Source organism: Lysobacter sp. Root916 (genome assembly GCF_001429785.1).
In the GTDB taxonomy this organism is placed as follows: Bacteria; Pseudomonadota; Gammaproteobacteria; order Xanthomonadales; family Xanthomonadaceae; genus Lysobacter.
This window is the reverse complement of record NZ_LMJF01000015.1, coordinates 115,344-171,004: the sequence shown is the minus strand read 5'-3', so window position 1 is coordinate 171,004 and position 55,661 is coordinate 115,344. Positions and strand designations below refer to the sequence as shown.

53 protein-coding genes and 2 tRNA genes (2 of these 55 cut by a window edge) are annotated in these 55,661 nt (G+C 70.2%); 31 read left to right on the top strand and 24 right to left on the bottom strand.

Annotation, left to right across the window (positions count from 1 at the left end; all coding sequences use genetic code 11):
- The 5 genes from tgt to ASE35_RS17385 form a co-directional block, all read right to left on the bottom strand.
- Positions 1-1,042, bottom strand: partial view of a tRNA guanosine(34) transglycosylase Tgt gene (gene tgt, locus ASE35_RS17405; RefSeq protein WP_057164635.1) — the 5' portion only. Its footprint begins 65 nt before the window's first position; the window shows 1,042 of its 1,107 coding nt (coding positions 1-1,042); the start codon lies at positions 1,040-1,042; its stop codon lies off the left edge, out of view.
- A gap of 139 nt (positions 1,043-1,181) precedes the next feature.
- The gene (queA, locus tag ASE35_RS17400) at positions 1,182-2,246 is read right to left on the bottom strand and encodes a tRNA preQ1(34) S-adenosylmethionine ribosyltransferase-isomerase QueA (RefSeq protein ID WP_057164634.1); all 1,065 of its coding nucleotides are present in this window, start codon (positions 2,244-2,246) and stop codon (positions 1,182-1,184) included.
- 197 nt (positions 2,247-2,443) lie between these two features.
- The gene (locus ASE35_RS17395; RefSeq protein ID WP_056181851.1) at positions 2,444-3,046 is read right to left on the bottom strand and encodes a response regulator transcription factor; all 603 of its coding nucleotides are present in this window, start codon (positions 3,044-3,046) and stop codon (positions 2,444-2,446) included.
- Positions 3,043-4,212 carry a sensor histidine kinase gene (locus ASE35_RS17390; RefSeq protein WP_057164633.1) on the bottom strand — a complete coding sequence of 390 codons (1,170 nt, stop codon included), beginning with the start codon at positions 4,210-4,212 and terminating at the stop codon, positions 3,043-3,045. The genes ASE35_RS17395 and ASE35_RS17390 overlap by 4 nt, the downstream gene beginning before the upstream one ends.
- A gap of 134 nt (positions 4,213-4,346) precedes the next feature.
- A complete protein-coding gene (locus ASE35_RS17385; RefSeq protein ID WP_057164632.1) occupies positions 4,347-6,128 on the bottom strand; it encodes a CIA30 family protein in 1,782 nt (593 codons plus the stop codon).
- A 392-nt stretch (positions 6,129-6,520) separates the two neighbouring features.
- Here ASE35_RS17385 and ASE35_RS17380 point away from each other — a divergent pair, with 392 nt between their 5' ends.
- The 4 genes from ASE35_RS17380 to upp all read left to right on the top strand — a co-directional run bounded on the left by ASE35_RS17380 (position 6,521) and on the right by upp (position 9,688).
- On the top strand, positions 6,521-8,017 hold the full coding sequence (locus ASE35_RS17380) for an aminotransferase class III-fold pyridoxal phosphate-dependent enzyme (RefSeq protein ID WP_057159690.1): 1,497 nt from the start codon (positions 6,521-6,523) through the stop codon (positions 8,015-8,017).
- A 125-nt stretch (positions 8,018-8,142) separates the two neighbouring features.
- Complete coding sequence (locus ASE35_RS17375) at positions 8,143-8,385, top strand: hypothetical protein (protein ID WP_057164631.1); 243 nt, start codon at positions 8,143-8,145, stop codon at positions 8,383-8,385.
- 63 nt (positions 8,386-8,448) lie between these two features.
- A complete protein-coding gene (locus tag ASE35_RS17370) occupies positions 8,449-8,760 on the top strand; it encodes a hypothetical protein (protein ID WP_057164630.1) in 312 nt (103 codons plus the stop codon).
- A 292-nt stretch (positions 8,761-9,052) separates the two neighbouring features.
- Entirely contained in the window at positions 9,053-9,688 is a 636-nt protein-coding gene (gene upp, locus ASE35_RS17365; RefSeq protein ID WP_056181832.1) for a uracil phosphoribosyltransferase, read from the top strand.
- Between the two features lie 122 nt (positions 9,689-9,810).
- On the opposite strand, the gene ASE35_RS17360 is transcribed toward upp, so the two are convergent.
- The 8 genes from ASE35_RS17360 to rsmD all read right to left on the bottom strand — a co-directional run bounded on the left by ASE35_RS17360 (position 9,811) and on the right by rsmD (position 16,293).
- Positions 9,811-10,581 (bottom strand): TMEM43 family protein, encoded by a 771-nt coding sequence (locus ASE35_RS17360; protein WP_057164629.1) that lies wholly within the window; start codon positions 10,579-10,581, stop codon positions 9,811-9,813.
- Complete coding sequence (locus ASE35_RS17355) at positions 10,578-11,468, bottom strand: MBL fold metallo-hydrolase (protein WP_057159883.1); 891 nt, start codon at positions 11,466-11,468, stop codon at positions 10,578-10,580. Before ASE35_RS17355 ends, ASE35_RS17360 begins: the two co-directional genes overlap by 4 nt.
- Before the next feature lie 173 nt (positions 11,469-11,641).
- Positions 11,642-12,226 (bottom strand): hypothetical protein, encoded by a 585-nt coding sequence (locus ASE35_RS17350; protein WP_057159694.1) that lies wholly within the window; start codon positions 12,224-12,226, stop codon positions 11,642-11,644.
- A gap of 104 nt (positions 12,227-12,330) precedes the next feature.
- Entirely contained in the window at positions 12,331-14,055 is a 1,725-nt protein-coding gene (gene ggt, locus ASE35_RS17345) for a gamma-glutamyltransferase (RefSeq protein WP_057164628.1), read from the bottom strand.
- A 4-nt stretch (positions 14,056-14,059) separates the two neighbouring features.
- Positions 14,060-14,308: a YfhL family 4Fe-4S dicluster ferredoxin gene (locus ASE35_RS17340; protein WP_056181822.1), complete on the bottom strand. Its 249-nt coding sequence runs from the start codon at positions 14,306-14,308 to the stop codon at positions 14,060-14,062.
- A 164-nt stretch (positions 14,309-14,472) separates the two neighbouring features.
- On the bottom strand, positions 14,473-14,979 hold the full coding sequence (locus tag ASE35_RS17335) for a hypothetical protein (RefSeq protein WP_056181819.1): 507 nt from the start codon (positions 14,977-14,979) through the stop codon (positions 14,473-14,475).
- A 22-nt stretch (positions 14,980-15,001) separates the two neighbouring features.
- Positions 15,002-15,508, bottom strand: coding sequence for a pantetheine-phosphate adenylyltransferase (gene coaD / locus ASE35_RS17330; protein WP_056181816.1), 507 nt, complete (start codon positions 15,506-15,508; stop codon positions 15,002-15,004).
- Positions 15,509-15,696: 188 nt separating this feature from the next.
- Positions 15,697-16,293: a 16S rRNA (guanine(966)-N(2))-methyltransferase RsmD gene (gene rsmD, locus ASE35_RS17325; RefSeq protein WP_057164627.1), complete on the bottom strand. Its 597-nt coding sequence runs from the start codon at positions 16,291-16,293 to the stop codon at positions 15,697-15,699.
- Positions 16,294-16,358: 65 nt separating this feature from the next.
- On the opposite strand from rsmD, the gene ftsY reads away from it, so the two are divergent.
- The 4 genes from ftsY (at position 16,359) to ASE35_RS17305 (ending at position 20,326) form a co-directional block, all read left to right on the top strand.
- Positions 16,359-17,558 (top strand): signal recognition particle-docking protein FtsY, encoded by a 1,200-nt coding sequence (gene ftsY / locus ASE35_RS17320; protein WP_057164626.1) that lies wholly within the window; start codon positions 16,359-16,361, stop codon positions 17,556-17,558.
- A 20-nt stretch (positions 17,559-17,578) separates the two neighbouring features.
- The gene (locus tag ASE35_RS17315; protein WP_057164625.1) at positions 17,579-18,865 is read left to right on the top strand and encodes a hypothetical protein; all 1,287 of its coding nucleotides are present in this window, start codon (positions 17,579-17,581) and stop codon (positions 18,863-18,865) included.
- Positions 18,862-19,974: an A/G-specific adenine glycosylase gene (gene mutY, locus ASE35_RS17310; RefSeq protein ID WP_057164624.1), complete on the top strand. Its 1,113-nt coding sequence runs from the start codon at positions 18,862-18,864 to the stop codon at positions 19,972-19,974. The genes ASE35_RS17315 and mutY overlap by 4 nt, the downstream gene beginning before the upstream one ends.
- Before the next feature lie 79 nt (positions 19,975-20,053).
- Complete coding sequence (locus tag ASE35_RS17305; protein ID WP_056181800.1) at positions 20,054-20,326, top strand: oxidative damage protection protein; 273 nt, start codon at positions 20,054-20,056, stop codon at positions 20,324-20,326.
- A gap of 18 nt (positions 20,327-20,344) precedes the next feature.
- Here the strand turns inward: ASE35_RS17305 and ASE35_RS17300 are convergent, their stop codons facing one another.
- The gene (locus ASE35_RS17300; protein ID WP_056181797.1) at positions 20,345-20,821 is read right to left on the bottom strand and encodes a DUF6491 family protein; all 477 of its coding nucleotides are present in this window, start codon (positions 20,819-20,821) and stop codon (positions 20,345-20,347) included.
- Positions 20,822-21,005: 184 nt separating this feature from the next.
- Here ASE35_RS17300 and ASE35_RS17295 point away from each other — a divergent pair.
- Positions 21,006-21,081, top strand: a tRNA-Phe gene (locus ASE35_RS17295).
- A 215-nt stretch (positions 21,082-21,296) separates the two neighbouring features.
- Here ASE35_RS17295 and ASE35_RS17290 read toward each other — a convergent pair.
- Positions 21,297-22,490, bottom strand: a complete 1,194-nt coding sequence (locus ASE35_RS17290) for an MBL fold metallo-hydrolase (RefSeq protein WP_162259072.1) — start codon at positions 22,488-22,490, stop codon at positions 21,297-21,299.
- Positions 22,491-22,675: 185 nt separating this feature from the next.
- Here ASE35_RS17290 and ASE35_RS17285 point away from each other — a divergent pair, with 185 nt between their 5' ends.
- From ASE35_RS17285 to ASE35_RS17235, 11 genes are all read left to right on the top strand, one after another.
- Positions 22,676-23,488 (top strand): hypothetical protein, encoded by an 813-nt coding sequence (locus ASE35_RS17285; RefSeq protein WP_235567267.1) that lies wholly within the window; start codon positions 22,676-22,678, stop codon positions 23,486-23,488.
- Between the two features lie 167 nt (positions 23,489-23,655).
- Positions 23,656-24,231, top strand: coding sequence for a sigma-70 family RNA polymerase sigma factor (locus ASE35_RS17280; RefSeq protein WP_057159701.1), 576 nt, complete (start codon positions 23,656-23,658; stop codon positions 24,229-24,231).
- Positions 24,228-24,998: an anti-sigma factor gene (locus tag ASE35_RS17275; RefSeq protein ID WP_057164622.1), complete on the top strand. Its 771-nt coding sequence runs from the start codon at positions 24,228-24,230 to the stop codon at positions 24,996-24,998. Before ASE35_RS17280 ends, ASE35_RS17275 begins: the two co-directional genes overlap by 4 nt.
- A gap of 68 nt (positions 24,999-25,066) precedes the next feature.
- Positions 25,067-26,050 (top strand): acyl-CoA desaturase, encoded by a 984-nt coding sequence (locus ASE35_RS17270; protein WP_057164621.1) that lies wholly within the window; start codon positions 25,067-25,069, stop codon positions 26,048-26,050.
- A gap of 3 nt (positions 26,051-26,053) precedes the next feature.
- Entirely contained in the window at positions 26,054-27,361 is a 1,308-nt protein-coding gene (locus ASE35_RS17265; RefSeq protein WP_057164620.1) for an FAD-dependent oxidoreductase, read from the top strand.
- The gene (locus tag ASE35_RS17260; RefSeq protein ID WP_235570105.1) at positions 27,358-28,140 is read left to right on the top strand and encodes a DUF1365 domain-containing protein; all 783 of its coding nucleotides are present in this window, start codon (positions 27,358-27,360) and stop codon (positions 28,138-28,140) included. The genes ASE35_RS17265 and ASE35_RS17260 overlap by 4 nt, the downstream gene beginning before the upstream one ends.
- Complete coding sequence (locus ASE35_RS17255; RefSeq protein ID WP_057164619.1) at positions 28,137-29,414, top strand: cyclopropane-fatty-acyl-phospholipid synthase family protein; 1,278 nt, start codon at positions 28,137-28,139, stop codon at positions 29,412-29,414. Before ASE35_RS17260 ends, ASE35_RS17255 begins: the two co-directional genes overlap by 4 nt.
- Positions 29,411-29,968, top strand: a complete 558-nt coding sequence (locus ASE35_RS17250; RefSeq protein WP_057164618.1) for a DUF2878 domain-containing protein — start codon at positions 29,411-29,413, stop codon at positions 29,966-29,968. Before ASE35_RS17255 ends, ASE35_RS17250 begins: the two co-directional genes overlap by 4 nt.
- Complete coding sequence (locus ASE35_RS17245; RefSeq protein WP_057164617.1) at positions 29,965-30,768, top strand: DUF1295 domain-containing protein; 804 nt, start codon at positions 29,965-29,967, stop codon at positions 30,766-30,768. Before ASE35_RS17250 ends, ASE35_RS17245 begins: the two co-directional genes overlap by 4 nt.
- A complete protein-coding gene (locus tag ASE35_RS17240) occupies positions 30,765-31,850 on the top strand; it encodes a cyclopropane-fatty-acyl-phospholipid synthase family protein (protein ID WP_057164616.1) in 1,086 nt (361 codons plus the stop codon). The genes ASE35_RS17245 and ASE35_RS17240 overlap by 4 nt, the downstream gene beginning before the upstream one ends.
- Before the next feature lie 20 nt (positions 31,851-31,870).
- Positions 31,871-32,410, top strand: coding sequence for a lipocalin family protein (locus ASE35_RS17235; RefSeq protein ID WP_057164615.1), 540 nt, complete (start codon positions 31,871-31,873; stop codon positions 32,408-32,410).
- Between the two features lie 285 nt (positions 32,411-32,695).
- Here the strand turns inward: ASE35_RS17235 and ASE35_RS17230 are convergent, their stop codons facing one another.
- Positions 32,696-34,087, bottom strand: coding sequence for a S8 family serine peptidase (locus ASE35_RS17230; RefSeq protein ID WP_057164718.1), 1,392 nt, complete (start codon positions 34,085-34,087; stop codon positions 32,696-32,698).
- 227 nt (positions 34,088-34,314) lie between these two features.
- Here ASE35_RS17230 and ASE35_RS17225 point away from each other — a divergent pair, with 227 nt between their 5' ends.
- The 10 genes from ASE35_RS17225 to dxs all read left to right on the top strand — a co-directional run bounded on the left by ASE35_RS17225 (position 34,315) and on the right by dxs (position 47,724).
- Positions 34,315-35,148: a DUF6689 family protein gene (locus ASE35_RS17225; RefSeq protein ID WP_057164614.1), complete on the top strand. Its 834-nt coding sequence runs from the start codon at positions 34,315-34,317 to the stop codon at positions 35,146-35,148.
- Positions 35,149-35,192: 44 nt separating this feature from the next.
- A complete protein-coding gene (locus tag ASE35_RS17220; RefSeq protein WP_157489539.1) occupies positions 35,193-36,071 on the top strand; it encodes an FHA domain-containing protein in 879 nt (292 codons plus the stop codon).
- Entirely contained in the window at positions 36,068-39,379 is a 3,312-nt protein-coding gene (locus tag ASE35_RS17215) for a serine/threonine-protein kinase (protein WP_057164613.1), read from the top strand. The genes ASE35_RS17220 and ASE35_RS17215 overlap by 4 nt, the downstream gene beginning before the upstream one ends.
- A 9-nt stretch (positions 39,380-39,388) precedes the next feature.
- Positions 39,389-40,105: a sensor histidine kinase gene (locus tag ASE35_RS17210; RefSeq protein WP_057164612.1), complete on the top strand. Its 717-nt coding sequence runs from the start codon at positions 39,389-39,391 to the stop codon at positions 40,103-40,105.
- A 46-nt stretch (positions 40,106-40,151) separates the two neighbouring features.
- Positions 40,152-40,802, top strand: coding sequence for a response regulator transcription factor (locus tag ASE35_RS17205; RefSeq protein WP_056181754.1), 651 nt, complete (start codon positions 40,152-40,154; stop codon positions 40,800-40,802).
- 275 nt (positions 40,803-41,077) lie between these two features.
- Complete coding sequence (locus ASE35_RS17200) at positions 41,078-41,551, top strand: LEA type 2 family protein (RefSeq protein ID WP_057159886.1); 474 nt, start codon at positions 41,078-41,080, stop codon at positions 41,549-41,551.
- A 101-nt stretch (positions 41,552-41,652) separates the two neighbouring features.
- Positions 41,653-43,443, top strand: a complete 1,791-nt coding sequence (locus ASE35_RS17195; protein ID WP_057164611.1) for an acyl-CoA dehydrogenase C-terminal domain-containing protein — start codon at positions 41,653-41,655, stop codon at positions 43,441-43,443.
- A 136-nt stretch (positions 43,444-43,579) separates the two neighbouring features.
- Positions 43,580-44,260 carry an HNH endonuclease gene (locus ASE35_RS17190; protein WP_235567265.1) on the top strand — a complete coding sequence of 227 codons (681 nt, stop codon included), beginning with the start codon at positions 43,580-43,582 and terminating at the stop codon, positions 44,258-44,260.
- A 247-nt stretch (positions 44,261-44,507) separates the two neighbouring features.
- The gene (locus ASE35_RS21800) at positions 44,508-45,698 is read left to right on the top strand and encodes a hypothetical protein (protein ID WP_200957052.1); all 1,191 of its coding nucleotides are present in this window, start codon (positions 44,508-44,510) and stop codon (positions 45,696-45,698) included.
- A 118-nt stretch (positions 45,699-45,816) separates the two neighbouring features.
- Positions 45,817-47,724, top strand: coding sequence for a 1-deoxy-D-xylulose-5-phosphate synthase (gene dxs / locus ASE35_RS17180; protein WP_057159712.1), 1,908 nt, complete (start codon positions 45,817-45,819; stop codon positions 47,722-47,724).
- Positions 47,725-48,260: 536 nt separating this feature from the next.
- Here dxs and ASE35_RS17175 read toward each other — a convergent pair.
- The 3 genes from ASE35_RS17175 to ASE35_RS17165 are packed head-to-tail and all read right to left on the bottom strand — an operon-like array spanning position 48,261 to position 50,505.
- Complete coding sequence (locus ASE35_RS17175; protein ID WP_057164609.1) at positions 48,261-48,590, bottom strand: DUF3325 domain-containing protein; 330 nt, start codon at positions 48,588-48,590, stop codon at positions 48,261-48,263.
- Positions 48,591-48,599: 9 nt separating this feature from the next.
- The gene (locus ASE35_RS17170; protein WP_082611346.1) at positions 48,600-50,159 is read right to left on the bottom strand and encodes a PepSY-associated TM helix domain-containing protein; all 1,560 of its coding nucleotides are present in this window, start codon (positions 50,157-50,159) and stop codon (positions 48,600-48,602) included.
- 10 nt (positions 50,160-50,169) lie between these two features.
- Positions 50,170-50,505, bottom strand: a complete 336-nt coding sequence (locus ASE35_RS17165) for a hypothetical protein (RefSeq protein WP_200956217.1) — start codon at positions 50,503-50,505, stop codon at positions 50,170-50,172.
- A 222-nt stretch (positions 50,506-50,727) separates the two neighbouring features.
- Here ASE35_RS17165 and ASE35_RS17160 point away from each other — a divergent pair, with 222 nt between their 5' ends.
- A complete protein-coding gene (locus tag ASE35_RS17160; protein ID WP_057164608.1) occupies positions 50,728-51,735 on the top strand; it encodes a TraB/GumN family protein in 1,008 nt (335 codons plus the stop codon).
- 59 nt (positions 51,736-51,794) lie between these two features.
- On the opposite strand, the gene ASE35_RS17155 is transcribed toward ASE35_RS17160, so the two are convergent.
- The 5 genes from ASE35_RS17155 to pheS all read right to left on the bottom strand — a co-directional run.
- Positions 51,795-51,871, bottom strand: a tRNA-Pro gene (locus tag ASE35_RS17155).
- 146 nt (positions 51,872-52,017) lie between these two features.
- Positions 52,018-52,374, bottom strand: coding sequence for a MerR family transcriptional regulator (locus tag ASE35_RS17150; protein ID WP_055902735.1), 357 nt, complete (start codon positions 52,372-52,374; stop codon positions 52,018-52,020).
- Positions 52,355-52,654 carry an integration host factor subunit alpha gene (ihfA, locus tag ASE35_RS17145; protein ID WP_055902738.1) on the bottom strand — a complete coding sequence of 100 codons (300 nt, stop codon included), beginning with the start codon at positions 52,652-52,654 and terminating at the stop codon, positions 52,355-52,357. Before ihfA ends, ASE35_RS17150 begins: the two co-directional genes overlap by 20 nt.
- Before the next feature lie 34 nt (positions 52,655-52,688).
- Positions 52,689-55,094: a phenylalanine--tRNA ligase subunit beta gene (gene pheT, locus ASE35_RS17140; RefSeq protein ID WP_057164607.1), complete on the bottom strand. Its 2,406-nt coding sequence runs from the start codon at positions 55,092-55,094 to the stop codon at positions 52,689-52,691.
- Between the two features lie 95 nt (positions 55,095-55,189).
- A protein-coding gene (pheS, locus tag ASE35_RS17135; protein WP_057164606.1) for a phenylalanine--tRNA ligase subunit alpha crosses the window boundary here: on the bottom strand, positions 55,190-55,661 show its 3' portion. It continues 539 nt past the right edge of the window; only the last 472 of its 1,011 coding nucleotides appear in the window; the start codon falls outside the window, past its right edge; the stop codon is at positions 55,190-55,192.

The following is a 55,661-nucleotide window of genomic DNA, read 5'->3' as shown; positions in this document are numbered from 1 at the left end:
GCATCTGCGCCATCAGGCGCTGGTAGTAGCGCAGGTTGTGCAGGGTGCCCAGCATCGGGCCCAGCATCTCGTTGCAGCGGTCCAGGTGGCGCAGGTAGGCGCGGCTGAAACCGTTGGCGCAGGCATAGCAGTCGCAGCCCTCCTCGATCGGGCGCAGGTCGCGCTCGTATTTGGCGTTGCGCACGCGCACGGTGCCGGCGGCGGTGAAGTAGTGGCCGTTGCGGGCGTTGCGGGTCGGCATCACGCAATCGAACATGTCGACGCCGCGCGCCACCGACTCGACCAGGTCCTCCGGCCGGCCCACGCCCATCAGATAGCGCGGGCGGTCCTCGGGCAGCTGCGGGCAGGTGTGCTCGAGCATGGCGTTGCGCTCGGCCTCGGGCTCGCCCACGGCCAGGCCGCCGACCGCGTAGCCGTCGAAGCCCAAGTCCTTGAGGCCGGCCGCCGAGCGCGTGCGCAGCGCGTGGTGGACGCCGCCCTGGACGATGCCGAACAGCGCCGCGTCGTTGCCCTCGTGGGCCTTCTTGGAACGCTCGGCCCAGCGCAGGCTCAGCTCCATCGACTTGCGCGCGACCTCCTCGGTGGCCGGGTACGGCGTGCACTCGTCGAAGATCATCACGATGTCGGAATCGAGCACGCGCTGGATGTGCATGCTCTCCTCCGGCCCCAGGAACACCTTGCTGCCGTCCACCGGCGAGGCGAAGGTCACGCCCTGCTCGGTGATCTTGCGCCGGTGCGCGAGCGAGAACACCTGGAAGCCGCCGGAGTCGGTCAGGATCGGGCCGTTCCAGCGCGCGAACCCGTGCAGGCCGCCGTGGTCGCCGATCACGTCCAGGCCCGGGCGCAGATACAGATGGAAGGTGTTGCCGAGGATGATTTCGGCGCCGAGCGCGCGCACGTGCTCGGGCATGATGCCCTTGACCGAGCCGTACGTGCCCACCGGCATGAAGACCGGCGTTTCCACCGTGCCGCGCGGAAAGGTCAGGCGGCCGCGCCGCGCGGCGCCGTCGTTGCCCAGCAATTCGAAGGACATCCGGCTCATTTCTGCTCCCTCCTTTGGAAAAGAAGGGTTGGGGAGGATTTGCTTTTGTTTGGGGTAAGAGCAAATCCCCCCTGCCCCCCTTTTTCAAAGGGGGGGAAGGCGAGTGCCGATTCAGACGGGCACGCCACTTGGAAAGCGCTCACGCGTCCACCTCCGGCTGCAGCAGCATGGCGTCGCCGTAGGAGAAGAAGCGATAGCGCTCGCGGATCGCGTGCGCGTAGGCGGCGAACACGCGTTCGCGGCCGGCGAAGGCGGAAACCAGCATCAGCAGGGTGCTCTCCGGCAGGTGGAAGTTGGTGATCAGGGCGTCGACCGAACGGATCTTGTAGCCGGGCAGGATGAACAAGCGGGTCTCGCCGGCGTAGGGAAGCAGTTCGCCGTCGGCGCCGCCGCCGTGGCGCATCGCGGATTCCAGCGCGCGTACCACGGTGGTGCCCACCGCGACCACGCGGCCGCCGGCGGCGCGGGTGCGGCGGATCTGTTCGATCAGGCTGGCGCCGACGTTGAGCCATTCGCTGTGCATCACGTGCTGCTCGAGGCTGTCCACGCGCACCGGCTGGAAGGTGCCCGCGCCCACGTGCAGAGTGACGTGCCCGAACTCGACGCCGCGCTCGCGCAGGCGCGCCAGCAACTCCTCATCGAAATGCAGACCGGCGGTGGGCGCCGCGACCGCGCCGACTTCGCGCGCGAACACGGTCTGGTAGCGCTCGTCGTCGTCGTTGCCGGGCTCGCGCTGGATGTAGGGCGGCAGCGGCAGGCGGCCGGCGTGCAGCAGCCAGTTCTCCAGCGAATCGCCGTGCGGCTGGCCGTCGAGGTGGAACTGCAGGCGGTAGAACTCGCCCTCGCGGTCCAGCACCTCGGCCTCGCCGCCGGCATCCAGGGCGATGCGCGCGCCGGCCTTGGGCGACTTGCTCACGCCCAACTGGGCGCGCGCCTGGGCGCCGCCGAGCAGGCGCTCGATCAGGATCTCGACCCGCCCGCCGCTGCTCTTGTGGCCGTACAGACGCGCCGGGATCACGCGGGTGTCGTTGAACACCAGTAGGTCGCCGGGCGCCAACAGCTCGGGCAGGTCGCGGAAGCTGCGGTCGGCGATCTCGGCCGGCGCCGGCGGCACCAACAGCAGACGGCTGGCCGAGCGTTCGGGCAGCGGGGCCTGGGCGATCAGTTCCGGCGGCAGCTCGTAGTGGAAATCGGATTTTTTCAAGTGAAGACGGATTCTGGGCGGGGCGGCGCGTGGAGCGCTCGGGGACGCGACGGAAGCCGCGATGGCGGCCGCAGGCCGGCGGCGGCCGGTCGCGGGGACGGCCCCGGCAGGGTCGCGGGAGGAGCGCATTATCCGCGTCTTCGGGGTCGCGGGGCAAAACACCCGCCAGGCCGCGCCGACGCAGCGCTCTCGGCGCCTTACAGCCAGCCGTTCTGGCGGGCCTGGCGATAGGCCTCGATGCGGTTGCCGGCGCCGAGCTTGCCGATCGCCTCGGACAGGTAGTTGCGCACCGTGCCCTGGCTCAGGTGCAGGCGCTGGCCGATCTCGGCGGTGGACACGCCCTCGCCCGCCAGGCGCAGGACCTGGCGCTCGCGTTCGGTCAGCGGGTCTTCCTCGCCCCAGGCCGCGACCGCGAGCTGGGGATCGATCGCGCGGCCGCCGCGGTGGACCTGGCGCAAGGCCTCGGCCAGTTGTTCGGAGGGCGCGTCCTTGAGCAGGTAGCCGCGCACGCCGGCATCCAGTGCGCGGCGCAGATAACCGCTGCGGCCGAAGGTGGTCACGATCACCACCCGCGTCTCCAGCCCGGATTCGCGCAGGCGCTGGGCCAGCTCGATGCCGGTCATGTGCGGCATCTCGATATCGGTGACCAGCAGATCGGGTTGCAGCCGCTGCACCGCCGTCCAGGCGGCCTCGCCGTCGCCGACCGCGGCCACCACTTCCAGGTCGGATTCCAGGTTCAGCAGCGCGGCCAGCGCGCCGCGCACCATCGCCTGATCCTCGGCCAGCACCAGTCGGATCATGCCGCGCCCCGCTCGCTGAAGGTCCGTGCCAAGGCCGGCGTGTCGTCGTCGCGGCGCGCGGCGGCCAGGGCCTCGCGCGGCAGGATCAGGCGCAGGCGCGTGCCGGCGCCGATCGGGCTGTCGATCTCGACGCTGCCGCCGACCTCGCGCAGGCGTTCGCGCATGCCGGTCAGGCCGTGGCCCTCGCGGCCGGCGCCGCCGCGGCCGTCGTCGGCGATCAGCAGGCTCAGGCCGCCGCGGCTCTCGCCGAACAACTCGACCTCAACCCGGGTCGCGCCGGCGTGGCGCAGCACATTGGTCACCGATTCGCGCAGCGCCAGGGTCAGCGCGGTTTCGACCTTCTCGGGGATCTCGACCGGCGCCAGCCGGTGATCCAGGCTGATCTCGGCGCTGAGCAGGGCCAGGCGCGCGGCCGCCAGTTCGGCCTGCAAGCCGTTGGCGCGGATGCCGGCCACCGCTTCGCGGACCTGGGTGAGCGCTTCGCGCGCGACCCGTTCGACCTCGCCGATCTGGGCGCGCGCGCCCTGCGGATCGCGCTCGAACAGGCGCGCGGCGAGTTGGGTCTTGAGCACCACCAGCGACAAGGTGTGGCCTAGCACGTCGTGCAGATCGCGGCCGATGCGCTCGCGCTCGGCCAGGCTGGCCAGGCGCCGCACTTCGTCCTGGGTCAGGCGCAGCTCGGCGTTGCGCAGTTCGCGGTTGCGGATGCTGACGACGCCGACGAACACCATCGCCGCCACGATCACGTTGATGAGGTAGGTCGACACCGGCATCGCTTCGGCCGGCAGGAAGCGGTAGAAGCACACCGCCTCGATCGCCATCAACACCACGCATAGCGGCAGCGCGCGCCACGGCGACAGCGTGGCGGCGGCCATGCCGACGGCGAAAATCACGTAGGCCGCGCCGGCGCCCATCGGCATGGTGGCGAAGCCCAGCGCGGCCACCGCCAGGGTCAGGGCCAGACGCCGGTGCCGCGAGGCCGCGTAGTGATGGGCGAAGTACAGCACCACGAAGGTCAGCGCGGCGGCGGCGAACAACAACACCGCGCGCAGCGGCACCGTCGGCCAGTAGAACATCGGCAGGAACGCGAAAATCAGATACAGCAGCGACACCCAGCGCCAGAGGGGCGGGTGTTCGTGGGCTTGGATGAAGGCCTTGATGCGCATGCGGATGTGTCCTCGCTGCCGCGACTGTAAGTAATCCGAAGACGAAAAGTTCGGGCTTGCGCACCGAAACGAAAAAACCGGTCGCGCGCAGCGGGCCGAGGGAGGGGCCCGATGCGCGCGACCGGCGTTGCGGCTCAGCGCAGTTCGACCGCCTCGATAGCGAAGGCGAACGGGCCCGGCGCGATCGCCGCCAACGAAATACCGCGCAAACGGGTCAGATCGACGTTGGCCAGCGTCGCCAGCGGCACTCGAACCTCGCGCCAGTCGCTGCCGGTCTCGACCCGCTGCATGCCCGGGCGGCCGTTGATGTCGGCGCCGGAGAACACCAGCAGGGTCAGCGCCTGGCCGTCGCCGCGCACCCGCAGCACCAGCTCGCGCACGCCGCTGGCGTCGGTGGCGGCCATCGGCTCACCGCCCGGGAACAGGATCAGGCCGCCCCAGGTGGACGGCGCGCCGGCCACCACTTCGCCGGCGACCTGCAGGGCCGGACCGCCGCTCTGGCCCTGGGCGGCGGCGAGCTTGGACTGCGAACGCCCGCCGATGATCTGGTCGGTGCTGGCGGCCCAGTTCGGCGCCGGCTGAGCGCCGCGCAACAGTTCGACCGCGCCCGCGCCCAAGCGCGGTGCGGGCTGGTCGGCGACGCGGGCCACGGCGTAGCCGTTCTTCCACACCGTGCGGATCGCGCGGGTGGCGGTGATGTCGGTGCCGGGGTCGCCGTCGACCAGGATCAGATCGGCGCGCAGGCCCGGCGCGATGCGGCCGCGATCGTGCAGGCCGAAGCGCCGCGCGGGCGCCGAGGTCGCCGCGCGCAAGGCCTCCACCGGGCTCAGGCCCGCGCTCACCAGCAGCGCCAGCTCGGCGTGCTGGCTGGCGCCGTGAGCGGTGCCGGGGTTGCCGGCGTCGGTGCCGGCCAGCAGGGTTACCCCGGCCGCGTGCAGGCGGCGCACGTTCTCCAGCGCGTTGGGCAGGTGATGATCGATCTGCTTGGGCAGCGGGAAGGTCTGGCCCAGCGCGTCCTTCTGCGCCGGCTGCAGCATCGGCGCGATGCGCGGATCGGCGGCCAGCCTGGCGCCCTCGCCGGCGCGCGACAGGGTCGCCATCACGCTCAGGGTCGGGGTCACGAAGGCGTTGCGGCGCTTGATCGCGGCGACCAGGGCGGCGTCGGCGACGCGGTCGCTGTAGACGTGGATCAGGCCGTCGGCGCCGGCGTCGATCACCTTTTCGGCATCGGCGACCTGGGCCACGTGCACCATCGCCAGCTTGTTCTGGCGGTGCGCGGCGTCGATGGCGGCGCGCGTGGTTTCGTCGCTCAGGGTCGGAATGCGCGCGCGGCCGGCGTAGGCGGCGCCGTTGTCGACCACCAGCTTGATGTAGTCCGAGCCCTCGCCGATGCGATCGCGTACGAAGGTCTCGGCCTGGGCGGGGTCGTCCAGGGTCGGGATCGCCAGGCCGTATTCGGTGCCGTGCCCACCCTTGGCGGTGACCAGGGTGCCGGCCGACCACAGATCGGCGCGATCGGTGCGCGCATGGCCTTCGCGCTCCTTGCGCGCATCGGCGAGCAGGCGGTGGTCGGTGAACATGTCCAGCTCGGTGGTCACGCCGAAGCGCAGGGCGTCGCGGCGCGCCTCGCCGAAGCTGTGGGTGTGGGCGTCGATCAGGCCCGGCAGCAGGGTGCCGCCGCGGCCCTCGACCACCGGCACGCCGGCCGGGATCGCGAGCTTGGCGCCGACCGCGGCGATCAGGCCGTCGCGCACCAGCACGGTGGTGGCCGGCAGCATGCGTTCGCCGTCGAACACGCGTACGTCGCGGATGGCGACATCGTCGCCGTCGGCGCCACCCGGTTCGGCCGCGACCGCCGCGCCGCTCAGGGCGACCAGCATCAGCGCGCTCAGCCAGGTGGGTTGGGGAATCTTCATCGTGTAGCTCCATGGTGGCCGTCGCGGCCGGCTTCGGGGTGACGCCACTGTCGCGATCCGCGCCCCCGCCCGGCAGTGGGCGCCGTCACCGGCCCCGGATGACAGCTGTCACCCGCCCCGCCCGGCTGGGGGTTATCGCCGTGCTCCGGACGTGATAAACTCGCACAAGCTATTGAATTGAAACGAAAAACAACCGCTGGCAGCCATTTCACGGGCAGCCGCGGCGATCTTCGTTTCTGACATGCGTGTTTCGACTTGCATGAAGGGCGGCGCTTGGCGACCCGAACCACCCCGGGGCGCTGCAACTGCGAGCGCCCGGCCACGGAGGCCGGGCCTGTTCTTCATCCCACGATGCTTCGGCCGGACTGCCGACGACCATTGGAGATCTTGTGATGACCCTGCTCGCCCCTCTCGCGCCGCTGCGTGCCCATGCCGGCGCGCGCCGCACCCTCGGCCTGGACGACGCCACCGTGACCCGCTTCGCCGCCAGCCATCCGGAGCTGGTCGAGGCCATCGAGGCCGCCGCCGCCGAATACGCGGCCGTGCGCGCCGATATCGCCGACCTGCTGGACCTGGACGAAGACGCGCAGATCCGCGCCGTCCAGCACGGCTACGTCAATTTCTACACCGACGACGGCGTCAATCCGTATGTCGCCCTGGTCGCGCGCGGCCCCTGGATCGTGACCCTCAAGGGCGCGGTGCTGCACGACTCCGGCGGCTACGGCATGCTCGGCTTCGGCCACACCCCGGACGCGGTAATCGCGGCCATGGCCAAGCCGCAGGCGATGGCCAACATCATGACCCCGTCGCTGTCGCAGCTGCGCTTCGACCGCGCCCTGCGCGGCGCGATCGGCGTGTCGCGCGGCGGCTGCCCCTACGCCCGCTTCCTGTGCCTGAACTCGGGTTCGGAATCGGTGTCGCTGGCCGCGCGCATCGCCGACGTCAACACCAAGCTGATGACCGACCCCGGCGCCAAGTACGCCGGCCGCGCGATCAAGCGCGTGGTGGTCAAGGGCAGCTTCCACGGCCGCACCGAGCGCCCGGCGCTGTACTCGGACTCCTCGCGCAAAGCCTATGTGCAGTACCTGGCCAGCTTCCGCAACGAGGACTCGGTGATCACCGTCGAGCCTTACGACATCGAAGCGCTCAACAAGGTCTTCGCCGACGCCGACGCCAACGGCTGGTTCATCGAGGCGATGTTCCTGGAGCCGGTGATGGGCGAAGGCGACCCGGGCCGCGGCGTGCCGCCGGCGTTCTACGCCGCCGCGCGCGAACTCACCCGCAGCCACGGCTCGCTGCTGCTGATCGATTCGATCCAGGCCGGCCTGCGCGCGCACGGCGTGCTGTCGATCGTCGACTACCCGGGCTTCGAAGGCCTGGACGCGCCGGACATGGAAACCTATTCCAAGGCGCTCAACGCCGGCCAGTACCCGCTGTCGGTGCTCGCGGTCGGCGAACGCGCCGCCTCGCTGTACCGCAAGGGCCTGTACGGCAACACCATGACCACCAACCCGCGCGCGCTGGACGTGGCGGTGTCGGTGCTGGCCCAGGTCACCCCGGAACTGCGCGAGAACATCCGCGCGCGCGGCGCCGAGGCGCTGCAGAAGCTGGAGCAGCTCAAGAACGAGCTCGGCGGCCTGATCACCAAGGTCCAGGGCACCGGCCTGCTGTTCTCCTGCGAGCTGGCGCCGCAGTTCAAGTGCTACGGCGCGGGCTCCACCGAGGAATGGCTGCGCGAGCGCGGCATCGGCGTGATCCACGGCGGCGTCAATTCGCTGCGCTTCACCCCCAACTTCACCATCACCAGCGCCGAGATCGACCTGCTGGTGTCTATGGTCGGCCGCGCGCTCAAGGAAGGCCCGCGCGCGCAGCAGCAGGCCGCCGCTTAAAGTCGGGAGTGAGCGTGGAGGAGTGAGGAGCGAGCGAAAGCCGCTTTCCGCCTCCGCCTTCGCTCACTCCTCGCTTCTCGCTTCTCACTCCTCTCTTTTCACTACTGATCCAAGGAAGTCGCGGAATGATTCGTTTGTCGAACAAGGACACCGGCGCCGATATCGGCGAGATCAGCGAGGAAGAGCTGCAGATCCTGGTCGCCGCGCTGGAGGAAGAGGACAGCAAGGACCAGAACTACTGGATCGACCACGCCACCGTCGACATGATCGAGATCGATCACCTCAACGCCGGCTCGCTGATCACCGTGCTGCGCGCGGCGATCGGCAGCAGCGACGGCGTCGAAATCCAGTACGTGCGCACGGCCTGAGCCGGCGCCCTCGCAGGACCGCGGCGGCGACGCCGCGGTCCTGCGCGAACACTCGCCACGCCCATGGCGCTCGACCTGATCCAGGCCCGGCACGACCGCGACGCGCCCTACTCGCATCGCGGTTTCGCCCTCGACGAATCCCTGCATGCGCAGCTGCTGGCCGCCGCGCAGCCGCGCGCCGACTATCCCTTGCTGCACAAGATGCACGACTACTACGCCGACACCACCTTCCTGCTGGGGGAGCTGCGCGGCCTGCATGCCGAGCTGGCGCGCGTGGCCGCGCGTTGCGCCGATCCGGCGCAGGTACGGGCGCTGCAAGCTTTCGTGGAAGTCGCGCTCGCCGACGGCGACAACCTCTACGCCTGCGCCGACTAAGCCGCGTGCCGCTACGCGGTCCCCCCCTTTGGAAAAGGGTGAAGCCGTGCGGCTTACGAACCGCAGGTTCGTGCACGGGTGAACGCCGGCAGGCTATGCCTGCTGGCCGGGCGGGTTAGGGGGGATTTGCTTTTGCTCGACGCCACAAAGCAAAAGCAAATCCCCCGCGCCGCTACGCGCCGCCGCCCCCTTTTTCCAAGGGGGCTACAAGCGGCGCTTGCGTCGCGCACGCCAACCATCAATGCTTGCGCCAGGCATCGCGCGCCGGCGCGCAACACAGACAAGGTCGCCCATGAAGATCGTCGAAGTCCGCCATCCGCTGGTCCAGCACAAGCTCGGCCTGATGCGACGCGCCGGCAACAGCACCAAGGAATTCCGCGAACTCGCTTCCGAGGTCGCGACCCTGCTGACCTATGAGGCCACCGCCGATCTGGAGACCGAGGAAGCGGTGATCCAGGGCTGGGCCGGCCCGGTCACCATCCGCCGCATCAAGGGCGCCAAGGTCACCCTGGTGCCGATCCTGCGCGCCGGCCTGGGCATGCTCACCGGCGTGCTGGAGCTGATCCCCTCGGCCAAGGTCGGCGTGGTCGGTCTGCAGCGCGACGAGCGCACACTGCAGCCGGTCGGCTACTACGAAAAACTCACCGGCCGCATGGACGAGCGCACCGCGCTCATCCTCGACCCGATGCTGGCCACCGGCGGCACCCTGATCGCGACCGTGGACATGCTCAAGGCCGCGGGCTGCCGCCGCATCAAGGGCCTGTTCCTGGTCGCCGCGCCGGAAGGCCTGCGCGCGCTGGAGGCCAAGCACCCCGACGTGGAGGTCTACACCGCCTCGGTCGACGAACGCCTCAACGAAGTCGGCTACATCCTGCCGGGCCTGGGCGACGCGGGCGACAAGATCTTCGGTACCAAGCACGACGGTTGATGCGCGCGGCGGTACGCGGCGCGAACGTCCAAGCTCTGGGCTGTCGCTACTGCCGTTGAAGCAGAAGCAAATCCCCCTTGGCCCCCCTTTTGCAAAGGGGGAGAAAGCGGGGGCGTTCCGCCCTACTCCGCCGCCGCGTTGGCTTTGGCTTTGGCGCGCCGGCGGCGACGCGCGACCAGCGCGATGACGATCACCAGTGCGCCGCCGCCGAACCAGGGCCACATCCGGCGCGCGCCCTCGGCTTCGGGCGCGGCCACGGGCGCCGGCACCGGCGCCGCGTTCAAGGCCGCCGCCGCGGTCGCCGCCGACATGCGCCAACGGCCGTCTACCAGTTCCAGCTTGCCTTCCAGCGGCGGCAGATGCAGTTCGCGCCAGCTCACGCGCAGATCGCCTATCTGCGGATCCAGCGGATTCTCGGCGCTGCCCAGGCCGTCGCCTTCGGGCTGGAAGGTCGCGGCTAGGTTGGCCGGCAGGCGCGAGAAATTGGGCCGGAACACCCGCCATTCGCCCAGCGCATGCAGTACGCCGGCTTCGATCGGGCGCCCGTCCAAGCTGGCCGAGTCCGACCACCAGCGCCGGTTCTCCAGCGGCAGCGTGGGCGGGTTCTGGTGTCCGGGCGCATAGCCCTGCGAATCGATGGGCGCGGCGTTCCAGACCCGCTCGTAGCCGCTGGCCGTGGCCCGCCATTGGTACATCTCGACCCGACGATCGAGCCCGAACTGACGGCTGGTCACGCCGAACTCGCGGTCGCGCAGCGCGCTGGCGGCGCGCGGCTCCTCGACCGGCACGGTCGCGTTGGGCGCCGCATCGCCGGCCGGCGCAGGCGTCCGCGCCGCGGCCGCGGCGACGAACAAGACGATCGGCAGCGCCAGCGCCGCCCGCGCCGATCTCATGCAGCCAGGGCCCGCGCGTGCAAGGCCGGCACTTCGTGCGCGGTGCCGAACTTGCCCTTGTCGTCGCGCACCACCTGGGCCAGCGCGCAGCCCGGGTCGTGGGTGAAGAACAGATGCACGTTGCGCTCGAGCTTGTCGGCCAGGAAGGACTTCTTCTCGTCGATCAACAACTCGGCATTGCGGTCGTAGCCCATGGTGATGGGCACGTGCACCCAGGGCCGGCCCGGAATCAGATCGGCGCAGAACACCACGCCGCCGTGCGGACGACCGGCCACGGTCTCGGGGCCGACGATCTCGGCCAGCATCAGCCCCGGCGTGTGGCCGTCGCTGTAGTGGAAACGCACGCTGTGGCCCAGCGTCTGCGAATACTCGCCGTCGACCAGCTCCAGACGGCCGGTGGCCTCCAGCAGGTCCGGCAATTCGGCAATGAAACTCGCGCGGTCGCGCGCATGCGGCTGGCGCGCGCGCTCGTAATGCGCGCGCCCGACCAGATAGCTCGCGTTCGGAAACGCCAGCCGCGGCGCCTCGCCCTCGGCCCAGGACGCGAGCAGGCCGCCGGCATGATCGAAGTGCAGATGCGACAGCACCACCACGTCGATGTCTTCCGGCGCGAAGCCCGCTTCAGCCAGCGATTCCAGCAGGACATGACGTTCTTCGACCACACCGTAGCGCTCGCGTAGCTTGGGCTCGAAGAAGGCGCCGATGCCGGCCTCGAACAGCACGGTCTTGCCGGCCAGCGGACTGGCCAGCAGGGCGCGGCAGGCCAGGTCGATGCGGTTGTGTTCGTCCGGCGGCGACCACTTCGCCCACATCGCGCGCGGCGCGTTGCCGAACATGGCGCCACCGTCGAGTTTCTGGCTATTGCCCAATACGGACCAAAGTTTCATCGCGGCCATCCGACGGATCAGCGGGAACGAGTGAGAGATGCGGGCGCCGGTACGCGCTCGCAAGCGCGGCGCCGGCGTCGCCTCAGCGCCCGCATAGGGTAACTCCGCGAGCGTTAGCGCCGCGATAGCGCGGTGCGGCGGCAGCGCGGAGGTCGCGACAGCCGCCGCCGCGCTCAGTCCTGCGGCGTGGCCACGGTGGCGAAATGGAACACGAACTCGCCGGCCTTGCCGCCCTCGGCGAGCACCCGGATCGGCGCCAGGCCGCCGTCGGCGCGCAGCTTGGCGCTGCCGCGCGCAACCGTGCTGCTGATCAGGCCCGAGGCGCGGCCGGTGATCTTGATCGTCATCTCCTGGCCGGGCACCAGCACCACGCGTGCGATCGAGGGGTCGCTGGTGCGCGGTAGCGCGATCGCGTCGGCGCCGGTGTCCACGTAATCGCGCGCAGCCAGCGCGAACAGCTCCTCGCCGCCGCCTTCGATCTCGAACGACCAGGCGGTGCTGCCGTTGGTGCCGTCGTCGATCACCTCGATCTGCTTGAGGGTCAACAGCACCGCGGTCTTGCGCGGCGCCTGCGGCACGGGCGCGGTCGCCGGCGGCGCGGCCGGCTTGGCCGTGGCGGCGGCCGGCGCGGGCGCGTCGTCGCTCAGCCAGTCGCGCACGTTGTTGACCAGGGTGGTCAGGCCGACCAGGAACGCGAGCAACGCGACCGAGATCGCCGGCACGCGTGCATACCAGGGCTTGTCCTGTTGATCCGTCACTGTCCGCCCGCCCCTGTCCGTCGCACCGTTGTGTCGAAGGCGCAATCTACTGCACTGCGCGCGACGGCTCTAGCGTCGCGCGCGTCCCGATCGCGCGGCGCCGCTCAGGGCTGCGCGAGTACCGCGGCCTTGCCGACCGGATTGCGCGGATCGGTGCCGCCGGACAGGGTGCCCGCGGCCTTGTCCCACATCACCGTCTGCAGATTGCCCCAGCTCGCCTCGCCGGCGTTGACCTTGTGCCCCATCGCCTGCAGCGCGCTGACGGTGGCGGCGTCCAGCGCACCCGCCTCGGCCGAGATCGCATCGGGCATCCACTGGTGGTGGTAGCGCGGCAGGGCCGCGACCTGCTGCGGCGCCAGGCCAGCGTCGTAGGCCAGGATCGCCAGCAGGACCTGGGTGATGATGCGGCTGCCGCCGGGGGCGCCGACCGCGATCACCTTGTCCTTGGACTCCAGGAAGCTGGGCGTCATCGAGCTGAGCATGCGCTTGCCCGGCGCGGGTGCGTTGGCCGAGAACCCCATCACGCCGAACGCGTTGGGCGTGCCCGGACGCAGGGCGAAGTCGTCCATCTCGTTGTTGAGCAGCACGCCGGTGCCCGGCGCGACCATGCCCGAGCCGTACAGCAGGTTCACGGTCTGGGTCGCGGCGACGCGGTTGCCTTCGGCGTCGATGATCGAGAAGTGGGTGGTTTCGTCGTCTTCCAGCGGCGCCGGCGTGCCCGACAGCAGATCGCTGGGCGTGGCCTTCTCGGGGTGGATGGTGGCGCGCAGGCCGGCGGCGTAGTCGGCGCTGGTCAGACGCGCCAGCGGCACCTTCACGAAATCCGGATCGCCCAGATAGAGGGTGCGGTCGCGATAGGCGCGGCGCATGGCCTCGGCGACGATGTGCACGCGGTGGGCGTCGTCGAGCTTGGACAGGTCCCAGCCCGACAGCATCTGCAGGATCTCGGCCAGGGCCACGCCGCCCGAGGACGGCGGCGGCGCGGTGACGATGTCCCAGCCGCGGTACTTCAGGCGCAGCGGCTCGCGCTCGCGCACTTGGTAACCGGACAGTTCGTCGGCGCGCCATTGCCCGCCTTCGTGCTTGACCGCGGCCAGCAGCTTCTTGGCGACTTCGCCGCGATAGAAGCCGTCGTAGCCCTTGCCGGCCAGCAGTTCCAGGGTGTGGGCGAGTTCGGGCTGCTTGAGGATCTCGCCGGCCTTGGGCGGGCTGCCATCGGCCAGGAACACCGCGCGCGTGCCGGCATAACGCTCCATCACCTCGCGGCGGCTGGCGTAGCCCTTCTCCAGACGCGGATAGATCGGGAAACCCTCGCGCGCGATCCGGATCGCCGGCGCCAGCGAAGTCTTCAGCGGCAGCTTGCCGTAGCGCTCGGCCAGGTGCACCAGCGCCGCCGGCAGGCCGGGGATGCCGGCCGACCAGGGGCCGTTGGTGGCGCGGTCGCGGTCGAGCTCGCCGTTCTTGTCCAGATACGCGGCCGGCGTGGCCGCGGCCGGCGCGGTCTCGCGCGCGTCCACGAACACGTCGCGCCCGCTCTTGGCGTCGTGCAGCAGGAAGAAACCGCCGCCGCCGATGCCGGAGCTGATCGGCTCGACCACCGACAGCGTCGAGGACACCGCGATCGCGGCGTCGAAGGCGTTGCCGCCCTGGCCCAGGATCTCCAGGCCGGCATCGGTGGACAGCTGATGCGCGCTGGCGATCGCCGCGCCCGGCGGATGCGCGGTGCCGGCCTGCGGCGCCTGTGCGGCCTGCGCGGGCGCCACGAGCAGCCAGGCGCTCGCCAACACCAGGGACATCAGACCTGCGTGCATCGCGGGCGCCTTGCGCATCGTGTCACTCCTGTTGCAAACGCTGCAGCTTGGCCAGCAGCTGTTCGTGGGTTTCGGGATGTGCCGGATCGTTGTCGATGCATTCGACCGGGCAGACGACCACGCACTGCGGCTCGTCGTAGTGTCCGACGCATTCGGTGCAGCGCGCCGGATCGATCACGTAAATGGTCTCGCCCTGCGCGATCGCCTGATTGGGACAGGCCGGTTCGCAGACGTCGCAGTTGACGCAGAGCTCGTTGATGCGCAGGGACATGAGGACATCATGGGGGCGGAACGCGCGCTTGAGAACCGGCGCGGTCGCGAATCGCGAAACCGTCGCCGCGCTCAGGCGCTGCGACGGTGCCGGCACGGCCGCCTGGGCTGACCGTACCTGTGTCGCGGGGCACGGTCGCCGTACGGCGACCGTGCCAGCGGGCATTACTTGACTTCGATGAACGAGTACTCGACGCCGTACGGCGTGACGGCGGCCTTGACGCGCTCGCTGTCGGCGGCGGCGCCGATGAACAGCACCTTCACGCCCTTCATCGGCGGGGTTTCCTTGGTCGGCGCCGGGAACGAGGCGACGATCAGGTCGGCCATCTTGGCCGAGGCCGGCGAGCCATAGGCCAGCAGGTTGCCTTCGACGATGCCGCGCGCGATATCGAGCTTGGCCTTCTCGACCTGGCGGTCGTAGTAGCCCTGGAAGTCCGGGCTGGTCTCGGCCGGCAGGTAGTACAGGTAGGGGCTGACGGAGATGCCTTCGGCGTCGACCTTGCGCTTGACCACGTCGGTCAGGTACTTGCTCCACTCGGCGTCGCCGCTGGTGGTGGGCGCGGTCAGCGGGGCTTGCACGGCGGCGGCCGGCGCGGCTTCTTCCTTCTTGCACGCGGCCACGAAGGGCAGCGCGAGGCAGGCGATCAGCATCAGGCGGGAGGTGGTGTTCATCGGGATCCCCGTGTGTTGGAAGTCATCGTTTCTGATTGCGCTGCCATTCGGCCTGCAACGCTTCGGCTACCGCCGGTGGCACGAACCCGGAGACGTCGCCGCCGAGGCGGGCGATCTCGCGTACCAGCGACGAGGAAATGAATCCGTACTGCTCGGCCGGGGTGAGGAACAACGTCTCCACCTCCGGGATCAGGTGGCGATTCATGCTCGCCAGCTGGAATTCGTATTCGAAGTCCGACACCGCGCGCAGGCCGCGCAGCAGCACGCCGCCGCCGACTTCGGCGACGAAATGCGCGAGCAGGCAGTCGAAACCGCGGACTTCGATATGCGGGTGATGGGCCACCGCCTGGCGCGCCAGTTCCACGCGCAGCTCCAGCGACAGCGCCGGGCCTTTGCCGGGGCTGGCGGCCACGCCGATGATCATGCGTTCGAACAGCGGGGCGGCGCGGTCGACTAGGTCGATGTGGCCGTTGGTGATCGGATCGAAGGTGCCGGGATAGACGGCGATTCGAGTACGGGCCACGCTCATGGAGTGATCGTTCGCGTCTGCTGGCGGAAGGCGGCGGAGGCGCGCCGGCGCGGGCCCTGGGGCAACGCTACCGTCGCGACGCGTCCGTCGGGACGGAACGAAGTGTAGCAGTCGGGCGCATTCGCAGGGCCCGTTGCGACCGCGACCGGGCGCCGCGGCATTCCGGGCCGGCGGCTGCGGACCCGCGCCTAGGCCGAACGCTGCCGGTACAGGGCGTAGCTGACCTCGCGCGTGCCGCTCTCGCGATGGCGCAGCCAGTCCGGCGGCAGCGCAGGCGTCGTGCCCTGCGGGGCCTCGACGTACAGCCAGGCGCCGGCGGACAGCTTCGGCAACAGCGCCGGCCAGACCGCGTCCCACAAACCGGCCGCGAACGGCGGGTCGACGAAGGCCAGGTCGTAGCCGGCGTCGGCCTGCGCGCCCAGCCAGGCCAGGGCATCGGCCTGCACCACCTGCGCGGCTTCGCCGCCGGGCAGGCGCGCCGCGGTCGCGCGCAGGGCCGCGGCCAGGGCCGGGTCGCGTTCGACCAGGGTCGCGGCGGCCGCGCCGCGCGACAACGCCTCCAGGCCGAGCGCGCCGGTGCCGGCGAACAGGTCGAGCACGCGCGCGCCGGGCAACACCGGGCCCAGCCAGTTGAACAAGGTCTCGCGCACGCGGTCGGAGGTCGGGCGCAAGCCCGGCGCATCGGCCACGTCCAGACGGGTGCCGCGCCAGCGGCCGCCGATGATGCGGATGCGCCCAGGGGCTGCGCCGGCGCGCGTGGGCCGGCCTGCGGTGGGTTTGTTCATCGGGAGCGTGCGGGGGCCGGTGCTAGCATGTGCGCATTCTCGCGCATTCGTGACGCTTCCCCCCGATGATCGGTTTTTTCCGCCGCAAGAAGCCCGAAACCTCCGCCAGCCAACCCCGCCTCAGCACCGAGGAACTGGCCGCCGCATTCCCGTCCGCGCAGTCCGACGCGTCCGCTCCTGCCGAACCCGCCGCGGTCGAGCCCATCGCGGCCGAACCCGTCGCGGTCGAGCCCGTGGCCGCCGCCGTCGAACCAGTGCCGGCCGAAGTGATCGCCGCCGCGCTCGAGGTCGACGCCGACGTCGCCCATGCGGTGGCGGCCGAACCGGCCACCCCGCCCGCCAGCGCCGGCAAGCCCGGTTGGCGCGAGCGCCTGCGCGGCAGCGCGTTCGCGCGCAGCCTGGGCGGATTGTTCTCGCGCAATCCCAAGCTCGACGACGACCTGCTGGACGAGATCGAAACCGCGCTGATCACCGCCGACGTCGGCGTGACCGCGACCACCCAGCTCATCGAAAGCCTGCGCCGGCGCATGAAGGCGCGCGAATTCGCCGACGCCCCGGCCTTGCTCGCCGCCCTGCGCGCCGACCTGATCGCCCTGCTGCGCCCGGTCGCGCAGCCGCTGCGCATCGACCCGGCCGCGCGCCCGTTCGTGCTGCTGACCGTGGGCGTCAACGGCGTCGGCAAGACCACCACCATCGGCAAGCTCGCCAAGCGCTTCCGCGACGAGAACCGCGCCCTGATGCTGGCCGCCGGCGACACCTTCCGCGCCGCCGCGGTCGCGCAGCTGCAGGCCTGGGGCGAGCGCAACGGCGTGCCGGTGATCGCGCAGGGCCAGAACGCCGATGCGGCCTCGGTCGCGTTCGACGCGCTGCAGGCGGCCAAGGCGCGCGGCACCGAAGTGCTGATCGCCGACACCGCCGGCCGCCTGCACACCCAGCAGGGCCTGATGGCCGAACTGGGCAAGATCAAGCGCGTGCTGCAGAAGGTCGATCCCGACGCGCCGCACGAGGTATTGATGGTGATCGACGGCACCACCGGCCAGAACGCCTTGTCGCAGCTGCGCCAGTTCCATGCCGCGGTCGGCGTGACCGGCCTGGTGGTGACCAAGCTGGACGGCACCGCCAAGGGCGGCGTGGTGTTCGCGCTGGCGCGCGAGTTCGGCATACCGATCCGTTACGCCGGCATCGGCGAGCGCCCGGAAGACCTGCGCGTGTTCGACGCCGAGGCCTTCGTCGACGCCTTGCTGCCCGAAGCGCTAGGCGCCTGAGCCCGGCCGCCGGCGCGCGCATGGTCGCCGACACCGCCAACCCCGCCGCCAAACCGGCGCCGCGCCGCGCGCGCCGCTGGTTGCTCGCGTTCGCCGTTCTAGGCTTGCTGAGCGTGCTCGCGCTGGTCTGGATCTCGCGCCCGCAGCGTGCGGCGGCATTGATCCTCGACCGCGCCGGCGCCGCGCTGGGGCTGGAGATCAGCGCCGCCGGCGTCAGCGAATACCGCTTGCGCGGCACGCCGATGCTGCTGGTGCGCGAGGTGATCGTGCGCGAGCCCGGCGCCGCCACGCCGCTGCTCAGCGCGAAACGCATCCAGTTGTCGCTGCCCTGGTCGACCCTGCGCAGCCGCGGCGATCAGCTCACGGTCGAACGCATCGAACTCGACGCGCCGCTGTTGGATCTGCCGGCGCTGCAGCACTGGCTGGCGAGCCGGCCGCCGTCGCCGCAAACCCGCATTCCCACCCTCACCGACGGCCTGCGCATCGTCGACGGCCGCATCGTCAACCACGACTGGCGCATCGAGGGCATCCAGGCCGAGCTGCCCGCGCTGTATCCGGATCGTCCCGTGCGCGCGCGTCTGCGCGGCCGCTATCTGGACGCGCCGATGGCGATCCCGTTCGATCTCGCGGTCGCTTTGTCGCGGCCCGCGCCGGCGGCCGGGCTGGGCGCCAACGGTCGCATCGCGATCGAGCAAAGCGGCTGGCGATTGCCGGCGACGGTGGCCCTGTCCGGGCCGCTGCGCATCGGCGACGACGAACTCACCATCGTGCCGGCGTTGCTGGGCGCGGCGGCCAGCTACGAATCCGGCGATACCCGCCTGCCGTTCGCGTTGGGCCTGCACGGCCCGCTCAAGTTCGACGAGGCGGTGTGGTCGCTGGAACCCGTGGCGCTGGCGCTGCGCGCGCGCGGCGACGCGAGCAATCCGATCCCGACGCTGGACGCGACCGGCGCGCTCGCGCTGGGTCGGCGCCTGGTGCTGCAACTGGACGGTCGGCTGGCGCAGTGGCCGCAGGCCTGGCCGGCGCTGCCGGCGCCGCTGGACGACGCCTCCGCGCCCTTGCCGTTCGAACTGCGCTACGTCGGCCGCCCGGACCTGTCGGAAACCATCGGCCTGCGCCTGAGCCGCGGCCAGACTCAGGCCGACAGCGAGTTCCGCCTGCCCGCGGTGCTGGCTTGGATCGAGGCCGGCGAACGCGGCGCGCCGTTGCCGCCGCTGCGCGCCAAGCTGCGCACGCCCAAGCTGGAAATCTCCGGCGCCACCCTCGAAGCGGTCGAGATCGAACTCGGCGACGAGGAGCTGCCGTGAGCCGCGCCGCGCGCGCCAAATCCGCCGCCGCGCCCGTTGCCGCGGGCGCGGGCACGGATGCATTCGCGAGCCGCCTGCTGCGCTGGTTCGACGTCTGCGGCCGCCACGACCTGCCCTGGCAGCATCCGCGCACGCCGTACCGGGTGTGGCTGTCGGAAATCATGCTGCAGCAGACCCAGGTCAAGACCGCCGCGCCCTACTTCGAACGTTTCGTCGCCGCCCTGCCGACCCTGCCGGAACTCGCGGCCGCCTCGCAGGACCAAGTCCTCGCGCTGTGGTCGGGGCTGGGCTACTACGCCCGCGCGCGCAATCTGCACGCGGCCGCCCAACGCTGCGTCGAGCGGCACGGCGGCGAACTGCCGCGCGATCTCGACGCGCTGACCGCCCTGCCCGGCATCGGCCGCAGCACCGCCGCGGCGATCCTGTCGCAGGCCTGGAACGACCGCCACGCCATCCTCGACGGCAACGTCAAACGCGTGCTCAGCCGTTATCACGGCATCGACGGTTATCCCGGCCTGCCGGCGGTGGAAAAACAGCTGTGGGCGCTGGCCGAACGCCACGTCGCCAGTCCCGATCTGCCGGATACGCGCCTGGCCGACTACACCCAGGCCCAGATGGACCTGGGCGCGACCCTGTGCACGCGCGCCGATCCGGCCTGCGTGCTGTGCCCGCTGCAGGACGACTGCGTCGCCCGCCGCGAAGGCCGGGTCGCGGAGTTGCCCACGCCCAAGCCCGGCAAGGCGGTGCCGCAACGCCATGCGCAGGTGCTGTGGCTGCAGGACGCGCAGGCGCGCGTGTTGCTGCAGCGGCGCCCGCCGGTCGGCATCTGGGCCTCGTTGTGGACGCTGCCGCAAGCCGAGGACGACGCGGCGGCGCAGGCCTGGTTCGGCGCGCACGCGCACGGCGATTTCGCCGCCGCCCAGCGCCTGGCGCCGATCGCGCACGCCTTCAGCCACTACAAGCTGGAACTGCAGCCGCTGCGCTGGCGCGGCATCGCCCTGCGCGACGCGGTGGGCGACAATGACGGCCTGCGCTGGGTCGCGCGCGCCGAGTTGTCCGAACTGGGCATCCCCGCGCCGATCCGCAAGCTGCTGGAAAGCGACGCCTGACGCGCGCGCGTTCGAATCCGGCCCGCTCCATCCTTTCACGCCCGCGGCTTGCGCCGCGAGCCGCCAATCAGGAACTTCGATGCCACGCACCGTCCATTGCGAATACGAACACCGCGACACCGACGGCCTGGACTTCGTGCCCTGGCCCGGCGCACTCGGCAAGCGCGTGTACGCGCACATCGGCAAGACCGCCTGGGCCGCCTGGCTCGCGCATCAGACCATGCTGATCAACGAAAACCGCCTGTCGCCGCTGGACCCCAAGCACCGCGCCTTCCTGGAAGCGGAGATGGAGAAGTTCCTGTTCGCCGGCGGCGCCGACAAGCCGGCGGGCTACGTGGCGCCGGAGAGCTGACCGGCGCCGTTGCCCGGCTTACTTGCCGTCCTGCGGCGTCACGCCGTCGTCGCGGCTTTCCGGCATCGAGCCGGCCGAACGCCGGTCGCGCTGCGCCTGCTTGATCGCCTTGACGTCGAGCGGGCGGATCTGGCCGATATGGCAGGGGAACGGCAGCGCGCCCTGGCCCAGCACCATCACCTTGTCGAAGCGCGAATAGACCCGCCCGGCCTGGCTGCTGACCGTGATCGCCGAGGCGAAGTCCAGGTCCGAGCAGCGGCCCTGCAGTTCCAGCAGATAGGCTTGGTTCGGCCGCGTCCACACCGCCAGCGCGCTGTCGCCCAACGGGGTCCAGCCGTCGAGGCGGCCGTAGTACTGGAACGCGGGCACCGGCTCGCCGGCATGGGCGCGATACAAGGCCAGACGATCGGCGTCGCGCATCTTGGGATCGGTCGCGCAAGCGCTCATCGCGAACAGCGTCAGCGCGGCGGATACTGCATAGAGAATGCGTTTCATGGCGGCTCCTGTTTGCGGCGTACAGTCCATGCCTACGAGTCCTTGCCTGAAGGCCTGGCACCATAATGCGCCGCCACCGGCACGCTGCGCGGGACCCCGCGCAAACCGTTCAGCGCACATGCGGCTTGCCAGATCGTCCGGCGCTCCGTATCATGCCGCTCCTCATCACGGCCTGCCGTGAAATGGCCGGGTAGCTCAGTTGGTAGAGCAGGGGATTGAAAATCCCCGTGTCGGGGGTTCGATTCCCTCCCCGGCCACCATTTCGCAAGCCTTGAACCGTCAACCCCGCATGGCGCCCGCCCTGCGGGGTTTTCTGTTTGTGGGGCCGGATCGGCCGATGGCTCCGACCTCGCCCGTCACCCCCTATCCCCTGCCCGGCCGGCGGTCTCGCAACCACTCCCGACATCGCGCCGCGACAGGCGCTGCCGCGCCCGACAGACCGGCCGCGCGCGCGGCGCGCGCATGGGCGGGGCGATCAGGTCTCCGAACGGGATCGCGATCCGCCACGCAGCCGCCGGAACAGCCGCGCCAACAGATACAGCGCGAGCGACAGCGCCGCTACGATCGCCAGCAAGCTCCATTTGGACCAGAACAGCGACGGGTCGACCAAGGGCGTCGTGTAGATGTACAGGTCCCCGTTCTGCAGCACCCGCAGCGGCATCTTGCCGGGCACCAGGTAGTGACTGGCGTAGCGATAGGTCGCGGTGCCGGCCACCATCTTGCCCAGCTCGCGGTCGATCAAGCTCACCCAGGCGCGATCGAAGTGCGGATCGCCGTGGGCGCCGAGGTAGCGCGTCTTGGCATCGGTCAGCGCCAACAGGCGGTCGACATTCGCCTTGTAGATCGGCAGATCCGACTGCGGCGTCATCGCCACGATCCCGCCCAGGTGCTGGTAGACGTGGTCGCCGGTGAAGGCGAGATTGCGCACGCGATCGACCAACACCACGCTCTCGTTGGTATGGCCCGGCAGGTTGTACGCCGACAGCTGGCGGTCGCCGAGATCGATCGTGTCGCCATCCTTGACGAAGCCCGCGATTTTCAACGGCGGCGGAACCGCGCCGCCGCTCTCGAGCGCGCCGATGGTGTAGCGGCCGTTGTCGATGCGTGCGCGTATCTCCGGCCGGTCGACCAGGGTGACGCCGTCTTCGAAGGTGGCCGCGTCGCCGGTGTGGTCGTAATGGTGGTGCGACAGGATCAGGGTGACGGGTTTGTCGGTCAGACGCCCCGCCACCTCGCGCATGGATTTCGATCCGGCGGGCCGTTCGCCGCAACCGGCGTCGAACATGATCGCGCGGGTGCTGCCGACGATCAGATAGGAAGTGTTGTACTGCTCGGACTTCGGCTCGTTGATGGCGAACGTCCGCTCGTCGATCGCTTCGACCGCGTACCAGCCGTCGATCATCCTGGAGGCGGGCGCATAGTTCTGCCCTGGCCGGATGTCGCCCCAGATATCCTCGGAATCGACCAACTGCGCGGCGCAGCCCAGCAGCAGGCTGCCGATCAAAGAAGCGGCCAGGATTCGCCACGCACGCATTAGGTCACCGTTCTTGTGGAAGATTCGAACATCGTTTGCACAGCCTTCGAAAACAGGGCGCGTGCCGCATCCGCAATGAATCGCAGATCGCGGCGAAATGTCCAGTTTCGCTATAGCCCGTCCGATCCGATCCATCGGCCGAACCCGCTGCGCTGCGCCTGCGATGTACGACGAAATGCCCTCCGCGGGCATCGGATCGAAACGGCCCCCGGGGCACTTATCCACAGCCGGACACGCCGCCAACGCCCGGCCCGGCCGCCTGCATCAATTTCCGGCCCCGCCTCGTATAGACCCGCATGGCTACCAACGAGCGAGCGCCCATGGCCCGTCGACCCCACCCTTTGCGGCGTATCGCCGTCTTCGGCCTGCTGGGCTGCGCCTGCGGCGCGGCCGGCGCGGGCCCGATCGAGCGCTACGACGGTCTGGCCTACGCCCGCGACGGCGCCCGCCTGCTCTACCGGGAGACCCATTGGCGCTATGCCGACGACCAGACCGCGCAGCGGCTGGTGCTGTACCGCTGCCCCGACGGCCAAGCGTTCGCACGCAAGCGCGTGATCGATGGCGCCCAGGCCGCGGCGCCCGATTTCGACTTCAACGACGGCCGCGACGGCTACCGCGAAGGCGTGCGCAGCCGGGGCGGCGGCCGCGAGGTGTACGTGCAGGACGACGCGCGCGCGCCCTTGCGCACGCGGGCCCTGAAACTGCCGCGCGACGCGGTCATCGACGCCGGATTCGACGCCATGGTGCGGTCGCGCTGGGACGCGCTCTCGCAAGGCCGAGCGATCGCGATCCCGTTCCTGCTGCCCAGCCGCTTCGAGTTCCTCGACCTCCAGCTCGCCGCCGCCAAGCCGGTGCGCGTGGACGGCCGCGCGGCGCAGCGCCTGCGCATGACGCTGGACCGCTGGTACGGCTTCGCGATACCCGCCATCGAACTGACCTACGCCGACGCGGACCGGCGCCTGCTGGAATTCCGCGGCATCGGCACCATCCGCGATCGTCGCGGCCGCTATCTCGATGTGCGCATCGCCTTCCCCGCCGACACCGTCGCCCGCGACGCGACCCGCGCCGAAATCGAGCGCGCCGCCGCCATGCCCCTGGTGCGCAGCTGCGGCGCGGGATCGCCCTCGGTATGAGGCGCGCCCTGCCCAGCCAAGCCTTGCCCTGCGCGCCGCCTTCACCGCGAGGCCGGCGTCGATGGCATATAGTCGCGCCGCTCCCCTCCGCGCGTAGCCGCCGCATGTCGCCTGGCGATGCGGTTGGCGCCGCGACTCCGATCAGCTTGGTATCCACAGGTGCAGGAATGCCCGAGTCTCCGCAACGCCAGCGCACACCGGAAAGCGAACGCCTCGACGGCCTGCTGAGCGAGGTGGCCGGCGGCGATACCGGTGCGTTCGAAGCGCTCTACCGCGCCACCTCCGGCAAGCTGTTGGGGGTCTGCCTGCGCGTGTTGGCCGACCGCGCGGAAGCCGAAGACGTGTTGCAGGAGGTCTACGCCAGCGTCTGGCGCAAGGCCGTGCAGTTCGATGCCGGGCGCGCCAGCGCGATCACCTGGCTGGCGATGGTCGCGCGCAACAAGGCCATCGACCGCGCCCGCACGCTGCCGGCGCCGCAACGTATGGCCCCGATCGAACTGGCCGACGAAATCGTCGATCACGCCGCCACGCCGCTGCAGCAGGCCGAGGCCGCGAACGATCAGAGCCGGCTGGAAATCTGCATGCAGCGGCTGGAATCGCGTCGTCGCGCGTTGATCCGTACCGCCTTCTTCGACGGCGCCACCTATGAGGAGCTGGCGGCCCGGATCGGCTCGCCGCTGGGTTCGGTCAAGAGCTGGATCCGACGCGGTCTGAGCCAACTGCGGGCGTGCCTGGAATCATGAGCGCCCAAGCCCCCCGCTTCGACGACGACACCGGGCCGGAGCCGCCCGATTCGGATGTGCACGCCGGCGAGTACGTGCTGGGCGTGCTGGATGCGCAGCAACGCAGGCAAGCGCAAGCGCGCATCGCCGCCGACCCGGAGTTCGCGCGCGCGGTGGCGGATTGGGAGCGGCGCCTGGCCACCCTGTTGGACGAGATCGCACCGGTCGACGTGCCGGCGCACCTGTGGCCGCGCCTGCGCACGCACCTGGGCTGGTCGCCGGTAGGCGAGCAACCCCGAGGGGTCTGGCAGAACCTCGGCTTCTGGCGCGCCGCGACCGCGGTCGCCGCCGCGGCGGCGCTGGCGGCGCTATTCGTGGGCCGCGTGCCGCAGACGCCAACGCCGACGCCGCCCGCGACGCCGCCGATCGCGGCGGAGCCGGCCGAGCAGGCCAAGCCGGTCACCACCCTGGCCCACGACGACGGCTCGCCGGGCTGGCTGGCCTCGCTGGACATCAAGCAGGGCAAGGTCCTGATGGTGCCGGTGCCCGCGCCCGCCGACGCCCAGGGCCGCGTGCCCGAACTGTGGCTGATCCCCGCCGGCGAAGCGCCGCGCTCTCTGGGCCTGGTCTCGATCGACAAGGCGCATACGGTCGCGGTGCCCAGCGACCTGCTGCGCGCGCTCAAGCCCGGCTCGACCCTGGCCATCACCCTGGAACCGGCGGGCGGCGCGCCGCAGGGCATTCCCACCGGCCCCATCGTCGCCAAGGGCGGTCTGCAGACGATCTGATCGCGGCGGTGCATCCGCCGCGGGCGCGGCCCCGTACCTCCTGATGACACGCTCATCGGGAGAGTTCCATGCCGCAGCCGCCGTCCACGTCTTCCACCGCCACCGCCGTAGCGTCGGACACGCCCGCGCCCCGGCGTCGCTGGTCGGTGTTGTGGCGCTGGATCGATACCAGCGCGGGCGACGACGGCGACCCGCACAATCGCGAGGAGCGCATCGACTGGCTGCGCGCCTCGCCGTTTCTGGCCATGCATTTGGCCTGTGTGGCGGTGTTCTGGGTCGGCGTCTCGCCGATCGCGCTGGTCGTGGCGGCGGCGTTGTACGCCCTGCGCATGTTCGCCTTGACCGCGTTCTATCACCGCTACTTCTCGCACCGCACGTTCCGCACTTCGCGCGCGGTGCAATTTTTGTTCGCCCTGATCGGCGCTTCCTGCGTGCAACGCGGGCCGCTGTGGTGGGCCGCGCACCATCGCAACCACCATCGCCACACCGAGACCGCGCTGGATCCGCATTCGCCCCGCGTGCACGGCTTCCTGTGGAGCCACGTCGGCTGGTTCCTGACCCCGCACGCGTTCCGCACCGATCTGACGCGCGTGCCCGACCTGGCGCGCTACCCGGAACTGCGCTGGCTGGACCGCTACGACACCGCGGTGCCGGTGGCACTGGCGGCCGCGCTGTATGGCGTGGGCGCGCTGCTGCAGCGCTACGCGCCGGGCCTGGGCACCAGCGGCGGCCAGATGCTGGTCTGGGGCTTCTTCGTCTCGACCACGGTGCTGTTCCACTGCACGGTGACGATCAACTCGCTCGCCCATCGCTACGGCACGCGCCGCTTCGACACCGCCGACGACAGCCGCAACAACTTCTGGCTCGCGCTGATCACCTTCGGCGAGGGTTGGCACAACAACCACCATTTCTTTCCCGGCACGGTGCGCCAGGGCTTTCGCTGGTGGGAAATCGATCTGACCTGGTACGCCCTGCGCACGATGGCCGCGCTGGGCCTGGTGCGCGACCTCAAGCCGATTCCGGCCTGGGTCGCGGCCAAGGCGCGGGGCTGAGCCGTGCGCATCGCGGTGATCGGATCGGGCATCGCCGGCCTGGCTTCGGCCTGGCTGCTGTCGCGCCGGCATGACGTGACCCTGTTCGAGAGCAACGATTATCTCGGCGGGCATACCCATACCCACGACATCGAGCTGCACGGTCGCCGCTACGCGATCGACAGCGGCTTCATCGTCCACAACCCGCGCCACTATCCGCTGCTCACCCGGCTGTTCGGCGAACTCGGGGTGGCGACACAGGCGACCACGATGAGCTTCTCGGTGCGCAACGAAGCCAGCGGGCTGGAATACAACGCCTCGACCCTGGACGCGCTGTTCTGCCAGCGCCGCAACCTGGCATCGCCGCGCTTCCTGGGCATGGTCGCCGACCTGCTGCGCTTCTACCGGCAGGCGCCGGCGCTGCTGGACGGCGAAGGCGACGGACCGACGCTGGGAGAGTATCTGTCCGAGCACCGCTACGGCGCCGCCTTCCGCGACGAACATCTGGTGCCGATGGCGTCGGCCTTGTGGTCGGCGCCGAGTTCGGCGGTGCTGGCGTTTCCCGCGCGCTATCTGGTTCGCTTCATGGCCAACCACCAGATGCTGCAAGTGGCGGGACGGCCGCAGTGGGCGGTGGTGCGCGGCGGCTCGGCGCGTTACGTCGATGCCATGCGCGCCGGCTGGCGCGTGCGCGAACGCCTGGGCTGCGCGGTACGCGCCCTGCGCCGCGACGCCGAAGCGGTCGAGATCGAGAGCATCCACGGCAGCGAGCGTTACGATCACGCCGTGCTGGCCTGCCACAGCGACCAGGCACTGGCCCTGCTCGCCGACGCCGATCCGCGCGAGCGCGAGATCCTCGGCGCGATTCCCTACCAGGCCAACGAAGCCCTGCTGCACACCGATGCCGCGGTGCTGCCGCGCCATCGCAAAGCCTGGGCCGCATGGAACGCCTGCGTGCCGCGCGACCCCGGCGAGGCTTGCACGGTCAGCTACTGCATGAACCTGCTGCAGGGCATCGACTCGCCCGAGCCGTTCGTGGTCACCCTCAACCGCAGCGCCGCGATCGATCCCGCCCGCGTGTTGCGCCGGCTGCAGTACGCGCATCCGGTCTACAGCCACGCCTCGGTCGCCGCGCAGGCGCGCAAGGCCGAGATCCAGGGCCGCCGCCGCACCTGGTTCGCGGGCGCGTACTGGGGTTGGGGCTTTCATGAAGACGGCATGCGCAGCGCGGTCGAGGTTGCGCAGGCCTTGGATGCGCCCTGGGTAAGCTCGGCGACGGCCGCCGCCGACAGCGACGTCGGTGCGCCGGTCATGACGGAGCTGGCCGCGTGAACGGCGCCGACGCGCCCCTGCACAGCGCGGTTTACGAGGGCGTGGTGCGCCATCGCCGCTTTCGTCCGCATGCGCATAGCTTCGAATACCGCATCGCCCAGCTCTACCTGGACCTGTCCGAACTCGACCGCGTGTTCGCCGGCCGGCGGCTGTGGTCGGTGGGGCGGCGCAACCTGGCCGAGTTCCGCCGCAGCGACTACCTCGGGCCCGCCGCCCTGCCGCTGGACGAAGCCGTGCGCCGACGCGTCGAACAGGTCGGCGGCCGCCGCCCGCTGGGACCGATCCGCCTGCTCACCCACCTGCGCTACGCCGGTTACGTCTTCAACCCGGTCAGCTTCTACTACTGCCACGACGCCGACGGCGCGCTGGATTGCGTGCTGGCCGAGATCACCAACACGCCCTGGCGCGAGCGCCATGCCTATGTGCTGCCGGTGCGCGACGCGCAGCGGCGCGGACGCGCCCTGAGCTGGGCCTTCGACAAGCGCTTCCACGTCTCGCCCTTCATGCCGATGCAGCGCCACTACGACTGGCGCTTCACCCCGCCCGCCAGCGATCTGCATGTACGCATGCAGGTGCGCGACGCGGCCGGCGTCGAGTTCGACGCCGGCCTGCATCTGCAGCGCCGCGCCCTGGACGCAGGCGCACTCGCGCGCGTGCTGTGGCGCTACCCGCTGATGACCGCCAGCGTGGTCGGCGCGATCCATTGGCAGGCGCTGCGGCTGTGGCTGAAGCGCAACCCCGTTTACGACCATCCCGATTTGCAGCGAGGACCGCCATGAACACCACCGCATCCGCACTCCAGCGCCCGGCCGCGGGCTACGGCGCCGGCACGCGCTTCCTGCGCAAGCGTTTGCTCGCCCAGATGCGCGGCCTGGAACACGGCCGACTGGTGCTGGAGGACGCGCTAGGCCGCGTCGAGTTCGGCCTGCCGGCGGCGCAGCGACCGCAATTGCAGGTACACCTGAGCGTGCGCGATCCGCGCTTCTACCACGCGGTCGCCAGCAACGGCAGCGTCGGCGCGGGCGAAGCCTATATGGAAGGCTATTGGGACTGCGACGATCCGGTCGCGCTGATCCGCTTGCTGGTGCGCAATCGCGAACGCCTGGACGGCATGGAACGCGGCGGCGCGCGCCTGGGCGGGATGGCGATGCGCGCCTGGCATGCCCTGCGCCGCAACACCCGCGCTGGCAGCCGCCGCAACATCGCCGCCCACTACGACCTCGGCAACGAGTTCTTCGCCCTGTTCCTGTCGTCGGACCTGATGTACTCCTCGGCGGTGTGGGACGGCGACGACGACACCCTGGAAGCCGCATCGGCGCGCAAGCTGGACCTGATCTGCAGCAAGCTCGAACTGGGTCCGGGCGACCGCGTGATCGAGATCGGCAGCGGCTGGGGCGGTTTCGCCGTGCATGCGGCGCGCCACTACGGTTGCCACGTCACCACCACCACGATCTCGGGCGAGCAATACGCTTTGGCCCAGGCGCGCGTGGCCGAGGCCGGCCTGGGCGATCGCGTCGAAGTGCTGCGCCAGGACTATCGCGACCTGCGCGGGCAATACGACAAGCTGGTCTCGATCGAGATGGTCGAGGCGATCGGCGCGGCCTACCTGGACAGCTACTTCGCCCAGATCGGCCGGCTGCTGCGTCCGGGCGGGCGCGCGCTGGTCCAGGCGATCACGATCGAGGACCACCGCTATGCGCAGGCCCTCGCCTCGGTCGACTTCATCAAGCGCCACGTCTTCCCCGGCAGCTTCATCCCGTCGATCGCCGCCCTGCTCGCGGCCAAGGCGCGCAGCGGCGATCTGGCCCTGATCCGCCTGGACGATTACGGCCACTCCTACGCGCGCACCCTGCAGGCCTGGCGCCAGCGCTTCCTCGCCCAGCTGGCGCAAGTGCGCGCGCAAGGCTACGACGAGCGTTTCATCCGCATGTGGGAGTACTACCTGGTCTATTGCGAAGGCGGCTTCCGCGAAGCCTCGATCGGCGTCGCCCAGATGCTGTTCGCCCGCCCGGGGCCGGGCCAGGACGACCGCCATGCGGAGACGCCGGCGTGAGTTTCTGGAGCAACCTGATCGGTTACCAACTGGTCTGGTTCGCCGCCGTGATCGGCGCCGGTCGCGGCACGCCGTGGCCGGGCACGATCGCCGCGGCGCTGTTCGTCGCCTGGCAGCTGTCGATGCCTGGACGCGCGCGCGAGTGGCGGCTGGTCGTCGCGGCGGTGGTCGCGGGCGTGTTGGTCGATGGCGGACTGGCCGGCTCGGGTCTGGCGGTCTACGCGGCCGCGCGGCCGGCGCTACCGGCCGGCGGCGCCCCGCTGTGGATCCTGGCGCTGTGGTCGGCGTTCGCGCTGACCCTGACCCAGTCGCTGTCGGCCCTGCGTACGCGGGCGTGGCTGGCGCCGCTGCTGGGCGCGGTCGGCGCGCCGCTGGCCTACCTGGGCGCGGCGCGCGGCTGGCAGGCGATGACCTTCGCCCCCCCGGTCTGGCCCGGCGTGCTCGCCCTGGCCATCGGCTGGGCCGTCGCGCTGACGCTGTTGGCGCGCTGGGCGCAACGAATCGAACGCAGCGACGGCGCGGTCATCGCGCCGGTGCTAAGGAGGGATCGATGAATCCATGGTGGCCGCTGGCGATGGTATGGCTGGGCGCCGCGCTGGCGATGAGCGCGGGTTGGCGCTGGCAGCGCCGGCGCGAGAACGCCGGCATCGTCGATGCGATCTGGGCCGCCGGCGTGGGCGGCGGCGCCGTGCTGCTGGCCGCCCTTGGCGATGGCGCCGCGCTGCCGCGCGTATTGCTCGCCGTGCTGGGTGGGGTCTGGGGACTGCGTCTGGCCTGGCACCTGTGGCGGCGCGTGCGCAGCGAAGACGAGGATGGCCGCTACCGGCATTTGCGCGCGCATTGGCAGGGGCATCAGGGCAAGTTCTGGCTGTTCTTCCAGTTCCAGGCCGCGCTGGTGGTGTTGTTCGCACTGCCGTTCGCGGCGGTGGCGCGCAACCCGGTGACCGAACCCACCCTGTGGTCGGCCCTGGGCGTGGCGATCTGGCTGCTGAGCGTGGCCGGCGAAACCCTCGCCGATCGTCAACTCGCGCGCTTTCGCGCCGATCCCGGCAACCGCGGCCGCACCTGCCGTGCCGGCTTATGGCGCTACTCGCGTCATCCCAACTACTTCTTCGAATGGACCCACTGGTTCGCCTACGTCGCCCTGGCCGTGGGCTCGCCCTGGGCCTGGCTGGCCTGGAGCGGGCCGGTGGTGATGTACGTGTTCCTGCGCTGGATCAGCGGCGTGCCGTACACCGAAGCGCAGGCGCTGCGCACGCGCGGCGACGACTACCGCGCCTATCAACGCAGCACGCCGATGCTGATTCCCTGGTTTCCGCGCAAAGAAGACAACGACAAGAGGACCGCCCCATGAACCGCAGCGCCGTCGCCGACGAACTCGAACACGATCTGCCCGCCGCGGGCGCGCTGGGCTGGGCCGAACGCGGTTGGGTGCCCGACGCGCTGCTGCGCGCCGGCATCCGTCGCTTGTGCGCGCAGCGCCTGCGCGAGGAGCGCGGCGGCGGCCTGGAGCAGCGCGCGCAGCGCTACCAGCAGCGCATAGACCAGCTGCGACGCAGCCCGGTGGCCATCCATACCGAGGCCGCCAATGCTCAGCATTACGAACTGCCGCCGGCGTTCTTCCAGCTCTGCCTGGGGCGCCGCCTGAAGTACTCGGGCTGCTACTACGAACGCGGCGACGAGAGCCTGGACCAGGCCGAAGACGCGATGCTGGCCCTGTACGGCGAACGCGCCGAGCTGCGCGACGGCCAGCGCATCCTCGAGCTGGGCTGCGGCTGGGGCTCGTTGACGCTGTGGATGGCCGAACGCTATCCGAACGCGCGCATCACCGCGGTGTCCAACTCGCAGGCGCAGCGCGCGCATATCGAAGCGCAGTGCCGCCAACGCGGCCTGTTCAATGTCGAAGTGCTGACCCAGGACGTCAATCGGTTGGAGCTGCCCGAAAGCCGCTACGACCGCTGCGTGTCGGTGGAGATGTTCGAGCACATGCGCAACTACGAGCTGCTGATGCGGCGCATCTCGCGCTGGCTGGCGCCGGGCGGCAAGCTGTTCGTGCACATCTTCGCCCACCACGAACTGCTGTATCCGTTCGAGACCCAGGGCGAGGACAACTGGATGGGCCGGCATTTCTTCACCGGCGGCTTGATGCCGGCCGCGGATACTTTGCTGTGGTTCCAGAACGAACTGCGCATCGAGCAGCGCTGGCAGGTCGATGGCCGCCACTACCAGCGCACCGCCAACCATTGGCTGCGCAACCAGGACCTGCGCCGCGACGAGGTCATGGCGACGCTGCGCGAGGCCTACGGCGCCCAGGCCGGGCTGTGGTTCCAGCGGTGGCGCATGTTCTGGATGGCCTGCGCGGAAATGTTCGGTTACGCCGACGGCCAGGAATGGCTGGTGGCGCACTACCGATTCGTACGAGATCCCTCCTCTTGAACGCCACGGGGCATGCATAGATGGCCGCACATCGAATAGCGCTGATCCTCGCCAGTCTGATCGCGGGTTGCTCGGGCAACGTACGCCCGATCACGCCGGTGGCCGAGGTCGACCTGGATCGCTTCATGGGCGACTGGTACGTGATCGCCCACATCCCCTCGCGCCCCGAGCGCGAGGCCTACAACGCGATCGAGAACTACCGGCGCGCGGACGACGGCAAGATCCTGACCCGTTTCCGCTACCGCGACGGCGGCTACGACCGCCCGGTCGAAACCATGCACCCGGTCGGCACAGTCAAGGCCGGCACCGGCAACGCAGTCTGGGGCATGCAGTTCATCTGGCCGATCCAGGCCGAGTACGTGGTGGTTTACCTGAGCCCGGACTACTCCCAGACCATCATCGGCCGCAGCAAGCGCGACTACGCGTGGATCATGGCGCGCACCCCCAGCATTTCCGAGCCGGACTACCAGCGCCATCTGGCGCGTCTGCGCGAGCTGGGCTACCGCCTGGACGATCTGCGCAAGGTGCCGCAGACCTGGCCGGAACCCGCTACGCCCTGACCCCGGACCGGCGGACAAAAAAGGGCCCGGCGTAGGCCGGGCCCAGTCTCGCCGGATCGGCGAGGGGGATGCGATGAGATTCACGTCTGCTCTAGAGGCGCCAACGCGGCGGGCGCCCGCGGGCGGCCATGCCGCGCGGGGCGGCGCGCGGCAAGGCGAACCCGGGCAAAAAAATGGGCATCCGCTACGACCCGGATGCCCCCGATTAAATCGGCGGAGAGTGCGAGTGGGAGAGAAACGCTCGCAGGCGTTCCCAGGCCGTCCCTGGCCGGGAAAGCCGGGGGATCAGTAGCCTTGCGCGACCTGCGCGGCCTCGTAGGCGTCGACATGGCCGCTGCCGACCTCGAACGGCAGCCGGCCAGGCATGGGATTGGCGGTGGCGGTGAGGATCTGCTTGACCTCGGCCGGGTTCAGCGACGGATTGGCCTCCAGCAGCAGGGCGACGATGCCGGCCACGTGCGGGGTCGCCATCGAGGTGCCGCTCATGTGGGTATACGACAGCGCCTTGGCGCCCAGCGAGAGATCCTGCTGCGCGGCCAGCAAGGGCAGCACCCCGGTCAGCGCGCGCGTCGAGACGATGTCCACGCCGGTGGCGACGATGCTGGGCTGGTTGGTGTAGGTCCAGCTGACGCCGTCGGGCATGGTGAAGCTGGCGCTTTCGCCCGGATTGCCGCGCGAGGAGAAGTCGGCCAGAGTGCCGTCCTTGTTGCCGGCGCCGACCGAGATCACCCACGGCGCCTGCGCGTAGGGGTTGTGGGTGTTGGCGCCCGGGCCGTCGTTGCCGGCCGCGAACACGCTGACGATGCCGCGCTTGTAGGCCTCGTAGCTGGCCACGTTGACCGGATCGGTGGGATCGAACGCACCCGAGCTGCCCCAGGAATTGGAAATCACCCGGATCGGCGAGGCGAAGCTGTTCTGCTTGCTGATCGCGTAGTCGTAACCGCCGACCGCGTCCAGGATCGAGATCACCGCGCCGGAGCCGTAGCCGACCAGGTCGGCGCCGGTGGCGACGCCGCGGTACAGGCCGGCCGACTGCGCGCCGCTGCCGCCGACGGTGCCGGCGCAGTGGGTGCCGTGGCCGGAGCCCAGGTCGGTGTTGAGCTGGTTCTCCAGCACCACCACCGGCAGGAAGTCGAGCACCGAATGCAGATTGGTCAGCGCCTGCACGTTCTGGACCACGCGCACGCCGTACTTGAGATCGGCGTGGGTGGCGTCGATGCCGGAGTCGTTGATCATCACCGTCACCCCGCGCCCGGTGTAGGGCGTGGTGCGGCCGAAATCGCCGGGATTGGCCTGGACCCGGTTGACCCCGGACAGTTCGCGCGCTTCCTGGTTGTAGTACTCCAGATTGCGGTTGAGGTGGATCGCGCGCACGTCGCTGCGCTGGGCCAGGGCGCGGACCTGCGCCGGCGTGGCCAGGGCGCCGGCGATCGGCAGGTTGCGCATGCTGATGCCCTGGCCGATGCCGAGCGCGCGCAGCGCCTGCAATTGGGTGCTGCGCACCGGGCCGGCCTGGTCGTAGGACACCACGACCTCGAGCTTGTCGAGCGCGGAGGCGGTGCCCAGCACGCGGTTCAGGGCCGCGTCGATATGGGCGCCGGCCAGGGCCATGCCGCTGGCCATCATGCCCACGGCCAGTGCGGACAGCTTGAGGAAGTTGCGGCGGTTGCGATGCATGCGGCGGATCTCCATGAATTCGTCGGGTCGGCGCCGGAGTTCGGGCCGGCATCGGCACCATGGCGGGCCGGCCCAGAAGCGGGCCATCCGGATGAACGCCCAAAGGTCATGGGGGAAAATCCCTAGAGACGCGAGGGGTCCACGCGGAGTACGCTCGGCGCATGCCGTTGCTCTGTCTGCGCCCACGGCGGACGCCGACCTGGGCCACGGTCCACGGGGGGTGTGACATGGCGAAGTGGGCGTGGAGCGCGCTGCTGGCGGCAGTGCTGTGGAGCGGATTAGGGCCGGCGAGCGCGCAATCGCTGCCGGTCAACGTCACCATCTCGGGCAACGAGGCCAGCGCCTACGTCGGCCTGCCCGGTCTGACCATCCTGGACCTGAGCCTGGAGTTCGAGAACGCCCAGGGCCTGAACGCGAACAGCCTCGGCATCGGCGCCAAGGTAGTCAGCCCGCTCAGCCCGCTGCTGCAGGGGCGGCTGCCCAATCTCAACCTGACCTCGCTGACCGCGGCCCTGCCGGTGCTGATCACCGTCGAGCCGCCGGCCAACGGCGGCCTGCGCTTCCAGGGCACCGGCCGCTTCGAGCTGCACACCCACGTCCTGCCCTACGCGCTGGGCAGTTCGCTGCGCCTGTTCAAGGCGCCGCTGGGCGGGCCGTTCCAGGACATCACCGACGAGATCGCCCAGGGCAGCGTGCGTGCGCGCGGCACTTACGGCGGCTTTTCGCAGTTCCTGATCCTGATCGACCTGCGCCCGACCGGCATGGTCATCGACGAGAAGATCCTGCGCCTGCGCAACCGCGTCGCGCTGCTACCGGTGGCGCTGCGGCCGGCCTACACCACGTTGCTGGACGACGCCGAAGACGCGCTGGACGACGACGACTACCCGGCCGCGATCGCCGCGGTCGACGGCATCCGCAGCCTGGCCCAGTCCCAGGCCGGCACCACCCTGTCCAACGAATGGCGCGCAGACCACAGCACGACCAACCACGCCGGCGAGCTGATCGCGGGTGCGGCGACCCTGCGCTTCAGCGTGATCTACCAGCGCGACTACGGACAGTGATGCGCATTCGCAATAGGGCCGCCGGCCGCGCTTAAGATGCGCCCATGCCGGCGCGCCTGATCGCTTACCCGCCCGAAACCGCAGCGATCACGCGTTGGATCGCCGCGGGCGGGCGTCTGCGCATCGGCCGCGCCGCCGATTGCGATCTGGTGCTGGAACATCCCTCGGTCTCGCGCGCCCATGCCGAGCTCAGCCACGACGGCCAGCGCTGGCAGCTGCGCGACTTGGGCAGCAAGAACGGCAGCTACGTCGACGGCATCGCGGTCGAGGACTCGGCGGCGCTGGCGGTACCGTCCTGGCTGCGCTTCGGCGACGTGCATTGCGACTTCGCCGAGTTCAACGAGGCTCAGAGCAACGGCCTGCGCCTGCGCCAGCAGCAGCGCCGCGATTTCTCGCTCGCGCTCACGCGCCGGGTCGAAGCCGAATCCGATCATGCCCGCCTGCCCGAGGAAGTGCTGCGCGGCGTGGTCGAACTGGCCGACTGCAGCCGCGGCTTCCTGCTGCTGGCCAGCGGCGGCGACTACGCGGTACGCGCCAGCGTGGAACTGGACCCGGCCGCGCTGCGCGCGCGGGTGTTCTCCGGCAGCCTGGGCGCGGTCGAACGCGCGCTGGCCCAACGCCTGCCGGTGGTGGTCAACGAGGTCGCGCGCAGCGACTGGGCCGCCGAACGCGCCTCGATCGTCGACAGCGGCCTGAAAAGCCTGGTCTGCCTGCCCTTGCTGGACGGCCCGCGCACCCTGGGCGCGATCTACGCCGATCGCCGCACCCCCGGCGAGCCGATCACCCAGTTCGATCTGGAACTGCTCAGCGCCTTCGCCGAGAGCGCGGCCCTGTGGCTGCTCGCGCGCAGCGCCGTGGAGGCATTGGACGATGCCCCGCGTTGGAGCACGATAGTGGCGGGCCCGCACGGCAACACACCATGACCGATTCCTCCGCGCCGACCGCTACCGGGCTATACGCGCAGCAGCGGCTGACGCCCGGCACGGTGCTGGCCGGCCGCTTCCGAATCGAGGCGGTGCTCGGCGTCGGTGGCATGGGCGTGGTCTATCGCGCCACCGATCTCACCTTGGACGTGGCGGTCGCGATCAAGCTGCTGCGTCCGGAACTGGCCACGCGCGCCGATGCCTTCGAGCGGTTCCGCCAGGAACTGCTGATGGCGCGCCAGGTCTCCAGCCCGCGCGTGGTGCGCATCCACGACCTCGCCCAGCACGACGGCCAATGGCTGATCGGCATGGACTACATCGACGGCGAGGCGCTGGACCGCAAGCTGGACCGCGAAGGCCCGCTGCCGATCGAGGACGCGATCCGGATCGCGCGCCAGGTCGCCGAAGGCCTGAGCGCGGCGCATGCGCGCGGCGTGATCCATCGCGACCTCAAACCCGCCAACGTGCTGGTGGACCGCGCCGGCGACGCCTGCATCACCGATTTCGGCGTCGCCCGCTCGCTGGCCAGCACCGGCCTGACCCAGTCCGGCGCGGTGGTCGGCACGCCCGACTACCTGTCGCCGGAACAGGCGCGCGGCGAGACCGTGGACGCGCGCAGCGATCTCTACGCGCTGGGCCTGATCCTCTACGAAATGCTCGCCGGCGCCCAGCCGTTCGCCGGCGGCACCGTGCACGAGGTGCTCGCCCAGCGCATGCTGCGCGCGCCCGCGCCGGTGACCCGGCAACGGCCGCAGACGCCGCCGTGGTTGGCGCGCCTGGTCGATCGCCTGCTGCGCCCGCAACCGGCGCACCGCCTGCGCAGCGCCGACGAGGTGGTGCGCGTGCTCGATCAGCGCAAGCTCGCACGCGACTACCGGCCCAGTCGCCGGCTATGGCTGGCTGCCGCCGCGCTCGCGCTGGTCGCGGTCGGCGGGATCGGATGGTGGCGCGCGCAAACGCCGCCGGTGCCCGAAGGGGTGGCCGCGGTCGCGCCGCTGCACCGCCTGCTGGTGCTGCCCTTGGATGCGCCCGACCAGGCCGCGCTCGCGCCCGCGCGTCGCGCCGCCCTGGCCGCGCAATTGCGCAGCGCCTTGTCCGGCGTGCCCGGCTTGGCCGTGGTCGACGAAGACCGCACCCAGCAAGCCCTGCGCCAACTCGATCCCACCGGCAGCGCCCGCCTCGATCCGGCCGCGCTGCGCCGCACCGTCGGCGCCGACCGCGTGCTGCGGGTGACCCTGCGCGCCGATGCGAAGGGCTGGCGGGCCGAAGCCGAACTGTCGGACGAACGCGGCGTCGCCCATCGCAGCGCCGGCCGCGGCGCCGATCCGCAGGCCGCGTTCGCGGCCCTGCCGGCGGACCCGGGCTTCCGCACCGACCTGGGCCTGCGCGCCGCGCTCGCGCTGAACCTGCCGTCCGCGGCCGCGCTGGATGCCTACGGCGAAGGCCTGCGCGCGCGCCAGGACAGCGCGCCGGTGGAAGCGCTGGCGGCGTTCCGCAAATCCGCCGACAGCGCGCCCGGATTCGCGTCGGCCTGGTGGGGCGCGGCCGAATCGGCGCAGGCGATCGGCGACCTCGACGCCGCCTACGAGGCGATCGAGCGCGGCCAACGCGTCGCGGCCGACGCGCCGCAGGCGCTGCGCCGGCGCTTCGCCGCCGAACGCGCCCTGCTCGACGGCGATACCGAAAGCGCGATACGCGAGTGGCGCGCGCAGCTGCAGTCCACACCCGACGACACCCGCGCCGAGCTCGAACTCGGGCGCGCCCTGGGCGCCGGCGGCGACCTCGCCGGCGCGGTCGGGCAATTGCAGGCGCTGACCGCGCGCGATGCCAACGATCCGCGCGCCTGGTACGAGTTGGGCAAATTCTCGATCCTGCACGGTCAAGCGCGGCGCGCGGTCGACGATTACCTGGTGCGCGCGCTGGTGCTCTACAAGCGCAGCGGCAATCGCTACGGCGAAGCCGAAACCGTCAACGCGCTCGGCATCGGCTACAGCCGCCTGGGCCAGAACGACCACGCCCAGGAGCAATACCGCAAGGCGGTCGAACTGCGCGGCGCGGTCGGCAACCGGCGCGGCCTGGCCACCAGCCTGCGCAACCTCGGCAACGTGCTGTCGCTGTCGGGCCGTTACGACGAAGCCGCGGCCAGTCTGGAGCAGGCGCGCAAACTGCATCTGGCCCTGGACGACCGCCACGGCCTGGCCGCGGTCGACAACGAACTCGGCCTGCTCGCCGAGGAACGCGGCGACTACCCGGCCGCGTTGGCCGCGTTCCGGCTCGCCCTGCAAGGCTGGCAGCAGACCGGCGACGCCCAGGGCACCGCTCAAGCGCTCAACGATATCGGCTTCGCCCACTACCAACTCGGCGCCTACGACGACGCCCAGGCCTATCTCTCGCAATCGGCCGGCGCCTACGAAAAACTCGGCGACCAGACCGGCCGCATCCGCACCTTGCAGAACCTCGGCCTGCTCGCGATCGCGCGCGGCCAATGGAGCGCCGCGCGCGAACAACTCGAGCGCGCGCTGACCGATGCCGAGCGCGAGCAGATGATCGAGGAAGCCGCGGTGAGCCGCCGCAACCTGGCCGAACTGGCGCTGATGCAGGGCCACTACGACGAAGCGCTGAGCCAAGCCGGCAAGGCCGAAGCGCTGTTCCGTCAGCGCCAGGATCCGCGCGGCATCGCCGACGCCGGCTTGTTGCGCGCGCAAACCTTGATCGCCACCGGCGCCGGAGCCGACGCGCTGCGGGCCCTGGACGCGATCGCCGCATCGGTCGCGCAGGCGCCGGCCGAGCAGCGCGGCATCGACGGCCTGCTGCGCGCCGAACTCGCGCGCCAGGGCGGCGACGCCAAGGCGGCCGCGCAGCACCTGGCCCAGGCGCGCCGCTACGCGGACGCATCCGGTGTGCGCCTGCTGCGTCTGCAAGTCAGTCTGGAAGCGGTGAAGGCCGGCGCCAACGCGTCCGCGCTCGGCACCGAAGTCGCGGCGCTGGGCCACGTCGCGCTGCGCCTGGATTGGTCGGAAGTCGCGATCGCCCAGGCCCTGGCCGCGCGCGATCCGGACGGCGCGACCAAGCGCTACCGCGAGGTGCTGCCGCTGCTACGGCGCGGCGACTACGCCGGCGCTTACCGCCTGCACGAACTGGGCGCGCAAGCCCTGAGCCAGGCCGGCGACGCCGGCGCCGCCGCGAACGCACGCGACGACGCGGTGGCCGCGCTGCGGCGCGTGCGCGAACGCATGCCCGCCAACCTGCTCGGCGGCTTCGAAGCCGCGCCGCAGATCGCCCGGCTGGATCCGGCGCGCAAACCCTGAGCCGCGGCCATGGACGAGCTCTCCAGCTTGCGTCAGCAATACCGTGAACTGCTGGAACGGCTGGAACGCAACGAGCGCGAATTCCGCCGCCTCGGGCGTGCGGTGTGGCGCGTGCAGGAGGACGAGCGTCGCCGCCTGGCGCGCGAACTGCACGACGGCATCGGCCAGAACCTGACCGTGCTCAAGCATCGCCTGGGCCAACTCGACGACGCCCTGCCCGCCGACCGCGTCGACGCGCGCGCTGCACTGGCCACCGCGCTGGCGCTGTGCGGCGACACCTTGCAGGACACGCGCGAACTCTCGCGCCTGTTGCGCCCGCCCATCCTCGACGATCTGGGCCTGGAAGCCGCGCTGCGCTGGCTGGTGCGCAGCCAGGCCGAAGCCAGTGGCGCGCGCATCGACCTCGATGTGGATTCGCTACCCACTCTGGATGGCGAATTGCAGACTCTGTTGTTCCGCGTCGCCCAGGAAGCGCTCAACAACGCCGCCAAACACTCCGGCGCGGCGCATATTCACGTGCAGCTGACCACGCGCGATGGAGGATTGCAGTTGCGCGTGCACGACGACGGCCGCGGCTGCGAACCCGAACAAGCGCTGCAAGCGGGCGGCAGCGGTCTAAGCGGCATGCGCGAGCGATTGCGTCTGTACGGCGGCGTGCTGCAATTGCGCGGCGTGCCAGGCGAGGGCTTGCGCCTGAGCGCGCGCGTGCCCCTGTCGCCTCCCTGAACACCGGCGCTTGACGAGCGCCGGACACACGAGCAGCGTAAGCGCCATGGGGACCAAGACCGTGCGGGTACTGATCGCAGACGACCACACCATGGTCCGGGAGAGTTTGGTCGGCCTGTTGCAGGCCGAAGGCGACGTCCAGGTCGTGGCCCAGGCCGCCGATGGCCTGGAAACGCTGGAGAAGGCGGTCGCGACCCGGCCCGACGTGGTCATCACCGATATTTCCATGCCGCGTTTGAACGGCATCGAAGTCGTGCGCCGCTTGTGCGAGGCCCTGCCCGACACCCGCGTGCTGGTGCTGACCATGCACCAGGAAAACGAGTACGTGCTGCAGGCGGTGCGGGTCGGCGCCTCCGGCTACATGGTCAAGGACAGCGCGGCTTCCGAGTTGTTGGCCGCGGTACGCGGCGTGCACGCCGGCCACGGCTACTTCGGCCCGCAGGCGGCGCGCGCGCTGGCCGAGCAACTGCAGCACCCCGAACGCGACCTCGGCGACCCCTACGGTCGCCTGACCGCGCGCGAGCGCGAGGTCTTCCACCTGATCGCCGAGGGCCACACCACCAAGGAAATCGCGCGCGAACTGACGATCAGCGTCAAGACCGCCGAGAACCACCGCGCGCGCGTGCTGGCCAAGCTGGACGTGCGCAACACCGCCGAGCTGGTGCGGTATGCGCTGCGCAAGGGCTTGGTGGACTGAGGGGCGGTAAAGCAAATCCCCCCTAGCCCCCCTTTTTCAAAGGGGGGAACCGCATCGAGTCCTAGGGCTCAACCACGGGGACACAGAGGCGCATGGGAGTGCGGAGGCGATCGAATCCGCGCGCCCCCCTCTCAAACGCGCTTTGTTCCCCCCTTTGAAAAAGGGGGGCCAGGGGGGATTTGCTCTTGCCTTCCCAGCCCCCGCAAAGCCCACCCTACGCCGTAGTATCCTCAGCTCCCCATTACGGCTTACGGCGGAGCGGCAGCATGAAGGCGATGCGTTGGACTCGTGGTTTGGCCCTGGCGGGCTGCGTATTGCTGCTGGCCGCCTGCGTCGGCGGGCCGGTGCGCCGCGTGTCCGAGCCCTCCGCGCGCATCCAGCAGCTGACCGTGCGCGCCGACGGCAGCTGGTCGGCCGAGCTGCGGATCGAAAACTTCAGCAGCATCCCCATGCGCTTCGACCGCTTCGATCTGGTCCTGAGCCTGGGCAGCGACGAGGCCGGCCGCCTGCAGGGCACCCCGGCGGTGTCGATCGGCCCCGAGTCGGCCGACGTGATCGCGGTGAACCTGCGCCCCAGCGGCGCGGCCAAGCTCGCCGTCGCCGATGCGCTGGTCAGCGGCCGGAGCCTGTCCTACACGCTCAAGGGCAGCATCGACGCCACGCCCGACGAAAAGAAGCAACGCAACTTCACGATCGATCGCAGCAGCGCGCTGAGTCCGGCGCCCGGCCTGCCCGGTGTGCTGCGCTAACGGCCGAGATTAGGGATTCGGGATTAGAGATTCGCAATCCTATCCCGCCCCTTCGCGTTCGCTTTTACCAATCCCGAATCCCCAATCACGAATCCCTGCCCATGAGCACCTACAAAGCCCCCCTAGCCGATATGCGTTTCGCCCTGTTCGACGTGCTCGGCGCCGAAGCCGCTTTCCAACGCCTGGGCTTCGCCGAGGCCACGCGCGATGTGCTCGACGCGGTGCTGGACGAAGGCGCGCGCTTCACCGAGACCGTGCTGGCGCCGCTCAACCGCGTCGGCGACGAGATCGGCTGCAGCTACGACAAGGCCAGCGGCGCGGTGACCACGCCGCCGGGCTTCAAGCAGGCCTATGCGCAGTACGTCGAAGGCGGCTGGGCCGGGCTGGTCTCGCCCAGCGAGTTCGGCGGCCAGGGCCTGCCGCACGCGGCCGGCGTGCCGCTGAAGGAAATGATCGACGCCGCCAACCTGGCCTGGGGCAACTTCCCCCTGCTCTCGCACGGCGCCACCGAAGCCCTGTTGCACCACGGCGAAGCCTGGCAACAGGAGGTCTTCCTCAAGCCGCTGATCGAGGGCCGCTGGACCGGCACCATGTGCCTCACCGAACCGCATTGCGGCACCGACCTGGGCCTGCTCAAGACCCGCGCCGAACCGCAGGACGACGGCAGCTATTCGATCACCGGCACCAAGATCTTCATCACCGCCGGCGAGCACGACTTCACCGACAACATCGTCCACCTGGTGCTGGCGCGCCTGCCGGACGCGCCGGCCGGCAGCAAGGGCATTTCGCTGTTCGTGGTGCCGAAGGTGAAGGTCGGCCGCGACGGCGCGATCGGCGCCGCCAACGCGGTGCGCTGCGGCGCGCTCGAACACAAGATGGGCATCCACGGCTCGGCCACCTGCGTGATGAATTTCGATGGCGCCCAGGGCTACCTGATCGGTCAGCCGCACAAGGGCCTGATGGCGATGTTCACCATGATGAACACCGCCCGCCTCGCGGTCGGCCTGCAGGGCCTGGGCCTGTCCGACCGCGCCCTGCAGAACGCGCTGACCTACTCGCGCGAGCGCCTGCAGATGCGCGCGCTGTCGGGCGCGAAGTTCCCCGACAAGCCGGCCGATCCCATCATCGTCCACCCCGACGTGCGGCGCATGCTGCTGACCTGCAAGGCGCTGGTCGAAGGCGGCCGCGTGATGGGCTATCACGGCGCCCTGCTGGTCGACGTCGCGCATAACGCGCCGGACGCCGCCGAACGCGAACGCGCCGACGCGCTGGTCGGCTTCATGACCCCGATCGTCAAGGCCTGCCTCACCGAATGGGGCGTGGAATGCACCTACCACGCGCTGCAGTGCTACGGCGGCCACGGCTACATCGCCGAACACGGCATGGAGCAGCTCGCGCGCGACGCCCGCATCACCACCTTGTACGAAGGCACCACCGGCATCCAGGCTCTGGACCTGCTCGGCCGCAAGGTCATGCAGCTGCAGGGCGCCGGCCTGCGCGTGATGCTGGAGGAGATCGAGACCTTCTGCGCCGGCAACGCCGACAATGCCGCGGTCGCCGAGTTCATCGCCCCGCTGCGCGAGCAAGCCGCGCAATGGCAGCAGCTGACCCTGCGGATCGGCCAGCGCGCGGTCGCCGACGCCGACGAGGTGGGCGCGGCCGCCTACGACTACCTGATGTACTCGGGCTACGTCGCGCTGGCGTATTGGTGGGCGCGCAGCGTCGCCGCCAGCGAGGCCTCGTCGCAGTCGGAACGCTTCAAAGCCGGCAAGCGCGAGACCGCGCGCTTCTACTTCGCGCGTCTGTTGCCGCGCACGCGCGCGCATGCCGAAGCGATCGCCGCGCCGCTGTCGACCCTGACCGCGCTGGACGCCGACGCCTTCGACGTCTGATCCGACGCCAGCACCCGCGCGGCCACGGATGGCCGCGCCGCGGGCGCGGCGCCCGCCGCCCGCATCGGCTACCCAAATCGTCATCAAACGGGTATAAGCTGATATCCCGATGGAGACCGATAGAGCGAGCCTACGCTTGGTCCGAACCGGAACCCACGCAGAGCGACTGCTGCGTGAGCCGGAAATCCTCGGCGTCTCCGGACTGGACCTCGCCCAGCGCTACGCGCACCCCCGCCCGCCCGTCGACCGCCTCAACGCGGTGCGCTTGCTGTCGCTCGATGCGCACGGCCGCGTGCTCGACTGGATGAACTGGCAGGAAGCGACCTGTTTGTACGTGCGCGGCGCGGTGGCCTGGACCTTGGGCGATCCCTGCCTGCGTGTGCACGGCGGAACCAGCCGCCTCAGCGGCGAACAAAGCCTGATCGAACTGCACCCGATCGTGGCGGCGCGCGGCCATGCTCGCGCGCATGCGCTGGCCCCGACCCCGGCCCTGACCAACGCCGCGCTGTTCGCGCGCGACGACTACCTGTGCCTGTACTGCGGTCGCGACTTCAACCGCCCGCACCTGACCCGCGATCATGTGATCCCGGTGTCCAAGGGCGGTCGCGATATCTGGGAGAACGTGGTCGCGGCCTGCTTCCACTGCAATTCGCGCAAGGGCAACCGCACCCCGCAGCAGGCCGGCATGCCGCTGCTGGCGGTGCCGTACCGGCCCAGCTGGGTCGAGCATCTGATCCTGTCCAACCGCAACATCCTCGCCGATCAGATGGCATTCCTGCGCAATCAGCTGCCCAAGAACGCTCGTCTTAGCGGTTGACGACTGCTCACGCCGGTCGCGGCGGCTTGTGAATCGCACATCGCGCGCGCTTGCGCACGATCCGGCCATGGGCCCGAAACCGCCGTTTCGCCGGGACTTTGCGCATCAAGCCGTGACGCCGGTCGCGATCTGCCGGCCACCTGAGCGCGCGCCTGCCGAAGAACGCTGATTTGCGACGCGTTGCGCGCGTTGACGACGTGATTGCGGTCCGCAACACTCGTCCACCACCGCAACGATGGACGCAACGATGGCCCTGACCCTCGGTCTGACCGGAATGGACCCGGCGACGGAGACCGCACTGCAGGCGGCCTTCAAGGATGCCAACTCCCGCCTCGGCGGACGCTGGCAGCTGCTGCCCGAGAGCCAGGCCGACTACGTCGTCGTGGACATGGACAGCATGTACGGCCCGATGAGCTGGCTGCGCCTGCATGCCGCGGGCAAGAGCGTGATCGCGCTGACCAATGCCCAGCGCACCCAGGCCGATTACCGCCTCGGTCAGCCCTTCGACGCCAACGGTATCGGCGATTTGTTACGCGAGATCGCGACCCAGGCCGGACAGCCGTTGGAGGCCGCGCCGGCCCCGCCGACGATGGCAAGCGCGCCCAGTCCGACGCCCGCGGCGCCGAGCCCGGCCCCGGCCGCGCCCAAACCCGCGCCCGCGCCGGCCGAACCTGTGCCGACCCTGGATCGCGCGGTCGAGATCCCGCTGGGCGTGGTGCCCACGCCGGCGCCGGCGCCTGCTCCGGCAGCCCCTGCTCCGGCAGCGCCGGCTCCCGCACCGGCCCCCGCACCGGTCGCGGCCGCTCCGGCCCCGCCTGCACCTGCACCCGCACCCGCACCCGCTCCAGCCTCACCTGCGCCCGCCCCCGCTCCTGCCGTCGCCGCCGGCGAATCCCTGCTGGTCTGGCTTACCTCCGGCCGCCTGCGCGGCCACCTGCGCCTGCGCGGCGACGAACCGCTGCTGATCGACGCCGATCAACGCCAGTACCACGGCCCCTCGGCGCTCAAGCCGCTGTCGGCCTATTTCGAGAAGAGCCTGTCGGCGGCCGACTTCATCGCCGTCGACGACAAGACCTGGGCCATGACCGTGGCACCGCTGGGCGAGCCCATGCCGCTCGCGCGCCTGGTCTGGTTCGGCAGCCTGCTCGCCGGCCACGGCGCCCTGGCGCCCGGTTACGACCCGCAGCGCCGCTATCAGATGGTCAAGTGGCCGCAGACCGAACGCGAGTTCCCCAAGCACTTCCGCATCGCCACGGTGATGATGAAGGGCCCGGCGACCCTGGCCGAGATCACCGAGGCCAGCGGCGTACCGGCCGCGGACGTCGCCGACTTCGTCAACGCCAACCTCGCCACCGGCTTCGCCGAGCCCGAGGCCGAGCCCGATCCGGTCGAACCGGCCAAGGCCGGCGGCCTGTTCGGACGCCTGCGCGGGCGCTGACCGCGCGCGTTCCGGGCGCGGTTCCGGCCGCCGCGCCTGAACCCGCCACGCATCCGCTTCTTGCCCGCCTCACACAGGGGCGGGACAATGACCGACTGAACGCCAGAACCCGTCGGTAATGATCGATCCGCAGCGCTACCCGCGTCTTTCCCGCATCCAAGTTCCCGCCGACCTGCGCCAGTTCGGCGAAGACGAACTGCCGGCGATCGCCGAGGAATTGCGCGCCTACCTGATCGAGCAGGTCGCCCTGGTCGGCGGCCACTTCGGCGCGGGCCTGGGCGTGATCGAACTGACCGTGGCCCTGCACTGGCTGTTCGAGACGCCGGTGGACCGCCTGGTCTGGGACGTCGGCCATCAGTGCTATCCGCACAAGATCCTCACCGGCCGCCGCGACGAGATCCACACCGTCAAGCAGAAAGACGGCGTGGCGCCGTTCCCGAAACGCGAGGAGTCGCAGTACGACACCTTCGGCGTCGGCCACAGCTCGACCTCGATCTCGGCCGCGCTGGGCATGGCGATCGCGCTGCAGCGCGCCGGCGACGAGCGCAAGGTCGTGGCGGTGATCGGCGACGGCGCGATGACCGCCGGCATGGCCTTCGAAGCGCTGGCCCACGCCGGCGGCATGACCGATCCCGAGCCGAACCTGCTGGTGATCCTCAACGACAACCAGATGTCGATCTCTGAGAACGTCGGCGGCGTCACCAAGATGCTTGGCCGCCTGACCGGCAGCCGTACGCTGAACGCGCTGCGCGAAGGCGGCAAGAAGCTGCTGGGCGACAAGCGCAAGCCGGCGGCCAAGTTCGTGCGCCGCTGGGAAGAACACTGGAAGGGCATGTTCGTGCCCTCGACCTTTTTCGAGGAGGTCGGCTTCCACTACACCGGCCCGATCGACGGCCACGACCTGCCGGCATTGCTGGGCGCGATGAAGACGCTCAAGACCCTCAAGGGTCCGCAGCTGCTGCACATCATCACCACCAAGGGCAAAGGTTACGAACTGGCCGAAGGCGATCAGATCGGCTACCACGCGGTCGGCCCCTTCGATCCCGAGAAGGGCCTGGTCAGCAAGCCCGGCGCCAAGAAGCCGACCTACACCGACGTGTTCGGCGAGTGGCTGTGCGACATGGCCGCGGCCGACGACAAGCTGCTCGGCATCACCCCCGCGATGCGCGAAGGCTCCGGCCTGGTGCGCTTCAGCAAGGAATACCCGGCGCGCTACTTCGACGTCGCCATCGCCGAGCAGCACGCGGTCACCCTGGCCGCCGGCATGGCCTGCGAAGGCGCCAAGCCGGTGGTCGCGATTTATTCGACCTTCCTGCAGCGCGGTTACGACCAACTGGTGCACGACGTCGCGATCCAGAACCTGGACGTGCTGTTCGCGATCGACCGCGGCGGCGTGGTCGGCCCGGACGGCGCCACCCACGCCGGCAACCTCGACCTGTCCTATCTGCGCTGCGTACCCAACATGCTGGTGATGGCGCCGGCCGACGAGGACGAGTGCCGCAAGATGCTCAGCACCGGTCACCGCTACGAAGGCCCGGCCGCGGTGCGCTACCCGCGCGGCACCGGCCCCGGCGTGCCGGTGCAGCCCAACCTCGATACCTTGCCGATCGGCAAGGCCGAACTGCGCCGCAGCGGCAGCCGCATCGCCCTGCTCGCGTTCGGCGCGATCGTGCCGGCCGCCGAACAAGTCGCCAACGAGCTCGGCCTGACCCTGGTCAACATGCGCTTCGTGAAACCGCTGGATCGCACCTTGATCCTGGAGTTGGCCAAGAGCCACCGCGGCTTCGTCACGCTCGAAGACAACGTGATCGCTGGCGGCGCCGGTAGCGGCGTGGCCGAACTGCTGGCCGCCGAAGGCATCGCCCTGCCGATCCTGCATCTGGGCCTGCCCGACGAATTCCAGCACCACGCCAGCCGCGAACAGCTGCTGGCCGAAGCCGGCCTCGACGCCGCCGGCATCCGCCGCGCCGTGTTCGCGCGCTGGCCCGAACTGCAGGAAGCGCCGCCGCGCAGCGCGGCGCTTTGAGGCACACGCGCAAGTTCCGTCGCCGTAGGATGCGGTGAGCGCAGCGAACCGCATCCCGCGCTCGGAGCTGCGCATGGCGCGGTTAGCTGCGCTAACCACACCCTACTCGATAGCTGACGTCGCCTCTCTCGCACGCGAATTTACGACCAGCTCCCTGTAGGAGCGACGCAAGTCGCGACCACGCCGCCGAGCTGCGCGGATCTGATGGAGTTCAATCGCGGCTCACGCCGCTCCCACAGGGTGCCAGGCAGTGACGCGGGTCGACGACGCGAACGTAGGATGCGGTGAGCGCAGCGAACCGCATCGCGCGCTTGGCCGGAGTTGCACATGGTGCGGTTCGCTGCGCTCACCACACCCTACGAAATGACCTAAGTCGCGACCTCGGTCGCCGAGCCGCGCGGATCTGATGGAGTTCAATCGCGGCTTACGCCGCTCCCACAGAGAGCCAAGCGCCGATACGGGGCCAGCGATACGCACCCTAGGATCGGTGAGCGCAGCGAACCGCATCATCGACGCACGCTGACGCCGCACGCGCCTCAGCCCGACAGCAGCGCCGTCGCCACGCCGCTGAGCAGCACCGCCACGGCCAGCTTCGCGCTCGCCTTCGGCCATAGGGTCAGGCTCAAGGACCAGGCCAGCGCCGACAGCATCAGCACCGCCGCCCAGAAGATCGGACCGAACTCCCAGCCCTTCCAGGCCGCGAAACCGGCGAAGGCCGCCGCGTGCAACACCCAGCCCAGGCCGCGCCAGACACGCGCGCGGCGCGCGTCGTAGCGCCCCGCGCACGCCTGCGCGTAATGCTTCTCCATGCCCAGGCTGAGCAGGCACCAGGCCAGCAACGACACCGCGAATCCCAACCACAGCATCGCAACTCCTCAGCGCTCGGCGAGCGCGGCGCGGCGCTTGCCACCGCGCACGCGCGCGGGTTCGGAAACGGGAAGGCGCGCAGCCGCTCGCGCACGCAACGCCAGCAGCGCGAAACCCAGCGCCAGCGCCAACGCGGTCAGATCGACCGCGGCCAGCGCCCAATCGCCGCGCGCCAGGGTCGCGAACAGATGGCTCTTGGGTGCGGTCGCCAGATTGACCAACGGCAACGCCGCCAACGCGATCGCGTTCAAGGCGAAGTAGCGGCCCCAGCCGCGCCGGCGCACCGACGGGATCAGCGCGTACAGCGCGGCCGCGATCCAGGCCGCGCAGAACGCGCCGATCTCCCAACTCGCGCGCTCGGCCAGGCCGGCCGGCAGCACGCGGTTCGCGATCAGCATCGCCACGCAGCCCAGCGGCATGCCGCCGACCACGCCCAGGTTGAGGCTCTGCACCAGGCCATAGCCCGACACCGCGCCGGCCTCGGCGACCTTCCTGGCGCGCTTGTTGACCCAGACCTGCATACCGCTGGCCAGCATCACGCAACCGGCCAGGCCCATGCAGAAATACAGCCAGCGCAGCGCGCTGCCGCCCCACTGCGCCATGTGCAGGCCGCCGAGGAAGGTGTAGACCTTGTAGCCGGTCGCCGACGGCTTGGACACGTGCAGCAGCTTGCCGTCGTTGGCGTCGTAGACGACCTGGTCGAAATTCCAGGCCACGTGGCGGCTGTGGTCGCCACCGAAGGCGATGGTGGCGCTGCTGTCGTCGGGGTGGTGCACGTTGACCCAGGTCGGCGGCACGCCCAGGCGACGGGTCGCGTCGGCGATCAGGCTGTCCACGGGATACAGCCTGGGCAATGGTTTGCCGGTCTCCGGACGTTCGTAGCTGTCGCCGGCCTCGGCGAAGAACTTTTCGGCGTCGCTGTCGTAGGCCACCTGCACGCCCGCGAACATGTACGAGGCGACGAAGATCGCCACGCCGGTGTAGGCGATCATCAGATGGAACGGCAGGCCGAGCACGCCGGTGAGGTTGTGCCCGTCCAGCCAGGCGCGCTGGCCGCCGGTCTTGGGCCGGAAGGTGAAGAAGTCCTTGAAGATGCGCTTGTGGATCACGATGCCCGTGACGATCGCGACCAGCATGAACATGCCGGCGACGCCGACCAGGTACATGCCGATCGTGCCCGCGTGCAGGTTGTAGTGCAGGGTGAAGAAGAAATCGCCGCCGGCCGTATCCGCCAGGCGCTCGCCGGTGGCGGGATTCAACCCGCGCTCGTCGTAGCTGCCGTCGTCGTAGTAAACGTAGGCGGAGGTCGCGCGCTCGCGCTGGGTCGGCGCGGTCACATACAAGGCGTGCGCGTGCGGTTTGGCGTCGCGCTGGGCCGAGGCGATCGCCCGCGCGAAGCTGAGCTCGGCGCGCGGCGCGTCGTGCAGGGCCGGACGCATCCAGTCGCCGATCTCCTTGTCGAAGCAGGCCAGGGTGCCGCCGACGAAGATCACGAACAGCAGCCAGCCGATGATCAGCCCGGCCCAGGTATGCAACCAGGCCATCGCCTGCGAGAACGTGTTCTTCATGCCTGCGCGCTCACGGCCGGGCGGCGAATTCGGGGAAGGCCAGGGCCACGCCGTACAAGGCGAGCGCGAGCAACAGCGGCGCGAGCACTGCGCGCGCCGCGCTCTTGGCCGCGAACGCGTACATCGCCGCCGCGCACCAGACCGCGAAGCACAGCAAGCTGGCGGCGACCACGCGATCGCTGCGCGAGAACGGCAGTACCACGGTCAGGAACGCGGTCGAGCCATAGGCCAGCAGATAGCCCACCACGACGGCCGCGAACGCGCGCACGCCCACCTCGATTCGATGGCGCAGCGGCACGGTCTTGGCTTTGCGCGCGGGCGCGGCGGTGGTCGAGGTCGGGCTCATGCGGCAGCGGGCTGGAGTGGCGGCACGACGCGTGCGGGTCGCTCGCACATGCCTTGGACTGGAGTCGCAGTCTATTTGCTAATGGTTCTCATTAGCAACTGTGGCCGCGTCCGCCTGAACGGATTCCGCACGGCAGGCCGCGCAGCCACCGATCCGCACTGCGCCGCGTCGCGCGAATCTGGCAGGCTCCGGGCTCGATCCCCCACCACGGAAACGCAACGGATGCGCCCTGCCCTGCTCGCCTGTCTCGCGCTCTCCCTCGCGCTCGCATCGCCCGCGTACGCGCAAACGCCGCCGCTGGCGCCGGCGCAGGAAACCATTCGCGACATCGACACCGTCGTGGTCTCCGGCGTGCAGCCGGGCCCGGGCATGTGGAAGGTCAGCCGCGGCGAACACGTGCTGTGGATCCTCGGCACCTTGAGCCCGGTGCCCAAGAACATGCAATGGCTGTCGCGCGACGTCGAAGCGACGATCGCGCAATCGCAGGAAGTGCTGGAGCCGCCGTCGGTGTCGATCGGCACCGATCTGGGCATGTTCCGCAGCATGCTGCTGATCCCCTCGGCGCTGAAGGCGCGCCGCAACCCCGACGACAAGACCCTGCGCGACGTCGTGCCCGCCGACCTGTACGCGCGTTGGCTGCCGCTCAAGGCGCGCTACATCGGCAGCGATCGCGGCGTCGAGAAATGGCGCCCGGTGTTCGCCGCCCAGGAGCTTTACGAAGTGGCGATGCGTCGCTCCGATCTGTCGCTCAAGGGCATCGTCTGGCCGATGGTCGAGCGCAGCGCCAAGCAGCACGAAGTCAAGATCACCCCGTCCAAGATCGAAATGAAGATCAAGGACCCCAAGGCCGTGCTCAAGGACTTCGCCCACACCACCCTCAGCGACACCGACTGCTTCGCCAAGACCCTGAGCCGGATCGAGGGCGACATCGAGACCATGCGCGCGCGCGCCAACGCCTGGGCGATCGGCGACATCGAAGCGCTGCGCGCGCTGCCGCAGGGCGATCAATACGAAGTCTGCCTGCGCGCGGTCACCGCCTCCGGCGTGGCTCAGCGCCTGGGCTTCGGCGACCTGCGCGAACGCGTGATCCAGGCCTGGCTGGCCAATGCCGACCGCGCCCTGCTCAATAACCGGGTCAGCTTCGCCAGCCTGCCGGTCGCTGAGCTGTTCAAACCCGACGGCTACCTGGCGCGGCTGCAGGCGCGCGGCTACACCATCGAGGCGCCGTAAGCGGCGCCCCTGAAACGCAAAACGCCCGGCGCGGGCCGGGCGTTGCGGTGACATCGGAATGGTCGGGACGGCCGGATTTGAACCGACGACCCTCTGCCCCCCAGGCAGATGCGCTACCAGGCTGCGCTACGCCCCGAACGTGTTTCGATGTCCCCGCCCTTGCGAGCGGGCGGCAAGTATAGCCTTAAGGCAGGGATTCGGGATACGGGATGGGGGATTCGTCGAGCGAGAAGGCCGGCGCTTTCGACGAATCCCCCATCCCAAATCTCGAATCCCGGCCTTTCAGCGCCGCAGCAGCTGCAGCACTTCTTCCAGCTCCATCCGCACCTGGCGGATGATCTGCGAGCTCAGCGCCGACTCGTCCTTGGCGGCCTCGCCTTCCAGGCGCAGGCGCGCGCCGCCGATGGTGTAGCCCTGTTCGTACAGCAGGCCGCGGATCTGTCGCACCATCAGCACCTCGTGGCGCTGGTAGTAACGACGGTTGCCGCGGCGCTTGACCGGGTTGAGGGTCGGGAACTCGGTTTCCCAGTAACGCAGCACATGCGGTTTGACGTCGCACAGCTCGCTGACCTCACCGATGGTGAAGTAGCGCTTCGCCGGAATCGGCGGAAGTTCGCGATTACTGCCCGGATCCAGCATAGGCCTCCACCCGCTCCTTGAGCTTCTGTCCCGGACGGAAGGTCACCACCGTCCGCGCCGAAATCGGAATTTCCTCGCCGGTCTTCGGATTACGCCCCGGCCGCTGGTTCTTGCGGCGCAGATCGAAATTGCCGAAGCCCGACAGCTTGACCTGTCGGCCGTGCTCCAACGCCTCGCGCAACGCGTCGAAGAACGCGTCGACGAATTCCTTGGCTTCGCGTTTGTTAAGTCCGACTTCGTCGAACAGCCGCTCCGCCATTTCCGCCTTGGTCAATGCCACATCGTTTCCCCTGTTTGAACCCGCGATGCGCGCCTCAGGCGCGGATCTTGGCGCCGTGTTCGCGCTCGATCGCCGCCATCACCGCAGCCACCACTTCCTCTACATCGCGGTCAGTCAGGGTGCGTGATTCATCCTGCAGAATCAAGCCCATAGCGAGACTCTTGAATCCGTTTTCCACCCCCTTGCCCTGGTAGCGGTCGAACAGCACCAGATCGCGCAGGGACGGGCCCGCGGCCGCCTGAACGGAGGCCGAAATCGCCGCCCAGGCGACGTCCTCGGCGACGACGAACGCGAGATCGCGGCGGACGGACGGATACCGGGACAGGGTGCCGGCGCGCGGCACGGCGCGCTGCGACAGCGGTGCCAAATCCAGCTCGAACGCGACCACCTCGACGTCCAGGTCGAGGGCCCGCTGCAGGCGCGGGTGCAGTTGGCCGATCCAGCCCAGGCGCTGGGCCTGGCCGGTCTCATCGGCCCGGTAGACGTCGGCCGAGCGGCCCGGGTGGGCCCAGGCCGGCTGCGAGGGCCGGTATTCCAGACGGGCGCCGGCCAGAGCGGCCAGACTTTCGAGGTCGCCCTTGAGGTCGTGGAAGCCGACCGCGCGGCCCTTGCCGTTCCACTGCTCCGGGCCGGCGTCGCCGCAGGCGGCCGCGGCGATGCGCTGGATCTCCAGCGGCGCCTCGCCGGCGCGTGCGGCGAACACGTTGCCGAGTTCGAACAGACGCAGGCGCGACTGCTGACGCGCGGCGTTGCGGCCCAGGGCGGCGACCAGGCCCGGCAGCAGGCCGGTGCGCATCACCCCGAGTTCGGCGCTGAGCGGATTGGCCAACGCCACCGCGCCCTCGACTAGCTGCCAGGTCGCGAGCAGGTCGGCGTCGACGAAGGCGTAGTTGACCGTTTCCAGGTAGTCGCGCGCGGCCAGCTGGCGGCGCAGCACACCGGCCTCGACGCGGGTTTCGCTGGGCGCGATCAGACGCGTGTTGCCGCCCGGCAGCGTGGTCGGGATGGCGTCGTAGCCGTGGATGCGCGCGATCTCTTCGATCAGGTCCTCTTCGATCGCGATGTCGAAGCGGCGGCTGGGCGCGGTCACGCTCCAGCCGTCGGCGGCGGCGGTCACCGCCAGGCCCAGTGCCGTGAGGATGCGTTCGACTTCGCTATCGGCGATACGCAGGCCGAGCACGCGCGCCAGACGATCGCGGCGCAGGTGCACCGGCTGCGGCTGCGACAGGTGCTGCGGCAGCACGGCCTCGGTGACTGGGCCGGGCGCGCCGCCGGCGGTCTCGACGATCAGACGGGTCGCGACTTCCACGGCCTGGCGCGGCAGTTCCGGATCGACGCCGCGTTCGAAGCGGTGGCCGGCGTCGGTGTGCAGGCCCAGCTTGCGGCCGCGCCCGATGATCGCCGACGGAATCCAGTGCGCGGCCTCGAGGAAGACGTTGCGGGTGGCGTCGGTGACGCGGGTGTCGTAGCCGCCCATGATGCCGCCCAGGGCGACGGCGCGCGCGCCGCGACCGCCCTGGCTGTCGGACACCACCAGGAAGTCCGGATCCAGCGCGACCGTGCGGCCGTCGAGCAGCTTGGTTTCCTCGCCCGCGCGCGCGGGACGCACCACGACCGGTTCGGTCAGCGTGTCGCGGTCGAAGGCGTGCATGGGCTGGCCGAGTTCCAGCATCACGTACTGGGTCACGTCGACCAGGAAGCTGATCGGGCGCACGCCGCTGCGGCGCAGGCGCTCGACCATCCACACCGGTGTGACCGCGCCGGCGTTCACGCCTTCGATCACGCGGCCGACGAAGCGCGGCACCTTGGCGTCGGCGTCCAGTTCGACCGCCAGTTCGGTGCCGATCAGGGCCGGCATCGGCGTGGCGTCGAACGCCACCACTTGCGAACCGCAGGCGGCGGCGACGTCGTAGGCGATGCCGCGCACGCTGAAGCAGTCGGCGCGGTTCGGGGTCAGTTTGATTTCGATGCTGGCGTCGGGCAGGCCCAGGTACTGCGCCAGCGGCGCGCCCACCGGCGCGTCGGCCGGCAGTTCAAGCAGGCCGGAGGCGTCGGGATCCACGCCCAGTTCCTTGGCCGAGCACAGCATGCCGAAGGATTCCACACCGCGCAGCTTGGCGGCCTTGATCGCGATGCCGCCGGGCAGGTTCGCGCCGACGGTCGCCAACGGCGCCTTCAGTCCGGCGCGCGCATTCGGCGCGCCGCACACGATCTGGACCGTGGCGCCTTCGCCGATCTCGACCTGGCATACCTGCAGGCGGTCGGCCTCGGGATGCTTCTGCGCGCTGACGATACGCGCCACGATCACACCATCCAGGCCGTCGCCCAGGGCGGTCACTTCCTCGACTTCCAGGCCGATCGCGGTCAGCGTCGCCGCCAGCTGTTCGCGGCTGGCGTCGGTCGGCACGTGCTGGCGCAGCCAGTTTTCGCTGAATTTCATTGAAATTCCGGGATTAGGGATTCGGGATTAGGGATTCGTAGAGCGGGCCGGATCGCTTTTGCGAATCTCGAATCCCGAATCACGAATCCCGTTCCTCAAGCGAGCTGCTTGAGGAACCGCACATCGTTGTCGAAGAAGCTGCGCAGGTCGTCGACGCCGTAGCGCAGCATCGCGAAGCGCTCCACGCCCAGGCCGAAGGCGTAGCCGGTGTACTTCTCCGGATCGATACCGACGTTGCGCAGCACGCTGGGATGGACCATGCCGCAGCCCAGCACTTCCAGCCAACGCGTCGAACCGTCCGGCTGCTGCCAGGCGATGTCGACTTCGGCCGAAGGCTCGGTGAAGGGGAAATAGCTGGGGCGGAAGCGCATCTCGAAATCGCGCTCGAAGAATGCGCGCACGAATTCGCTCAGCGTGCCCTTGAGGTCGGCGAAGCTGGCGTGCTCGTCCACCAGCAGACCTTCGCACTGGTGGAACATCGGGGTATGGGTCTGGTCGCTGTCGCTGCGGTAGACCTTGCCCAGCGCGATCATGCGCAGCGGCGGCTGGTGCTGCAGCATGTAGCGC

What these genes read in the sequence shown, in the direction of transcription:
- ASE35_RS17240 (WP_057164616.1), top strand. Translation starts at nt 30,765, where the DNA reads ATGAACCGCAGCGCCGTCGCCGACGAACTCGAACACGATCTGCCCGCC.
- ASE35_RS17280 (WP_057159701.1), top strand. Translation starts at nt 23,656, where the DNA reads ATGCCCGAGTCTCCGCAACGCCAGCGCACACCGGAAAGCGAACGCCTC.
- ASE35_RS21800 (WP_200957052.1), top strand. Translation starts at nt 44,508, where the DNA reads ATGGCCCTGACCCTCGGTCTGACCGGAATGGACCCGGCGACGGAGACC.
- ASE35_RS17245 (WP_057164617.1), top strand. Translation starts at nt 29,965, where the DNA reads ATGAATCCATGGTGGCCGCTGGCGATGGTATGGCTGGGCGCCGCGCTG.
- ASE35_RS17220 (WP_157489539.1), top strand. Translation starts at nt 35,193, where the DNA reads ATGCCGGCGCGCCTGATCGCTTACCCGCCCGAAACCGCAGCGATCACG.
- ggt (WP_057164628.1), bottom strand. Translation starts at nt 14,055, where the DNA reads ATGCGCAAGGCGCCCGCGATGCACGCAGGTCTGATGTCCCTGGTGTTG.
- ASE35_RS17305 (WP_056181800.1), top strand. Translation starts at nt 20,054, where the DNA reads ATGCCACGCACCGTCCATTGCGAATACGAACACCGCGACACCGACGGC.
- ASE35_RS17165 (WP_200956217.1), bottom strand. Translation starts at nt 50,505, where the DNA reads ATGAGCCCGACCTCGACCACCGCCGCGCCCGCGCGCAAAGCCAAGACC.
- ASE35_RS17390 (WP_057164633.1), bottom strand. Translation starts at nt 4,212, where the DNA reads ATGCGCATCAAGGCCTTCATCCAAGCCCACGAACACCCGCCCCTCTGG.
- ASE35_RS17335 (WP_056181819.1), bottom strand. Translation starts at nt 14,979, where the DNA reads ATGAACACCACCTCCCGCCTGATGCTGATCGCCTGCCTCGCGCTGCCC.
- ASE35_RS17275 (WP_057164622.1), top strand. Translation starts at nt 24,228, where the DNA reads ATGAGCGCCCAAGCCCCCCGCTTCGACGACGACACCGGGCCGGAGCCG.
- ASE35_RS17355 (WP_057159883.1), bottom strand. Translation starts at nt 11,468, where the DNA reads ATGAAACTTTGGTCCGTATTGGGCAATAGCCAGAAACTCGACGGTGGC.
- ASE35_RS17380 (WP_057159690.1), top strand. Translation starts at nt 6,521, where the DNA reads ATGACCCTGCTCGCCCCTCTCGCGCCGCTGCGTGCCCATGCCGGCGCG.
- ftsY (WP_057164626.1), top strand. Translation starts at nt 16,359, where the DNA reads ATGATCGGTTTTTTCCGCCGCAAGAAGCCCGAAACCTCCGCCAGCCAA.
- ASE35_RS17205 (WP_056181754.1), top strand. Translation starts at nt 40,152, where the DNA reads ATGGGGACCAAGACCGTGCGGGTACTGATCGCAGACGACCACACCATG.
- ASE35_RS17375 (WP_057164631.1), top strand. Translation starts at nt 8,143, where the DNA reads ATGATTCGTTTGTCGAACAAGGACACCGGCGCCGATATCGGCGAGATC.
- ASE35_RS17215 (WP_057164613.1), top strand. Translation starts at nt 36,068, where the DNA reads ATGACCGATTCCTCCGCGCCGACCGCTACCGGGCTATACGCGCAGCAG.
- coaD (WP_056181816.1), bottom strand. Translation starts at nt 15,508, where the DNA reads ATGAGCGTGGCCCGTACTCGAATCGCCGTCTATCCCGGCACCTTCGAT.
- ASE35_RS17290 (WP_162259072.1), bottom strand. Translation starts at nt 22,490, where the DNA reads ATGGATCGGATCGGACGGGCTATAGCGAAACTGGACATTTCGCCGCGA.
- ASE35_RS17175 (WP_057164609.1), bottom strand. Translation starts at nt 48,590, where the DNA reads ATGCTGTGGTTGGGATTCGCGGTGTCGTTGCTGGCCTGGTGCCTGCTC.
- pheT (WP_057164607.1), bottom strand. Translation starts at nt 55,094, where the DNA reads ATGAAATTCAGCGAAAACTGGCTGCGCCAGCACGTGCCGACCGACGCC.
- ASE35_RS17285 (WP_235567267.1), top strand. Translation starts at nt 22,676, where the DNA reads ATGGCCCGTCGACCCCACCCTTTGCGGCGTATCGCCGTCTTCGGCCTG.
- ASE35_RS17200 (WP_057159886.1), top strand. Translation starts at nt 41,078, where the DNA reads ATGCGTTGGACTCGTGGTTTGGCCCTGGCGGGCTGCGTATTGCTGCTG.
- ASE35_RS17230 (WP_057164718.1), bottom strand. Translation starts at nt 34,087, where the DNA reads ATGCATCGCAACCGCCGCAACTTCCTCAAGCTGTCCGCACTGGCCGTG.
- ASE35_RS17210 (WP_057164612.1), top strand. Translation starts at nt 39,389, where the DNA reads ATGGACGAGCTCTCCAGCTTGCGTCAGCAATACCGTGAACTGCTGGAA.
- ASE35_RS17170 (WP_082611346.1), bottom strand. Translation starts at nt 50,159, where the DNA reads ATGAAGAACACGTTCTCGCAGGCGATGGCCTGGTTGCATACCTGGGCC.
- ASE35_RS17300 (WP_056181797.1), bottom strand. Translation starts at nt 20,821, where the DNA reads ATGAAACGCATTCTCTATGCAGTATCCGCCGCGCTGACGCTGTTCGCG.
- ASE35_RS17395 (WP_056181851.1), bottom strand. Translation starts at nt 3,046, where the DNA reads ATGATCCGACTGGTGCTGGCCGAGGATCAGGCGATGGTGCGCGGCGCG.
- ASE35_RS17160 (WP_057164608.1), top strand. Translation starts at nt 50,728, where the DNA reads ATGCGCCCTGCCCTGCTCGCCTGTCTCGCGCTCTCCCTCGCGCTCGCA.
- ASE35_RS17150 (WP_055902735.1), bottom strand. Translation starts at nt 52,374, where the DNA reads ATGCTGGATCCGGGCAGTAATCGCGAACTTCCGCCGATTCCGGCGAAG.
- upp (WP_056181832.1), top strand. Translation starts at nt 9,053, where the DNA reads ATGAAGATCGTCGAAGTCCGCCATCCGCTGGTCCAGCACAAGCTCGGC.
- ASE35_RS17340 (WP_056181822.1), bottom strand. Translation starts at nt 14,308, where the DNA reads ATGTCCCTGCGCATCAACGAGCTCTGCGTCAACTGCGACGTCTGCGAA.
- ASE35_RS17225 (WP_057164614.1), top strand. Translation starts at nt 34,315, where the DNA reads ATGGCGAAGTGGGCGTGGAGCGCGCTGCTGGCGGCAGTGCTGTGGAGC.
- ASE35_RS17270 (WP_057164621.1), top strand. Translation starts at nt 25,067, where the DNA reads ATGCCGCAGCCGCCGTCCACGTCTTCCACCGCCACCGCCGTAGCGTCG.
- ASE35_RS17255 (WP_057164619.1), top strand. Translation starts at nt 28,137, where the DNA reads ATGAACACCACCGCATCCGCACTCCAGCGCCCGGCCGCGGGCTACGGC.
- rsmD (WP_057164627.1), bottom strand. Translation starts at nt 16,293, where the DNA reads ATGAACAAACCCACCGCAGGCCGGCCCACGCGCGCCGGCGCAGCCCCT.
- ASE35_RS17235 (WP_057164615.1), top strand. Translation starts at nt 31,871, where the DNA reads ATGGCCGCACATCGAATAGCGCTGATCCTCGCCAGTCTGATCGCGGGT.
- ASE35_RS17195 (WP_057164611.1), top strand. Translation starts at nt 41,653, where the DNA reads ATGAGCACCTACAAAGCCCCCCTAGCCGATATGCGTTTCGCCCTGTTC.
- ASE35_RS17360 (WP_057164629.1), bottom strand. Translation starts at nt 10,581, where the DNA reads ATGAGATCGGCGCGGGCGGCGCTGGCGCTGCCGATCGTCTTGTTCGTC.
- ASE35_RS17385 (WP_057164632.1), bottom strand. Translation starts at nt 6,128, where the DNA reads ATGAAGATTCCCCAACCCACCTGGCTGAGCGCGCTGATGCTGGTCGCC.
- dxs (WP_057159712.1), top strand. Translation starts at nt 45,817, where the DNA reads ATGATCGATCCGCAGCGCTACCCGCGTCTTTCCCGCATCCAAGTTCCC.
- ASE35_RS17370 (WP_057164630.1), top strand. Translation starts at nt 8,449, where the DNA reads ATGGCGCTCGACCTGATCCAGGCCCGGCACGACCGCGACGCGCCCTAC.
- ASE35_RS17315 (WP_057164625.1), top strand. Translation starts at nt 17,579, where the DNA reads ATGGTCGCCGACACCGCCAACCCCGCCGCCAAACCGGCGCCGCGCCGC.